General features: G+C 32.2%; 23 protein-coding genes (1 of these 23 running past the window's edge). 5 read left to right on the top strand and 18 right to left on the bottom strand.

Going from position 1 to position 57,671, the window contains the following annotated elements:
- Positions 1–901 precede the first annotated feature (901 nt).
- The 5 genes from EV143_RS10950 to EV143_RS10970 all read left to right on the top strand — a co-directional run bounded on the left by EV143_RS10950 (position 902) and on the right by EV143_RS10970 (position 5,206).
- Complete coding sequence (locus EV143_RS10950; protein ID WP_133507986.1) at positions 902–1,441, top strand: helix-turn-helix domain-containing protein; 540 nt, start codon at positions 902–904, stop codon at positions 1,439–1,441.
- 89 nt (positions 1,442–1,530) lie between these two features.
- On the top strand, positions 1,531–2,442 hold the full coding sequence (locus tag EV143_RS10955) for a hypothetical protein (protein WP_133507987.1): 912 nt from the start codon (positions 1,531–1,533) through the stop codon (positions 2,440–2,442).
- A 107-nt stretch (positions 2,443–2,549) separates the two neighbouring features.
- On the top strand, positions 2,550–3,071 hold the full coding sequence (locus tag EV143_RS10960; protein ID WP_133507988.1) for a hypothetical protein: 522 nt from the start codon (positions 2,550–2,552) through the stop codon (positions 3,069–3,071).
- A gap of 177 nt (positions 3,072–3,248) precedes the next feature.
- On the top strand, positions 3,249–3,824 hold the full coding sequence (locus EV143_RS10965; protein WP_133507989.1) for a hypothetical protein: 576 nt from the start codon (positions 3,249–3,251) through the stop codon (positions 3,822–3,824).
- 518 nt (positions 3,825–4,342) lie between these two features.
- Positions 4,343–5,206: a hypothetical protein gene (locus EV143_RS10970; RefSeq protein WP_133507990.1), complete on the top strand. Its 864-nt coding sequence runs from the start codon at positions 4,343–4,345 to the stop codon at positions 5,204–5,206.
- A 1,231-nt stretch (positions 5,207–6,437) separates the two neighbouring features.
- Here EV143_RS10970 and EV143_RS10980 read toward each other — a convergent pair.
- The 18 genes from EV143_RS10980 to EV143_RS11065 all read right to left on the bottom strand — a co-directional run.
- Positions 6,438–8,375: an alpha/beta fold hydrolase gene (locus EV143_RS10980; RefSeq protein ID WP_133507991.1), complete on the bottom strand. Its 1,938-nt coding sequence runs from the start codon at positions 8,373–8,375 to the stop codon at positions 6,438–6,440.
- A 23-nt stretch (positions 8,376–8,398) separates the two neighbouring features.
- Positions 8,399–9,037 (bottom strand): 4'-phosphopantetheinyl transferase family protein, encoded by a 639-nt coding sequence (locus EV143_RS10985; RefSeq protein ID WP_133507992.1) that lies wholly within the window; start codon positions 9,035–9,037, stop codon positions 8,399–8,401.
- A gap of 55 nt (positions 9,038–9,092) precedes the next feature.
- Positions 9,093–13,520: a non-ribosomal peptide synthetase gene (locus tag EV143_RS10990; RefSeq protein ID WP_133507993.1), complete on the bottom strand. Its 4,428-nt coding sequence runs from the start codon at positions 13,518–13,520 to the stop codon at positions 9,093–9,095.
- Positions 13,521–13,626: 106 nt separating this feature from the next.
- On the bottom strand, positions 13,627–15,261 hold the full coding sequence (locus tag EV143_RS10995) for a cyclic peptide export ABC transporter (RefSeq protein ID WP_133507994.1): 1,635 nt from the start codon (positions 15,259–15,261) through the stop codon (positions 13,627–13,629).
- Positions 15,262–15,413: 152 nt separating this feature from the next.
- Positions 15,414–17,864 carry an outer membrane beta-barrel family protein gene (locus tag EV143_RS11000; RefSeq protein ID WP_133507995.1) on the bottom strand — a complete coding sequence of 817 codons (2,451 nt, stop codon included), beginning with the start codon at positions 17,862–17,864 and terminating at the stop codon, positions 15,414–15,416.
- Positions 17,865–18,050: 186 nt separating this feature from the next.
- Positions 18,051–18,410 carry a hypothetical protein gene (locus EV143_RS11005; RefSeq protein ID WP_133507996.1) on the bottom strand — a complete coding sequence of 120 codons (360 nt, stop codon included), beginning with the start codon at positions 18,408–18,410 and terminating at the stop codon, positions 18,051–18,053.
- A 120-nt stretch (positions 18,411–18,530) separates the two neighbouring features.
- Positions 18,531–19,892, bottom strand: a complete 1,362-nt coding sequence (locus EV143_RS11010) for a M56 family metallopeptidase (protein WP_133507997.1) — start codon at positions 19,890–19,892, stop codon at positions 18,531–18,533.
- A gap of 16 nt (positions 19,893–19,908) precedes the next feature.
- Positions 19,909–20,283 carry a BlaI/MecI/CopY family transcriptional regulator gene (locus EV143_RS11015; RefSeq protein WP_133507998.1) on the bottom strand — a complete coding sequence of 125 codons (375 nt, stop codon included), beginning with the start codon at positions 20,281–20,283 and terminating at the stop codon, positions 19,909–19,911.
- A gap of 139 nt (positions 20,284–20,422) precedes the next feature.
- Positions 20,423–21,124: a thioesterase II family protein gene (locus tag EV143_RS11020; RefSeq protein WP_133507999.1), complete on the bottom strand. Its 702-nt coding sequence runs from the start codon at positions 21,122–21,124 to the stop codon at positions 20,423–20,425.
- 87 nt (positions 21,125–21,211) lie between these two features.
- Positions 21,212–22,840, bottom strand: coding sequence for an MBL fold metallo-hydrolase (locus EV143_RS11025; protein ID WP_133508000.1), 1,629 nt, complete (start codon positions 22,838–22,840; stop codon positions 21,212–21,214).
- 36 nt (positions 22,841–22,876) lie between these two features.
- Positions 22,877–33,262 carry a non-ribosomal peptide synthetase gene (locus tag EV143_RS11030; protein ID WP_133508001.1) on the bottom strand — a complete coding sequence of 3,462 codons (10,386 nt, stop codon included), beginning with the start codon at positions 33,260–33,262 and terminating at the stop codon, positions 22,877–22,879.
- Between the two features lie 153 nt (positions 33,263–33,415).
- Positions 33,416–37,891, bottom strand: coding sequence for a non-ribosomal peptide synthetase (locus EV143_RS11035; RefSeq protein WP_133508002.1), 4,476 nt, complete (start codon positions 37,889–37,891; stop codon positions 33,416–33,418).
- A 153-nt stretch (positions 37,892–38,044) separates the two neighbouring features.
- Complete coding sequence (locus tag EV143_RS11040) at positions 38,045–40,765, bottom strand: beta-ketoacyl synthase N-terminal-like domain-containing protein (protein WP_133508003.1); 2,721 nt, start codon at positions 40,763–40,765, stop codon at positions 38,045–38,047.
- Between the two features lie 23 nt (positions 40,766–40,788).
- Positions 40,789–42,762: a condensation domain-containing protein gene (locus EV143_RS11045; RefSeq protein ID WP_133508004.1), complete on the bottom strand. Its 1,974-nt coding sequence runs from the start codon at positions 42,760–42,762 to the stop codon at positions 40,789–40,791.
- Between the two features lie 75 nt (positions 42,763–42,837).
- Positions 42,838–49,089, bottom strand: a complete 6,252-nt coding sequence (locus EV143_RS11050) for a non-ribosomal peptide synthetase (protein ID WP_133508005.1) — start codon at positions 49,087–49,089, stop codon at positions 42,838–42,840.
- Positions 49,090–49,108: 19 nt separating this feature from the next.
- Positions 49,109–53,845, bottom strand: coding sequence for a non-ribosomal peptide synthetase (locus tag EV143_RS11055; protein WP_133508006.1), 4,737 nt, complete (start codon positions 53,843–53,845; stop codon positions 49,109–49,111).
- Positions 53,846–53,909: 64 nt separating this feature from the next.
- Complete coding sequence (locus EV143_RS11060; protein ID WP_133508007.1) at positions 53,910–55,526, bottom strand: MBL fold metallo-hydrolase; 1,617 nt, start codon at positions 55,524–55,526, stop codon at positions 53,910–53,912.
- A 40-nt stretch (positions 55,527–55,566) separates the two neighbouring features.
- Positions 55,567–57,671 carry the 3' end of a non-ribosomal peptide synthetase gene (locus EV143_RS11065; protein WP_133508008.1) on the bottom strand. It continues 4,405 nt past the right edge of the window, so only the last 2,105 of its 6,510 coding nucleotides appear in the window; its start codon lies beyond the right edge, outside the window — the gene reads right to left on this strand; its stop codon occupies positions 55,567–55,569.

Below are 57,671 nucleotides of genomic sequence, written 5' to 3' on the forward strand. Positions count from 1 at the left end.
ACTTAAAAACGTTTGAAAGCAGATATTTTAAAATGTATCCACTTGGCATAGTTAATTTTAGCAGAACAATATACGAATCAGTTTTTAATTCTAAAGTTTTTGTTAGAGTTACCACTTATAAAAGTGCAAATTATAATCAGTTATTTATTAAAGTAAAAAGGGCATATGAATGTCGCTTCTTATTTTTTTAGTCCTCGGGTAATTAGCCGAAATCTCTTAGCTTTCAAAATTGAAACACACGAGGATTTTTAATACATGTAAATAAATTACAACTTGTATATAACAAACGTGTCCGAAGTCAGGAAACATTTGCACAGCTTTTCATAAGAACTCTTGAGTGAACGGGTGTTTTTTTATTGATCCGCTATTACGATAAATCTCTGCTCACATTTAGGTATAAAATGGATTCATAAGTCTTAAAAAATCCGGTACACTTCAAAATAACGCTTTCACAGTTAAAAAAAAAATACACCTAATCTTAATTAAATAAACTAATATTATCCTGATTTATTAACTTTAAAAACAGTTTTGTAAACATGAGGCAAACTTTATTTTTACTTTTATGAAGTAAATACCTTTTAGCCACAAAAAGTTAAGGCGGTTTAAAAATATTCAACAAAAGTTTTGTGGCAAAATCGTGGCACAAGCTTTTCTGCAAAAATAAAATAGCATGCAAATCAAGTGTATAAATGTGTAGGTTCGAATGTGCCGCTGAACATCAAATACTAAAATACAATTATTTATAAAACGTCAATTTTCTGAAGTGCACTAAATGAATAACCTATTTTTATATGTTTGAGATGATTTGGCAAATCCGAATAATGGACTTAATTTAGTTCCAAGCTCAGTGTAGTACCAGAACCTTATCAGACAGTTTAACAGAACCGCAAACAAAACCAAAATGAAATCAATAGTTCAACATTTAAGAGAAGAAAAAAAACTAACCCAATCTGAACTTGCTGAAAAAACGGGTCTTTCGTTACGAACTATTCAACGTATTGAAGCTGGAAATACTCCAAAAGGATTTACGCTGCAAACCCTAGCCAGTGTGTTTGAAATTGCACCTGAAAAATTACAAGCTTCAGAAGAAGGCACAAATGTTAACAGAGCAAAACTGATTAATCTTAGCATTTTGTGTGGAATTCTATTTCCATACGGTGGAGTGATCGTGCCCCTATTTTTGACTTACAAAACAGAAAACACTAAAAATAGGGACTTAGGAAAGAGTATGGTGAGTATTCAAATTCTGCTGACGATGGCATTAAGCGTTTCTCTGATCGCAAGCCCCTTTCTTCAAAAAGGATTAACTGTTAGATTTCCAATATTTTTAATCCCTTTAATAGCAACTATTGTCCTTCAATTAGCAGTTGTAATTTTAAACGGGATAAGTTTAAACCAAAAGCAAGATTTGCCTAAAAAACTAAAAGTCAATTTTTTATAAAATCTGTCAGCACATTGACGTATAATTGTCATATCAATTTTGAAAGGAAATTGATATCATAAATAGAAATTTGTAAAAAAATTATACTTATGAAAATCGTAAAGAAAATTGTGTTGGCTTTTTTAGTTTTATTTGTTTTGTCTTCCATTAGTGGCTACATCTATTTTGATCAAAAATTTACACCGGAACAAAATTACTTGAAGGTCGAAAACGAGAGCGGTCCCGTTTCATTTAAATGGATTGGCAATGAAAAAAATGTTTTGCTACTTCCGATTCATTTCGAAGGTGACGCCGAAAATTATTATTTGCAATTTGATACCGGTTCTCCTTACACCGTTTTTTATTCAAAATCGATCAAAAATATTTCTCAAATATCAACAAAGGGAAGTGTTGCAAAAACCGCGTTTTCCATTGGTAAAACAAAAATAGCTTCGGACTATTTCAAAATTTATGAACTAGAAAATGACATTAAAAATGATTCCATTAAAATCATTGGAACAATAGGAGCCGATATTTTAGAAAACCGAAAATCACTGATTAATTTTAAAGAAAGTTTTATTTCATTAAATCTAAATAAAGCGCCAGCAAGCTTTCAAAAAAATTTGGCAGATTTTGAATTTAAAAAGAGAAAAATAATAATTAAAGGCTTTTTAAAAGGACAGGAAGAAGATTTTTTATTTGACTCAGGAACCAGCGCATATGAATTATTAACCAGTAAAGAAGTTTGGCACGAATTAAAATTATCGAATAGTAAAACAACTATTGAGAAGTCGCAATCTTGGAAAAGGGTTTTAACGACTTATACCGCAGATTGTAATCAAAACATTATATTTGACAATCAAAAAATCCCTTTGAAAAATGTTACTTACGTAGAAGGTTATTCGAAAATGCAATATGCAATGATGAAATTTTCGGGAATGACGGGAATGTTAGGTAACAAAATATTTTTAAATAAAAATTTGTACTTAGACTGTTTACAAAACAAAATGGGAATTGAATAAAACCTTATGCTAACAGCCTCTTTACGCAATTGCGGAATTTTCTTAGACGGAAAATTCATTTTTACGAAGAAGGTTATCTTGAGAACTGTAGCAAAAAATTACCATAGATGGACATAGAAAAAGTATTTAAAAAAATTTCAATAAGAGGCAGGTTTGCTTTTGGCGTAAAATGTATTGAGAGATATATTTCAGAAAACAAAATAGAAATCAAAAGTATTGACAAACTTTTAACTCAGTTATGGGAATTTACAGAGTCTGAAAATTTAGACGTTTGGGATGAAAAAATTAGTGATTTAAATCCAACTAACATCTTAGAGATAGAATACGAAAAATTTCCAGATGATTTTCCAACAATAGATGCATCAGAATATAAGGAATTAAAAAAAATCTATCAAAATCTAAATCAAGATCTAATTAAACTGATTTCAAAAACAATCGAAATAGGAACATCTAATTTATATGGTGGTACTGGAGGATATAGCAATCATAGTTTAATCCCAACAATTGAAGTTTATAAAATAGCGGAAAAATCATTATCAAAAATGCCTGATGTGAATAGTTTTATCCAATTTAGATTTTCTGAATTTAATGGTTGGGGAAATAAAATCGTAAGACATAATATTGAATAAAATACGTTTGTTAACAGGTTCAACTGGATTTGAGCATTGGAGTTTAATGGAAAGTTAGTTTATTTACTTGGCCTGATCGCTATCGCTTAAGCGGAAAATCCGAAGAGCTTAATTTAGTCTCAAAGCCGCTGTGGCACCGGAACGTTGCGCGTAATTTTACCTCAAAACATAGAAAACATGAATTTATACAAAAGAATTATTGAAATAATTGATGCGAACCTGATTCACTGTCTTATTCCAATAATTCTAACCTTAATAGTTATAGAGCTTCTTTTCAAAAAACGTTTTGCAACTAAAAAAGTACTGCATTTAATTTGCTGGATAATCATTTTATATTCAATAATTACCTGGACTTATTCATTAGCAGGAATGATATTTTATCCTGAAGAATTTGCATTTATTGAAAGAGCGACAGGTTCATACAGCTGGGCGTATTGGACAATGTTTTTATCCGGATTGATTTTACCTTTCGCATTATTTATAAAAAAAATATCTTCAAACTTTTATTATGTACTATTTGTAGCCATTTTTATGAAAATAGGCTTCTATTTTGAACGGTTTGTTATAATGGTGACGATTTTCCATCGGGAATATGGAACTGAAAGGGAAAATACTGAATTTACCGAATCCCTCCCATTTGCAATACTAATGCTATTTATCCAAGGAATTATAATTGCCATAATTTTATTAAGCATCTTTGAAATTATAAAAAAGAAAAGGATTAAAGGTCAAAGCTTTCTCAACGACTTATGAAATTATTCTCTATATTTTAATTGAATTAAAATTATACCGACAAGTTTTTATGCTTTGAATTACAGCAAAAGAACAATAATGGCTCTATTAGCCCCGATAGCAGTTAAATCCTTTTGTGCCTGGGTTTGTCACCCTCCAGTACTTTTTATATTGGTCCATCCTGAATATATTATTATTACCTACAAATTCAAATTACACATCAATTATACCTGAAATAAGGATAAAACTCGCTAATTAAAATATCCCCTTACAGTGTTTTTTCTTTCTTTGCAACAAATCTATCGGTATCCGTTTCAATTATCATCTTACAATTGTTGGTCGTGTGTGGGGATTATATAAAGGAGATATTTTAACTATGTAAAATAACATACCATTCACAATTTAATTTTGCTTTTGTAAGAATTATTTCAATTAAATATAATAACCTTATGAGGACGCTGCTATTAATTATATACTGTGTTTTTACTAGCCTTTCTTACTCACAGGAGCAGAAATTCACACCTAAGCTCAAGCTGGCTATGGAGACCTATGCCTTTTTAAAAGGTCAGAGTGCCGCTCTCAAGAAAGTCGGAATACAGTTCCCGGAACTTCAGAATGATGTTAAGGCGGTGGCAGATAGTTCACAATTAGTATTTGGACGTGCAGAGAAAAATATAGATCAATTTTTAAAATATGAGCTGGACAATGTAGAATTCACTTCAATGCAAAGAAGAATAGACTCTTTGCTGAATGAACATTTAAAACATCCAATTCAAAAAGAAGAATATGCACGCAATTTTCTTAAAAAAGTCAGATTCGAATTACTGCTCAGTAAGGCAGACGATATTCAAAAAAGTATTATTTCATTTGCATACTATGATGCTCCACATCAGGAAGTTATTGATGGACATGTTGTTGATTTTACAACCAATCGACATCCTAAAGCTGAAAAGTCTGCTGTTAAAGTAATTATACCTAAAAGCTGGAGAGCTGAGGAAGCAGAAATGTCTGAAACCGTACAGCAGTTTACAAGCCATGACGGAAAAGGCTCTGAGAAAATTCTAATAGTGGTTCATGACCTGACTGCAGAAGACAAAAATATTATTCTTAACAAAAAGACTATTAGTGAAATGGTATCTTCTCATACCAACATTATACGTACTGAAACTATAACCATTGATGGTTTACCTGGAATGATGATTGAAGTTGAAGAAATATTAAATTTGTCAGATACCAGGAAGAAAATACGTATGCTGCAGTTTATGTTTGCCTACAACCAAAAATTATACTGCCTGCAAGGGAGTATCGGTCCAGCCGACATAAACCAGAATCTGGACCGTCATATAAAAAAATATGAACCGCTGTTCCGGCTTATCGCAGCCGGAACACAAATAGTTGACTAATTATGTGCCAGCCATAGTCCGTTAACCATCATTACTAGATATTCAAATAATGAATTATAACATTCATTTTAAACAAGTTAAATTTTTTAAAAAGTTTTTTTTTTTAGAAAATTTTGTCTTTTTAAGTTTCGTGGCAACATCGTGGCAATCTAGTTTTAAAAAATTAAAAACGCAGGAAATACAAGGGTTTCAAGCTTATAGTTCGAATCCTGCTCTCCCCACAAAAAAGTCCTAATGAAAATTAGGGCTTTTTTTATGGAAAATTTCATTGCTAAAAATTAAAATCTCCAGTAAATTCAAAAAATATAAAAAAGCTGCAAATCCAAGGATTTGCAGCTTTTTGTTTTTAAGGAAATTTCCAATCTTTATCTTTCAGCAAAATGTGCCACAGAATCACACCTGAACGCTTGTAAATACAAAAGTTAAGGAGGTTAATGACTTGTTTATTTGAGTGTATAATTCTACATTTATTAATCTAAAAAGTTGAATTATGTGAGAGAAGAGTTTTGGGATGTTTTTTTTTGAAAACAGCCCACAAAGGAAGTAAAATTAGAGCAGTTCATCTTAGAATAGCCGTAGACGGCATTACTAAAGAAGCATCCACCAAACGCAAATGGGAATATTCAATTCATAAAAGACTTTGAGTTTTACCTTAGAACAATTAGAAATTGCAGCAACAATATAAACTTTAATACATTGCTAATTTCAAAAAAACAGTAATCCGTGCAATTGACAAGGAGATAATTCTAAAAGATCCTTTTAAAAACCTCAAAGGAAGAAAAACAAAGTTGGTAAAACAACCTCTTTCAACTCAGGAATTATATGAATTGGAAAGACATTATTTCACTACAGACAGGCTCAATGTAGTGAGAGATGTGTTTGTATTTCAGTGCTACACAGGATTGGCTTACATTGACGTATACCAGCTTAGTAGGTCAGATATTAAAAATGGAATTGACTGCAACTTATGGATCATGTCTGAGAGACAGAAAAACAAATTCTAGCACGAATGTCCCGCTCCTACCTCAGGCACTTAAAATAATTAAGAAGTATAAAGATCACCCGCTTTGTTTGCAGCGTGGCAGAGTTCTGCCAGTTTATTCCAACCAGAAAATAAATGAGTATCTTAAATTCCGCGAAAAGCACCTCAATGAGGTGCTTTTTAAATTTCAATACTTTCCTTACTTTATAAAATTTATATTTTATCTTATTTTATTTTAACAATTACTTTTTAAAACAAAAATCCCCAATATTCAAAATAAATCCCCACAACCAATAACGAAAATAAGATTGTTGCATTAACGCTTTTATTTGAAATCGTCTGGATTTTAAGAATAAAATAAAGTATTGAAAGTATTGTAAATAGTATAAAAACCCATTGCGTTATAAAGAGATAATTAAATTGATTGAATATTCCGAAAGCAAGTATATAAAAATTATCCTGAGCCGTGGTATTTACAGCCAAAATAAATCCGATAATGGTAAAAAAACTTAATAAGGAGGTTATTATAATTAAATACTTTAAAAATTTATTTTGTTTTTTATCTTTTGTTTTTACAATCAATTCATAACCAAAAAAGAAGATTGAAATTAATAATATAATGAGTGCTGTAAAAAGCGGACCAAAAAAGAGGAGGTTAAATTCGTTAAGACTTTTGGCGAAACTAGAAACTCCTGCATTAATTTTTACATCTGTAACAAAATGAACTTTATTATCTGATTCTAATTCTTTTGTATCCGGTCTTTGATTTGGATTTTTTACAAATTCTGCAGCAATTTGAACTCCAAGTTTTGAAAAAGCAGGCGTATGACCCGAAACTGGGGCATTTACCAGAAATCCGTTTTTGAATCTCGCTGCTGTAATTTTACCATTTGAAGCCGGAGTAATAGGATCAAAATTTCCTGCAAATACTAATACCGGTGCCGTTAATGCTGAAAGGTTTGATAAATCATTTACCGCTAATCGTTTATTTGCTCCTAAATTCCATTTATTACAAACTACAAAATCTGATTTGTAAAACGAAAGTCCGCCTTTTAATTTTTTGTAATCAAGTGCATCTTTATTAAATTCTGAAACAGAATTATTCGGTACAGCCTCATTACAGCTTACACAATAATACTGACCATAATCTAAACCCAAAGCTCCTGAAAAAGCAGCAACCAAAGAACTCAAAGTACTTTTATTTTCTTTATTAAATTCAGTTATCAATAACGGTATTACTTCTATTAATTTTTTTTGATATAGTGATTGCTGAATCGCAATTTTAAAATCTTCAGCATTATAGGTAAACTTTCCGCTTGGAATTATTTTATTGTCAACCTTAACTGTAATTGGGTTTTTCGCTAATTTTTCTATGGTTTTAAAATATGTGTTTTCCAGATTTGGATATTGCTTATTACAGTTAGGATCATTTTCGCAAGCGCTAAATACCTTTTTTAGACTATTCATATAATTCTCCGTATTATAATTGTAATATTGGGCAATATCTGAAATCGAAGAATCGAGAATTAGTGATTTAATATCCTGAGGAAAGTCATTTGCATAAACCTGAGCGGTATAAGTACCATACGAAACAGCATAAACATTCCACTTATCGTATTTTAAGGCAATTTTTAAAGCATTTAAATCCTTAACAATTGATTTACTGTTATAGGCATTTATATCAATACCTCTGTTTAATAAATCTTGTTTACAGGCTATTGAAGCAATTGTTTTTTGCTGTTCATCCTGCGTACTATTCTGATTTTTTGCTAATATTTCCAAAAATGTTTTCCCTAAGTCCGGGCAAAATTTTGGCAGAGAATTTCCTGTACCTCTCACATCAAATAAAACAATATCGCTGTTTTTTCTTAACGGATGGACCAGCCACGGCCATATTCCAGCAACACCTCCAGATCCTGGCCCGCCGTCTATATAGACAACCGGATTTGAATTTGTATTTTTTGAAGTGCTTTTTAAAACTGCCACAGCAATTTTAATGGTTTTTCCTGTTGGTTTATCCCAGTTTTCAGGAACGGTTAAGTACGACCATTTTATGTTTTCCTGAGCAAGGTTTTTATCTCCGGGAAAAAAAGTGGTTCTTTTTTCTAATTTAAAGGTATTTGTTTGCGCAAACAAACAAGTTGATGACATAGATAGTAATAAAAACAGGATAATTAATTTTTTCATTTTGATTGAATTAAATTATGGTTTTACAGGGTAATTTTTTTGAGGTAAATTTCACTAATATCGTTTTTTAGTGAGAGGTGACATTTGTATTTTTCATCTATTTTTACTTCGGTCAGATAATATTTTTCTTCATTGATTTTAGTAGTATTATCTAAAATTTCAAATGATTTTAAGGGAATGATCAATCCGTGTCCCTGAGCTTTTAAGACCGCTTCTTTTTGAGTCCAATAATCAAAAAAGGCTTCTTTTTTATTCGAAGACAAAACAATTTTGTCCCACTCTTTTTGGGTCATTTGAGATTTGAAATCAGCTGTTTCAATGTTAGTTATAATTTCAACATCAATCCCGATTTCATGTTCGTCGCTTAAGGCGCAAACCACAATTTCACCTGAATGTGAAATATTAAAAAGAACTGAATTATCTTCAAAATAGGGTTTATTATACAAGGTTTGTATAATCTCTTTGGCTTCAGGTTTCTGCTTGTAGGTTTCTTTTACTCCTTTAAATAGCAATATTCGTCCCAGAAGCGATAATTGGGCATCTTGCCACCTTTGAAATCGGTTGATTTTCTCTTGGTAATCAGCGGGAAATTGAGGTAAATCATTTTTCAATAAACTTTCATGATTTTCCTCGGACAGGTAAGAATAATAAATGTAAATCAAAAGATATTTTTTTTAGAGATTAAAATCAAATAATAGAATAAAGTATTTATAAATGCTAAAAATTAAAGTCAAAATCGATTTCTTCCAGCTTATTGGTTATTGTTATCGGATATTCAATTTCTGATATTTTAATCGAAGGTTTTTCTATTAGTTGAGATAATAATTTTTTAAAAGTTGTTATCAGAAATGCGATTGTGATTTCTTCGTATTTGTTGTTATATGAAACATTGACTTTGAGATTGCCATTGCTTTCAAAAAAATTAAATAATAAAGGCAACCTGCTGTAATTTGTATCTGCGGGTATATATTTTAATTCAGCATGATCCATTTTTATAGTTTCCTGAAATGAAAAATCCGGATTTTGATACGTTACCAAAACATCAAACAAAGTTTCTTTTTTGAGTTGTGATGGAAAATCCTGGTAAGTATCCATTAAAAGCATGTTTTTTTGAACCTGATCTAACATACTTAAAAAATCCAGACTTTCGTTTAACTGAACACGAAGAGGCAGCGTTTTTACAAACATTCCTATCATTGCAGCAATATCAGATACATTTCTTCCTGAATTGACTGTTCCTAATACAATATCATTGTGATCGCTAATTTTATAAACAAGCACATTTAAAACAGAAATTACAATATTATGCGGTGTACTTTTTTGCTTCTGGGCAAACTGTTTCAGAGCTTTTGTTTCTTCTTTTGTAAATTCCTCATAAAAATGTGATCCTTTTTGGAGTTTCTCATCAAGATTAAAATCACTTGTAATCGTTTCTTTTATAACATAACCCGTTAAGTATTTTTTCCAAAAGTCTAAAGCTGCAGTATTTTCTTTATTAGATGATAACCAGGCTGTATAATCTTTAAACTGAATATCTTGTTTTTTAATTAAAGTACCCGAATGCTTATAGTCTTGGACAAATTGTTTGGTTATAAATTCTAATGAAACACCATCCATAATAATATGATGTGTACAAAATACTAATGTTGATGTTGTGTCGCTGGTTTGTAGAAGCATCATTTTTAAAAGCAAATCATGTTCTAAATCAAAAGGAGTTTCTATATAATCCTGAATAATTTGTGCAGCCTTATCTTTTTTAGTTTGTAATTTAGTTATTTTAAAAGCAACGGTTTCCTCTTGTTTTATTTTTTGAAAAACATGTCCTTTACTTTCTACAAAATTGGTTCGAAGTATTTCATTTTCAATAATTAATTGTGATAAGACATGATTAATTTTATCAGGAAAAACAGTTCCTTTGATTTCAAAAACAGCTACCATATTGTAAGCAATTGACTTTTGATAATCCTGACAGGCAATCCACAATTCATGTTGCGAAGGCGTTATGACAAAATCTGTTTTTAGAGACGTAAAAGGAATACTGGTTTTATGATTCGGTTTTAAAGTCGCTAAATAATTCGTCATTAATTCAATTGTAGGATAATCGAAAATCGTTTTTAAAGTAACTTTGAACAAAAGATTTTTGGCTATTAATCCCGCTAGTTTAACTGCGTTTAATGAATGTCCGCCAAGAGCAAAAAAATTATCGTTTACACTTATTGCTTTTTTACTGTCTAGCACTTCTGTGTAATATTGAGAAAGTATTTTTTCTAAATCTGAATTTGGCGCTTTAAAATCATCTTCAATTTTATCATGTTCAATGGTTCTTTGTGCTAAATTTTTTCGGTCAATTTTTTGATTTGGTGTTAACGGAAACTCGTCTAAAAGAATAATGGCATTCGGAATCATATAATAGGGAAGATTGATTTTTAATGCATTCAAAATTTCTTTTGTATCAATTTCTTCTTCCGTTTTTAAAACATACGCAACTAAAAAAACGTCTTGCTGATTTCCTTTTCTGGCAATAACAACAGATTCTCTAATTCCGAAAATCTCATTTAAATGTGATTCTATATCTCCCAGTTCAATTCGATAGCCTCTAATTTTAACCTGATTGTCATTTCTTCCTAAAAATTCTATTTCGCCTTTTTCATTCCATTTACCAACATCTCCGGTTTCGTACATTAAAGTTGTTGCATCAAATGGGTTTTTAATAAATTTTTCTTTAGTTAATGGCTCATTTTTATAATACCCTTTTGCTAATCCATCGCCGGCGATGTAAATGGCTCCTGAAGTTTCTATTGGTTTCGGCGTTAAAAATGAATCTAGTATGTAGATTTGTGTATTGTGTATGGGTTTACCAATGTTTGATGCTTCTTTCGAGTCCTCCAGTTTTTTGTGGCTTGACCAAATCGTAGTTTCTGTTGGGCCATACATATTCCAGACTTCTAAACTATTGTCTATTAACTTTTCGGCTAATGCTTCACTTAATAAATCGCCTCCACAAAGTATTTTTAATCGTTTATCTCCAACCCAATCAGCATTAAACAACATTTGATAAAAACTTGGCGTGGCCTGGATTATGGTCGGCTGTATCTCTCCTATTTTTTGAATAATCGCATTTGGATCTGCTAAAATTTCCTGATTTGCAATATATGAGGTAGCTCCGGAAATTAAGGGCACAAAAAACTCCAGAATCGAAATATCAAAAGAATAAGTAGTTACCGAAAAAAATACATCATTTGACTGAACTCCGGGTTCTTTTTGAATACTGATCAAAAAATTAAGCAATGACTGATGTCCAATTTCAACACCTTTTGGGTTTCCTGTTGAACCTGATGTGTAAATGATATAAGCAGTATCCTGAGGTGAAATTGTTACAGATTGATTTCCTTCAAATGCTTTTATTTCTTCTAAAATAGTTTCTAAGGATATGGTTTGTACCTCATCACTTGTATTTAAGGAATGTTCTTTTTCATTTATAAGAACTTTAATCTGACTATTGTCTATAATGTAATTCAATCTATCCTCAGGGAATGTTGGGTCCAAAGGAATATAGGATCTTCCAGACTTTAGTATTCCTAATAAAACAATGACAATATTGGCAGAACGCCCTAATAAAACCGCAATGGGAGATTTATCTTCTTCGCCATAAGTCGTTATAAAATATGCTGCTATTTGGTTCGATAATTTATGAAGTTCCGAATAAGAATAGGTTTTGTAATCGTCTTTTAAAGCTTCTTTGGAACTAAAATTTTCAACTTGTTTTTCAAATAAATCAAGGAATGTTTTCTCTTTTTGATAATCAGCTTTTGTATTATTAAATGTTTCTAAAACCTCCTTTTTTTCCTCTTTCCCCAAATAATCCAATTCTTTTAATATTTGATTTGGAGTATCTAAAATGGCATAAATTAAATTTTCAAAATGCTGTACCACTCGCGTAATTTGTACCTCATTAAAATAATTTAAATTATAATCAAAGTCAATTTTTACATCTTCCTGTTCGTCAAATTCTCTTATATAAATGGCCAAAGCAACACGTTCTGATTTATGCGTTAACGGAATTACCTGAGTTTGTGTGTGAAGAAAATTATTAGAATAATTTTGTTTTTCGTACGAAAGTGTGATGTTGAATAACCTTTCTTTCTCACTAAAAATCTGAAGTTCCTGAATTAGTTTTCCTAACGGAAATCGCTGATGACGATAATCATTTCTTAAGGTATTTTTTATCTCAACAATTAAATCCTGAAAAGAAGCATTAAAGTCTATCGGGATTCTTAAAGGCGAAATTCCCATGAAAAGCCCAACTGTTTTCTTGTAAATTGATTTGCTTCTGTTTAAAACAGGTAAACCTATTGCAAAATTATTATTCTGGTGTTTTCTCCCAAAATAGGTATATAAAATCGCCAGAATTAGATTAAACGTAGAACATTTATAAGTTGTTGCCAACTGACTTAACTGATTATAAACTTCTCTTTTAAGAATCAGTTCTTTACGCTCACTTTTATTGGTTTGAATATTATCTTCTATTTTATCAAATAAGTTTTCAGATAAAGATTGAAATTTTTTAACCCAATATTTTTTATCCTCATCATAAGACTCAGATTCCTGATAAGCCGCATCATCTTCTGCAAAATCTTTATAACTAAAAGGGTAGATTGTTGTAATTTCTCCGTACTCAAGAATCTCGTTGTAATTTTGAACTAATCTCTGAAACATCAGTGACGTTCCCCATCCATCTGTTATAATATGATGATACACAGAAAATAAGTAATGATAATTTTCCCCGACTTTAACCAGAGTAAAAACATGTAAAAGATGTTCTCCTAACAAATCAAAAGGTTTGGCAAATTCCTCCTGCATATAAGAAGTTGCTGCTTCGTAAGGCTTCTGATATTGAGAAAAATCGACAAAACCTAATTCTGAATAATGCTCTTCGACTATTTTTATCGTAACATTTTCCTGTTCATTAATAAGCACACTTCTATACGCATCATGCTGCTTAATAAGTGCATTGTATGCTTTTTTAAAGACTTCTGCATTTATTACTCCTTTTATTTTAATCTTAGCGCCAATATTATATATGGCTTCGTTAGGATATAATAACTGCTCGAAATAAACATCTTGTTGAGGAAGGGTCAGTTTCATTTTAAAATATTTTTACATAGAGACAACTAAGCAAAAGAAGTTTAGCTTAGTTGTAAGGAATTGAAGAAATAAGTTTTTTTTGATTATAAAGTTCTGAAGAAGTGCTCTATGCCCAGAATAATTCTTTATTGTATTCTTTTGTTTTATCCACTTTTACTTCGGTATCAATTTTACCGTAGTTAAATTTTATAATTCTGTCTGCCAGATGAAAATAGGCGTCATCGTGTGTAACGGCTATAATTGTTTTTCCTTCTGCTTTTAATTTTAGAATGAGTTCTTCGTAGAAAAATTTCCTGAAATAAGGATCCTGATCGGCAGCCCATTCATCTAAAACGAGGATTGGTTTTTTCTCCATTAAAGCAAAAATCATAGACATTCTTTTCCCTTGTCCTTTAGAAAATTTTCTTCTCGCAGAACTTTCTTTATCATCTGTAATTACTTTATCCAGTTTCATCATTTCCAGTAATTGCTTGTATTCCGGATTATTCTCCACCGTATATTCTTCATAATTATGAGAAAATATGTGATCGTCTGTAAATACCGCAGCTATTAAATTTTGAATTTCCTGACTGGATTGGATTTCTTTTCCGTTTAAGAGTATTTCACCTTTAGATGGTGTGTACAAACCTGTAAATGTGTTGATAAAGGTGCTTTTTCCTGAACCGTTTCCGCCAACAATAAAGATGATTTCGCCTTCATTTACGGTTAGATTTACAGGGCCTAAAGCAAAAGCTGTATCGTTAAGATTATTGTTGTATGAAAAATGGATGTCTTTGAATTCGATACTTTCAAAGGGCGTATTCGTTACTTCGATTTGTGGCTTTATATCTTCATGTACTTCAAAATCTTTTAAGAAATTCTTGATTCTTTGGTGAGCAACAATAAAACGGGTGTATGTTTGCTGCAGGTTAATCAGGTTGTTTATTGGGCCCGATATGAATAAAACGATCACAACATAAGCAATAACATCTGCCTGAGCCAGCAATCCCCAGCCTGGTAATAAAAACAAAATTGTCGCAATAATGGCATACAAACCGTATTGGCTAATAAGATTAATAGACAAAAAGGTGTAACTAATTTTAAAGTCTAATTCTCCAGCCTGATCTCGGTTTGGTTTTAAAAATTTATTCATCAAATTTTCAGTTCTGAAGAAACTCAATTTTAATTTCTTAAATCCTTTCATTACATCATCTACATACTTATAATAGTCATCATTGTATTCTCTAAGGCCTACTACTTTTTTAGACATCGAATTGATTACAAACAGATAACACGCTGCAACGGCAATAATCAACACGACAACTATAAGAGCAGAAGTTACAGAAATCGTAAACATGTAGATTAAACAAAGAACCAGCATTAACACAGAATTTACCGTATGCGTTATTGTATAAGGCAAAAGTCCGAATACTCTTAAATCTTCGACAACTGTAAAGAAACGCTGAGATCCTAAATTTTCTAATTTTATAAGTGATGCCTGAAGGATTTTTGAGAATATCAGTTTTTCATTATCATATAACATTTTAAATGAAAATTCATTTAGTCCTTTCTGGAAAATGATGTTTAACAAATAGGTATACACAATAATGGCGAAAAAAACCATTCCGGTGTAGTCTTGCATGAATGCCTTATTACCAGATAAAGTATTGTTTATAATGTAAACTATTCCGAAGCTAAGAATGGTATTTGGCAATGCATATGCAGCCAGAAAAAGAATATTTTTTACTGATATTTTAAACATCTTAAAAGTTTTTTGTGGTTTATAAAGTTTAAGGAACAGGGATACCTTATTTAAAAATGGAGATTCTAAATTCTACTGAAAATGAATCTTCATTTTTAAATTATGAGGAAAAATGAATGTGGATTATTGGGTAAGAATTAAAAAATTTCGAATTACTTAATTCTGCTTTTTTCGTTATCTATACTTGTATTTTCTTTTTCTTGTTTAGAGACTTTATCTCCAAAATTATACGTAAAAGATACTCTAAGCTGTCTTGAATTGGTTAACGTTTTGTAGTCTGCATTTGTATTGACCAGATTGTTGATTACCCCCTTGTTGATGTAGGTTCTAAAAACATCTGTACAAACTACTTTTAATAAACTTCTGCTGGAAAGTTTTTTACTCAGCGTTATATCCAGAAACCAATACGGATCTGTTGTAAACTGAGCAACATATGCTTTGCCTACATAGCGGCCAAAAAGCTCAATGTTGTAATCGTTCTTTAGTTTTATTTGCAATACGGGATCAATTCTGAAATTATAACCATACGTATGCAATTTGCCCTCAAAGAAATTACTTTTAGTATCTGTATAAGATAATTGCGCATTGCCGCTAAAGGTTAACCAGCTGCTAAGATTAAAAGTAGAGCTAACACTAAGATTAGTGACTTTCGTGTTTCCTATATTTCCGGGTACGCTGTAATATATGTTGTTTACAATTTCTATCGTTTCCTGAATCTGATCGTCAATTTTACTGTATGCTAAACTAACATTCAGGAGACTTTTATGTCCGTATGACGCTTCTATAGAATTAGTTATAGAAGGTTTCAGATAGGGATTTCCTTTATAGAATGTTACTTTATCTACCTGAATAACAACTGGATTTAGATCCTGATAAAAAGGTCTGTCGATTCTTTTTCCGTAATTAATTCCGATCGTATTATTTGCCAGCGAATCTAATTTATAAGAAAAATATAACGTCGGGAAAAAATTATCATAATCTGTTTTATTCTTGGTTCTGGGTTTTATTTCGTTTCCTAACTGATCACCTTCAATTTTTACGGTTTCATATCTAAGCCCGAGCTGCATAGAAAGTCTTTCAAAACTTGTGTTTGAACTAACATATAATGCTGTAATATTTTCTTTGTATAAAAACTTATTGTTCTGATTGAGGTTTGGAGTTGTAATGTCATTTACGATATCAAAATAAGTACTTTCATTATCTGTTTTAATATAACTATGTTTAAATCCTGTCTGAAAATTTGTTTTTTTAGTAATCTGATTAGAGTAGTCTAACTTTCCAGCATAGATATTTACATTAGAAGTTGAACCTCCTACGAGCATATCCGAATAATTTTTGTTTACATCCGGAAAAAGAATCGAGTTTTTGTATCTCTGATAAGGATCTGAATCGTACAGTAAGTAATCTAAATTGGCACTAATGTCACTCTTTTCATTAAATTTATGATTGACGTTTAGATTTATGCCGCTGTTAATGAATTTATTATCTGAATTTCCTATTGTTTTTATAATCGAATCATTAATTTGGGCTGAATTGTTAATGTAATTTCGGCTGTCATCTTTATCGTTTCCGTTCCAGATCAAACCATTCGTAGAAATTCCGATCACCGTATTTTTTGAAAGATTATAATCGGCCCCAAACTTTATGTTCGTCAGGATACCATCTCCAACATTATTCGTTTCCTGTCTGCTGATACTGCCAGTATCGGTATAATCTCTATTGATATAAAGATCCTGAAAGCGCTTTTTGTAAGCAATGTTTCCTGTCAAAAATATATTATAATTCTCTTTTTTCTTGTTTAAATTAAAAGTGGTATTGTACTCTGTAAATTTGTGTTGTCTTACACCCAAAACAATGCTTCCGTTTTCTCCTTCTTTTTTACTTTTTTTAAGTTTGATGTTGATGACTCCGCCATTTCCTGCTGCTTCATATTTAGCAGGCGGATTGGTCATGATTTCGATTTTATCTATGTTATCCGAAGATAGTCCACTTAAAAAACTTTCCAGTTGAGCGCCTGATAAATACGTTGGGCGGTCATCAATAAAAATGGTTGCATTTGCTTTTCCGTTTAAACTTACAACGCCCTGATCACTTATAGTTGTTCCGGGAGCTTTTTTTAATAATTCTAAAGCTGTTATTCCGGTATTAGATTCAAGAGCATCTACATTCAAAATAGTGCGGTCGATTTTGCTTTCGATAAACTTTTTTTGTTTGTATACAATTACTTCGTTTAAACTTTCTTTTTTTATCGATTTAAGTATATCTATACGCGACAATACTTTTTGTTCGTCTTCTTTTAAAGTAATAATTTCCGTCTTAAACGTATTATAGTCGTCATGGACGATTTTAATTTTATAAGTACCGCTTTTCAGGTTTTTAAAACTAAAATCTCCTTTATCCTGAGATAGTTCACTTTTTATCAGCATTTCCTGTTTATCATTCATCAAAAGAATTGTCGCAAAAATAACGGGCTCTTTATTCTCTGCATCAATAACGTTTCCTGAAATTGATGCATTCGAATTTTGTGCATACATTGGATTATACAGAAAAATAAGCAGGCATAACAAAGTGATATAATGTATAGGCATATAATTATATTTCATTATTTTTTAAATATATTGAATAAAATCCCTGTGAGAATGCAATGAAGCAAACTCAGAATCTATTAGGTTGATAAAATTTAAAGGATATAAAGGATGAGGCTTTGAAAGTAGTGAACTATATATCAAGCGCTATTAAGGAGTATACTAAAAAAAAGAAGCTTTAGTACAGAATAAAGACTTTGGTTATTATGCTTTATAATTTTTGCAAATGTTCCAGTCTGTGTGGTTCTTGATATATTGTTTTTTATATCTCAAATGTACCTCTTGTGTTTGCGCAACTCCGTTTATTATAAACTCTTTATTGTTAAGAATATAGGACAAATCACTAGCGTTTGTAGTTACCAGTTTTTCTTTTAAAATTTGATTGCTGATATCATTAATTAGTTTTGTCATACTTTTTTCATTAGGAGATCCTTTTATAGATTTTCCGGTAATGCCCGTAATAGTCAATTGATTTTCTGCTTTCTCCTTTTGATTGCTTTGGGCCATGCATCCACCCGAGATAAAAATCAGGGAAGCAGCAATTAATGCTTTAGTCTTTTTCATAATGTATTAATTTTAGAAGTATTATTTTAGAAGTATTATTTTAGAAGTATTATTTTAGAAGTATTATTTTAGAAGTATTATTTTAGAAGTATTATTTTAGAAGTATTCCTGAAAGGATTATTACTTTTTTACTTTAAAATTATAGCAGATACGCCAATCACTCTTTTTTATGTATTTGCTTTGGTATTTATCAAAAATATGCGAAGGCTGAGTTTTTCCGTTAATAACTAACTGATTATCATCTAACATAAATGATAAGTCTTTATCATTGGTTATAATAAGCTCTTCATCAATCATCTGATCGATCATTACATTTAAGGTCGATACTATTTTCTCACCTTCCTTTTCAGACATAACATTAGCCGTAATTCCTGTAATGGTATAATAATCTTTATCTTTTGAACTTTTTTCCGTTTCATTTATTGAAGTTTCAGGCAAAAAATTAAATGTATTACGAATTTTTAACTGACTAAATGCACCTATTAGCAGGACAAAAAGAAATACTCCGAAAAGATGAAATTTTGTAAAATTAACTTTGCTGATATCGTTTTGATCTTCTAATAAAATTCTTTCCACTCTTTCTAATAATACTTCACGATTACCCGAAAAACCTAATGATAAAGCCGGATTTTCTATGTCTATTGCAGCACAATAATACAATGCGCTTATATAGTCTTTTTTGTTATGGGTAATTTCTAATACTGCATCATCACAACATTTTTCTCTTTCATTTTTAATGAGATTAGAAAACCAGATAAATGGCAGATTGAAAAAGAAAATAGCTTCTAAGAAATTCTGAATCAAGTTTACAATGGAATCATACCTTTTTATGTGCATCAATTCATGATAAATTACGACTTCGAGCTGATCTTGAGACAATCCTGTTGTAAGTTGAATTGGCACTAAAACAATTGGTCTGAAAAAGCCCAAAACAACCGGTGAACTGATGGTAGATGAAAGATATACTTTGATTTTTTTTTTGATTCCTACTTTGTCACAAAACTGTAGTATTTTTTGATTCCAGTCTCCGTTTAGTTCTATTTTGTTTTTGATAATGAGTCTTTTTATATTCCGAACTCCACAAAATAATTTAATCATTTTATAACAAAATATCAAACACCATACTAAGGTTATTTCTAAAGCAAAATCATACATTCTTACATATAGATTCTCTAAAAACAAGAATACTTTTGAAATTTGAATGGGTTGAGAACTTAAATTTTCTGTATTATGAGCCAAATCAGGCAACAGAATGTATTTGTTACTATTAATTCCTTGGTAAGCAGTACTTAAATGACTAATTCCAAAAAACAGAATTATAGCAACAAATACAAACAACATTAATACTAATACATTATATCTTATCTGCGCTTTAAAATGCGAAGTAAAATGCATAAAAATATAAGCTGCAACTGCCAATAGAATACCAAATACAAAAGAGCTTATAAATATGTCGAGTAGTGTTTTATAAAAAGCTTCCATTTTCTCCTATTTAAGTTTATTCCATTTTATCTAATAAATCCTTAATCTTTGACAGTTCTTCTTTTGAAGTTTTTTTGTTTCCCAAAAGCTGGATCATCAAATTTTCTACAGAACCGTCAAATATTCTGTTTAAGAATTTTTCAAGCAAAAAAGTTTTGGTTTCTTCCTGGTTTTCGACTACATAATATACATGCTGCATATTGCTTTTATCTCTGGACAAAATACCTTTGTCATTCATAATCTGCATTAGCTTTAGTGTCGTAGTATATTTTACAGGGCGTTCTTCATTTAATTTATCATTTACAAAACGAACGCTTGATCCACCGTATTTCCAAAGAATGCTCAGGATTTCTATTTCTGACTTAGTTAGTTCATTATCTTTACTTTCCATGACTTTTGTATTTTGCTTTACCAAAGGTACGTTTTTTTTCGTACCTACAGCATTCTTAAAAAAAAAATCACATTTATAGTTATTTTTTTTAAACGCCCTTACTTTACGATAGTTCAGCATTCTTAAAATGAAGTAATTGTTATTTAAGGCTGGCACAATCGTTAAAACTGGTATCAAAAATTTCAATCAGCCGCTCTACATTATTATGTATAAAAAAATGGTGCCCTTTTAATACATAAGGTTTAAACTCAGAGAGCGTATGTTTTTTCCAGTTGTTAATCTGATCTACATATTTTTCCAAATTTCCCATTACAGCTACAATAGGAGCATTGACAATAATGTTTTCGGCATAAAAATGCTCTTCAACAATTTCAAAATCTGCTCTGAGTATGGGTATGACAAAATCTAATAACTCATCGCTTTGTAATAATTCTTCGGGTAATCCTCCTAATTCATTGAGCATTGCGATAAAATCGGCTCTTTCTAAATCAGATCTTTTCGTTCTTGGTATAAGTCCTGGTCCGGCGTTTCCACTTACAATAAGACATTGCGGCGGCGTATTGTTTTTTTCTAATAAATCTGTAACTCCTAATCCTAAAGATGACCCTAAACTATGTCCATAAATAATAAAAGGCTCTCCGTTAAGTTTATCCGTTATTTGAGAAAAAATATCATTAATAGCCTCTTTATAAGAAGTTAATAATTTTTCTTTCACCCTTTTTCCTCTGCCGGGAAGTTCTACCGGTACCATTTCAAAATCGATATAATGAGACCTTAAGAATTCAAAAGAATAGATACTCCCTCCCGCAAAGTGCAATAAGAATAGTTGTTTTTTTTTCATTTTAATATTTGTATTATTTGTTAGTAAAACCTTGTTTTATAAACTAAAACAAGGTTTTACATCAATTAATTTACCAATGGCTTTAAATTAATTGTCTACTAATTCACTTTTTAACTCATAATCATATAGCAATTCTTTTTCTCCAAATAATCTTTCAGCGATAATTCCATTTTCTTTACAGCTGTTTATTAATCTGTTTGATTCTATGATTGCCAAAGATTCCTCCGTATATTTGATACTGCTTATAAATTCTAACCAGGGCTCCATTCCCATTGCGTAGACATAAGCTTCTTTTGGTTTAAAAATATCAACCAATGATAAGCCTCTGTCGCTGTCGCAACCTGCCAGACGCCTTGACTGATCGTCTTCTCTATTAATATTTTCGGTCATTAAGCAGCCATAAAGCCAGCTCAAAGGTGCACCTGCGCATTCCATACCTAAAAACAATACATCTACATCTCCTTTAACACGCTGAATGTGTTCGTATAATCGAGGCTCCATAACACGTGAATCTGCTACAAACAAAAAGCTTAATTCATTGATGGCAACGTGGTAACAAGATTTTGCCCTGATATTAAGATCACTATGCTCACCCGTAAACGGAAGTCCTGTAATGATACAGTTTTCAAATTTTATTTCTTCCATTTCATCTATTTCGATGACATTTTTAAATCCGATACTTTGAAACGCCAGTTTGATACTCGGATCCTGAAGTGCGCCACTTGTTGTTACGGGAACTATGATGTTTTTAATTTTATGTCTAAGCGGTAAAAGTGTTTCTAATACAATATGATCCTGATGATTGTGTGTAATCAAAACATAATCAATAACGTCTGGCAGGTCAATATCAGAGAAATGTTCTACTGTAGATTCATAGCCATAATAACTGATTAAAGGATCTACAAGAATACTCACATTTTTGGTTTCTATCAAAATACAGGCATGTCCCAAATAACGCATTCTCGCTTTGTCTCCGGTATATTTTTTATACGTTGGATGTTCTTTTTTGGTGAAAAAAGTTTTGAACAATTCCATTTGATCTTCTGTAACGCCCAATTCTTCTGCAACGTCTTCAATAGATCCCGGATTTCTTTTCATTCTGCTTAAGGTATCAATTCCTTTATGATCAAACGGAATATCTAACTGCAATACTTTAGGATCTTCTAATTGTGGTGTACTTAAACAAAACGGACGTTCGTCATTTAAGGTTTCCCACAAAGAAATAGACTGCGATTGTTTAGAATAAAAAGGGCTGCTGTACAATAACGATTCAAAAAAACGAAACGAAACGTTGTTATTTAAATCATAAACCAGTTCTACATACCCTTTTAAAATCTCCGGAACATCTTTATACAAAGGTTCAAGAGAAGCTCCTTTAGCTTTGGTTTTTAGCATTCTATCTAATTCTTTTATGGCATCAGATAATGCTATGGCGTTTGCTTGTTTTTCAAGAATTTCGGCTTTTAGTTCCTTTACTTCCTCTACTCTTCTTGTTTCATAATCCATAAAAGGGCCACCCAGCATTTTAGGATTTTTAACTGCTGCTTCGTGAATCATTGGCGCCTGAATATAAGAGTTCATTATTTTTAAATGTCTCTCGACAATATTCATTGCTGCCGTTGCAGGCGATATTAAATGTGTCCATGCATACCATTTATCTACTAATGGTCCAATAATAACGTTCGGTTTAAAATAATACTGATCTTGACTTTCCATTGTTTTTATGATTTATTTTTAAAATTTGATTTGTGATTAAATGGTTTCTATACTCGTTTTTTTGTAAATACTTCTAAATAATTCGCGATAGCTTTCAAAATTTTGCTCAGAAACAGCATCCCAGTGCGTACCCAATAGATAATGATGTTTAAAATCTCCGTTGGTGTAATCTTGCCAATTCTGCATGTTGCCTTTATATTTATTGTCGGTTGCCTCAAAGACATAAATATTGCTTGAAATTTTTCCTTCAAGCTGGTACTGGTTATTAAGCACTAAATTGTTTTTTAAGAAAGCCAGCGTACGTTTCTCTTGCTCTTCATCCAGCTTTATGACCTTTTTATATTCTGCAAGCAACCAGTTGGCCTGATGATCCATGTTTTGCAACTCGAGCTGATCTGCTTCTACAGTAGTAGGCCTGTCTACCAGAATTAAATCTATGTTGCTATAGTATTTTTCTAGTTCTCTTACTATTTCAAAGGCAATGGCTGCTCCCATAGAATAACCCAAAACTATAAAGGGCTCGTGGGTTTGGCGATTTTTGATTTCGTCGAGAAAAGATTTTGCCATTTCTTTAATTGATAAAGAGAATTCTTCTCCGTGTTCTAAACCTTGATACTGGAATCCGACTGAGTCAAATTCGTTGCTTAAAACTTTAGCCAAAGGATGATACAAGATTGAACTGCCTGTTAATGGCGGAATGAAATAGATTATATTTTTACGGTTATTAATCTGTAAGTCTATTAATAATGAATTTGATTTTTCTTTATCAGATGCCAGTCTTTTTATGGTTGGTCTGTTATAAATGTCTTTTATAGAAAAATCCAAACCAATTTTTCTTTTTAGCATAGACTGCAATTTGATGGCTCGTAAACTATGACCTCCTATTTCAAAAAAGTTAGCTGTAACGCTTATTTCTTCTTTAGATAAAATTTCTTTCCATATTTGAAGAATCTTTTTTTCTACATCATTTTCAGGTTTTACTATTTCAACAGTCTGTCCTTCTGAATCTGTAGAAATGGCCAGTAATTTTTTTCTGTCGAGTTTTCCATTTAGCGTAAGCGGCAGTGTTTCTAGTTTCACAAAATGATTCGGAACCATATATTCAGGAAGTTTCTTTTTTAAAGTTCCTTTAATTCCTTTTACATCCAATTCCTGATTACTTACTATATAAGCAACAAGATCTATCTCATTTGATGCCGATTTTCTGGCTAATACCGTTGCAGAATCCAACGTTTCGATTTCTAATAAACATTGTTCAATTTCTCCCAGCTCAATTCTAAATCCTCTTATTTTAAGCTGATTGTCGTTTCTTCCTGCATAAATGATATTTCCGTCAGAAGTCCATTTTCCTATATCTCCGGTTTTATACATTTTTTCGCCGGGAGCAAAAGGGTTTGCTACAAATTTTTCTGCTGTTAATTCCGGACGGTTGAGATATCCTCTTGCTAATCCGGTTCCTGCTAAATAAATTTCGCCTGAACATCCGATAGGAACAAGATTATTATTTGCGTCTAAAATGTAAATCGAAGTATTCCAGACCGGTTTACCAATTGGGATAACAGTATCCTGTTTTGAGGTGGTATAATAGGTCACATCAATAGAAGCTTCTGTTGGTCCATATAAATTTTGTATTGGCGTTTCCAGTTTTTCATACCATTTTTTAACAGTATTTAATTGTAAAGCTTCTCCACTGGTAATAACCTGTTTTAAACTGCTTAGGTTACTAAAATCATACGCTTCATAGAATAAACTGTCTATGAAAACATCCAGCATACTTGGTACAAAATGCAGACAAGTCACTTTATGATTTTTTATTAAAGTTTCTATATTTTGAGGAATACTAACATCTTCATCAGAACATAATACCATTTTGGTTCCCCAGCACAATGGCATAAAAATTTCCCAAACCGAAACATCAAAAGTGAATGTTGTTTTCTGTAAAATAACATCCTGATTGGTGTAATCAAATGCTTCCCACATCCACTGAATTCTGTTTACAACTCCACTGTGTTCCAATATACATCCTTTAGGGTTTCCTGTAGAGCCTGATGTATAAAGTACATAAGCAACATCTGTAGGTTTATTGATTAATGTCAGATTCTCATTTGAATAATTTTCGGCTACGGCCTGAAATTCCCCAAGCACTTTTGCATCTATAATTAAGGCACTCGCACTGTCCTGAACTATGTAATCAATACGATCCTGAGGATGTTTAGGATCTATTGGCACATAAGCACCGCCTATTTTGTGTATCGCTAAAATGGCTGTAATCATCCACTCACTTCTTGGTAATGCTACGGCTATTAAGTCGTTTGCACCCAAAGTATAATTGGCTTTCAGATAATGTGCTAATTGATTTGATTTTTCATTTAGTTCAGCGAAAGTGAATTCTTTTTGTTGAAATACCAAAGCAATTTTATCAGGCGTATTTTTTACCTGTTTTATAAATAATTCTCCCAATGTTGTTTCTGAAGGAAATTCATGCTTGGTATCATTAAATTCATGCAGCAAAGTATGTTTTTCTTTTGCGCCTAAATAATCTACTGATTTCAGTAATTGGTGTGGAGAAGCGATAAAGGATCGTAATATCGAAAAGTATAAATCATTTACCTGTTCTACTGTTAATCCTGATTTTAGTATTTTGGTTAACGAAAGACTTGCGTGATACAGATCACCTGTTGTGTTTACATTAAAATCTAGAAATGTATTTGTTTTATTGGCTCCTATTAACGAAACGCTTTCTTCTTCTTTATCGGGATTGCTGTTTTCTTTTATTTCGCTTTTTATCTTATTGTAAGTATAAAAATCGACATAGTTAAAATAAACATCAAAAAACGGATTCTCATTACTTTGCTGATTATCAGACAAACTTGCTATTTGTAATAAACTAAGTCTTTCGTATTTTTTAAGTGCGATTAATTTATGCTGAACTTCAAGGATAAAATCTTTTACGGTTACCTCATAATTAATAGCAAAACGAAGCGGAATGGTATTTAAAAAACATCCTAGAATTTTATCTCCATCTTCGCAGCTTGGCCTGTTGTTGGTTACTAAACCTGTCACAACATCCGGATCAGCATTTAAAATACTTAACATATACAAGTAAGCGCTCAAGGAAACCTCTTTTACGGTTGTACCGGAATTAGATGCCAGCAATTTTAATTCACTTACTTCATTTTCAGACAATATGTTTCCGTAAATACTGCTTACAGGCGTATTGGTAAAGATGTTGAGTTTGCTTGAATCTTGTAATTCTTCTTTCCAAAATGACTGAATTTCAGTATCTTTTTTATCGATTTCGTGTTCGATTACATAGTTTTTATAACTGGCTTTTATTTTTTCAGGTTTGAATGTAATATCTTCTAAAAGATTCAGATATAAGTTATTTAATTCTGTTAAAAGCATCGAATCACTCCAGCCGTCAATAATAGCGTGATGACATTGAGAAACAAAAACAATCATATCATCACCAATATTAAAAGCGGCCATTCTGAATAAAGGTATGCTAGTCAAATCAAACGGTTTTGCTAATTCTGACTGAAGAAATGCGCCAATAACCTGTTCTTTTTCTTTCAGAGAATCCAGATGAGATAAATTCTGGTAAACTACAGGAATCTCAATATTTTTATACACGATTTGAACTTCCTGCTCATAATCATGCATGTTAAAACCTGTTCTTAGAATCTCATGCTTGTTCACCATTAATTGCATCGCCAATCTGAAAACCGAAATATCAAAATTGACGAACTGTCTCTGATTAATGATTTGATCGTGATAAATACTCGTTCCTTCATACAATAAGGATTCGTAAACCATTCCTTTCTGAATGTCACTCATTGGGTACAAATCTTCTATAGCCTCCGATTTGTTTTGATCCAAAGATTCTAAAACACTATTTTTGATAGCATCAATATAGTTTACAACATCTTTTCTGGCCTCTGTACTTTCTGCTTTTCTGCTATCAAGCGATTTTTTATTATGGATGATAAAATCAGCTAATTTTGAGATGTTAGCGTAGGTATAAACATCTGAAATACTGATTTCTAGCCGCATTTCGTTATAAATACCGTTAACAATTTTTAATACCTTAATTGAGTCACCTCCTAAATCAAAGAACCGATCGTTTACGCCTATTTTTTCTTTGTCCAAAACAGTTTGCCAAATATTGACTAAGGCAATTTCTTCTTCGGTTTGTGGCGCTACGTAATCTTCTCCGGTTCTGTTATCGCTATCACCAATTTCCAGTAATGCTTTAGTATCAATTTTTCCGTTTGGTGTTGCAGGAAAACCAGACAACGTAATAAAGTGAGCAGGAACGGCATAACCTGGCAGTAAATCTTTCAGGTAATTTTTTAGATCTGAAGTATTTAATGCTTCGTCTGCAACCAAATAAGCATACAATTCATTATCGCCAGATTTGTTTTCTTTTGTTAAAACCACAGCAGATTGTATAAAGCCAGATTGCTCGATAGCATATTGTACTTCGTTTAATTCGATACGATATCCTCTTACTTTTACCTGATTGTCTTTTCGTCCAAGAAATTCAATTTCTCCTTCTGAATTCCATCTTCCTAAATCGCCGGTTTTGTACATAAGTCCCGATTTCTGAAACGGATCTTTTACAAATTTTTGATTCGTTAATTCCGAATTGTTCAAATATCCTTTGGTAACGCCATTACCGCCAATGTGCAATTCACCAATTACGCCTACGGGAACCAAATCTTCTTTATCGTTTAAAATATAAATATGCGTATTGGCAATTGGTTTTCCGATGGTTGCTGTTACTGGTTTTCCTTCTTCGTATTTGTGAACACTACTCCAAACCGAACATTCAGTAGGACCATATTCATTAAATAACTGACAGCCTGATTGCCCTATTTTACTTTTAAAATGATCTTCAATTAAACTTATCGGGCAGGTTTCTCCAGCTACTGTAACTTCTTCCAGAGCAGTTTCTTTGCCTTGTAAAGCCATTAAAAGCAATTTATAATAAGAAGGAACCGTTAATAAATGGCTAACTTTTTCAGCAACAATATAATCAGCAATAAAGTTTACATTCGCAATATTGGCATTAGTCGTTATGGCTAATTTCCCTCCGTTTGTTAACGTGCTGAATATTCCTGCTACCGAACTGTCAAAAGCAAAAGATGACAATAATAAGAAACATTTTATAGGAACATATACGTCATTTCTTGGTGCTAACGAATGCTGTAAATTAGCATGTGTTACTATAACTCCTTTTGGATTTCCTGTAGATCCTGACGTATAAATAATATAAGCCAAGTGTTCCGGTAAAACATTTATTTCTGAATTGGTTACTGAATTTGTTAAAGTATCCATCTGCAAATCCATTGCAAATATTTCTCCCTGATAATACGCTAAATCAAAAATATAATCAGATTGCGTCAACAGTACTTTTACGTTGGTATCTTTTAGAATAAATTCTTTTCTTGAAACCGGATAATCAGGATCTATAGGCACATAGGCAGCTCCTGCTTTTAATATTCCTAAAATCCCAATAAACATCAGCTCCGAGCGATCCATCATTATACCCACAAAATCATTAGGTTCTATCGTATAATTTTCAAGTAAAAAATGAGCCAGCTGATTCGAGCGTTCGTGTAATTCAAGATAAGTAATCTGAGTTCCTTCAAAAGCAATTGCTATTGCTTCAGGATTTTTGTTCACCTGATCGTTTACCATTTCTATGACCGTTTTTGATTGGTCATAGTCCATTTGTTTCGAATTAAAACTTAGTAAATGCTGTTTTTCTTCTTCAGATAACCATTTTACTTCTTCTATTGGCAATTCTGTATCCTGCAATAAAGCAGCCAATAAATGTTCAAGATGGCTGGCAAATTGTTCAATTCTTTCTGAATCAAATACATCACTATTATAAATAATACTTGTCGCTAATCCATTTTCAGATTCAACAAAATTAAATACCAAATCAAATACGCTAGACTGAGGCAATTCGCCCTGGTAAGCCGTAACAGCTAAGTTTTTTAATTCTGTATTAGCAGTATCCTGATTATTCTGAACAATAACCTGCACATCAAATAATGGATTACGACTCATATCCCTTGTAATATTCAGGGATGAAACTAATTCATCAAAAGGATATAACTGGTGTTCGTGAGCGCCTAAAACAACTTCTTTTACTTTAGCTAAAACTGTTTTGAAAGTATCATTTTTCAAAAAAATGGTTCTCAAAGCCAGTGTATTGACATAAAAACCAATTTGGTTTTCTAAATCGGCGTGGTCTCTGCCCGCTATTGGACTTCCTATTGTAATATCTTCCTGCTTGGTGTAATGGTAAAACAATACATTAACCGCACTTAACAATCCCATAAACAAAGTGGTTTCTTCTGTTTTAAGGAATTCTGCCAATTTATTACTTAGTTCGGCTGAAATTATTTTATTATAAACGCCTCCATTATATGTTTTTGTAATTGGGCGCTGTTTTCCTCCGGATAAATCTAAAACAGGCAAATCTCCTTTAAACTGATTTATCCAATAACCTTTATGAAATTCTAATCTGGAATCGCTTAACTCTTTAAGTTGCCATGATGAATAATCCTTGTACTGAACATTTAGCGGAGTCAATGTTACTGATCCTCCGGTTAGGAGTGTATTGTACAGGTATAATAATTCATTTACAATTATACCTAAAGACCAGCCATCACTAATAATGTGATGAATGACATTGCTAAAAACCCAACGATTATCGGATATTCTGTAGATATTTGCTTTGAATAATTTTCCTGAAGATAAATCAAACGGAGCTATTAAATCTTCAGACAGATATTTATCAAGAACTAATTTCTCTGTTCCTCTCAAATCTATATTTTTTATGGTAAAAGAAACATTTTCAGGCTCAGTAACATACTGAAGTATTTCTCTGTTAGCATCTTCTTTAAAGCTTGTTCGCAGGATTTCATGACGCTTGATCAATTGTATAAATGCTTCTTCTAAAATACGAACATTTAAATCGCCTTCAAAAACATAAGCTCCAGACATGTTGTAGGCAATATTTGCGGCCTGATGCTGGCTCAATATCCATAAACGGCGTTGCATAAGTGATAACGGATAGCCATTTTGTTTGGTCAATACGGGAATTTTGCTGTAGCCTGAATGTTGTGCTTCGGCTATTAATTTGCATTGAGATTGCAGACTGGCATGAACAAATAAATCCTTTAGTTTCAGTTTTACCTGAAATTCTTTGTGAATTTTGCTAATTAATTTAGTCGCTTTTAAACTATGCCCGCCTATATCAAAAAAGTTGTCCTCCAACCCTACTTTTGAAATGCCTAAAACTTCTTCCCATAGTTTAGCCAAAGATTTTTCAAATGCTGTAGCAGGTTCTGTATACTCTTCTCTTTTATCAAAATTTATTGATTCCGGTAAAGGCAATTTAGATCTGTCTACTTTTCCATTTACATTTAATGGAAAAATATCAAGCACTTCCAGATAATTAGGTACCATATAATAGGGCAGACGTTCTGAAAGCCATTGCTTTAAATTTGAAATATTTACTGGCGTATTTACGGTAATGTAAGCAACCAGTACCTTTTCATTTTCATTGTCCTGATGAACCATCACCAATGAAGAATTTACAGCTTCGTGCTGTGATAATACACTTTCGATTTCTCCTAATTCTATTCTGTAACCACGTAATTTTATTTGGTTGTCTTTTCTGCCTAAAAACTCTACGGTTCCATCTTTAAGCCATCTTCCTAAATCTCCGGTTTTGTATAAACGCTCGTTTCCTTTAAAAATATGTGATACAAATTTTTCGCGGGTTAGTTTTGGCTGATTAAGATATCCTCTCGATAATCCGGCACCACCTAAACAAATTTCGCCCATTACTCCTTTTGGTACCAGATTATCATTTTTATCAAGTATATAAACGGTACTATTCGTTATCGGTTTACCGATAGGAATATTGGTATTATTTAAAATTCCTATTTTATGAGTCAAAGAAAAAGTCGTGTTTTCAGTTGGTCCATATCCGTTTATGATTTCCAGGTGCGGATAAGAACGCTGTAATCGATCAATATGCGTAAAAGATAGTTTATCTCCTCCCGCCAGTATTGTATCTAATCCTTCAAACAATTCTATATTATCATCTATAATCTGATTTAATAATCCCACTGTAAACCACATGATCGTGATTCCTTCTTCTTTGATTATTTTTGATAATTCATGAGGAGACAGTAAGGTGTTTTCATCACACAAAACTAATTTTCCGCCATTAAGTAACATGCTCCAATATTCAAAAGTTGTCGCATCAAACGAAAATGAACCTGTGGATAACAGCGCTTCTTTTCCTGTTAGCTGAACGTAATTATTTTCTTTTACCAAACGAATTACTCCGCCATGTTCTATCAACGCTCCTTTAGGAACTCCCGTAGAACCAGAAGTATACATAACGTAAGCCAGATGAGATGGACTTAACGGACTACTTGTTTTAACATCCGAATATTCAGCCTGCACATTCAAAAAATTAGCAATCTCTTCCTCTGTTATAACCAATTTACATTTGGTATCTTCTAAAATAAACTGAATTCTACTTTCCGGATAATCTGAAGCTATTGGCACATAAGCACATTTCGCTTTTAAAATGGCTAAAATTGCTATAATCTGCCATTCGTTTTTTTGTAATAAAATGGCAATAAAATCTTCATTATCTAATAGATATTGTTTTTCTAAGTAATTAGACAATTGATTTGAAAGAGCATCTAATTCTAAATAGGTAAAAGAAACATCTTTATAAACCAGCGCTGTATTTTGAGGCGTTTTTTGTACTTGTTCTCTAAAAAAGCTTACAATAGAACCCGTGTCCGGATACTGTTTTTCTGTATTATTGAAATTTTCCAGGAGTTCAAATTGTTCTTCAGAATCCAGACAATTGATCGATTTTATTTCTTCTGAAGGATTTTTGAGAACTTCAACCAACAGGTTTTCTAAATGATATAAAAGTGTCGAAGCGGTTTCTTTTGAAAAAATATCCATGTTATACTCTAATTCAACCGTTAATGATGCTGCTTTTTCTACAAATGTAAAAGTCAAATCATATTTACTAACTCTTCTGTCAAGAAACTCATTATACGATAAATCATCTGCCTTTTGATTGAGTTGATTTTCATTTTGTACCGAGATCATAACATCAAATAGCGGACTACGGCTTAGATCTCTTTTCACGTTTAGATTATCCAATAATTCATCAAAAGGATAATTCTGATTTTCTATAGCATTCAGGGTGCTAATTTTATTTTGCTGAAAAATTTCTTTAAAAGAATTATCTGCTTCCAATTGCGTTCTAAGCGCCACTGTATTGACATAAAAACCTATTTGATCTGCCAAATCTTTGTGTGTTCTGCCAGAAACCGGACTTCCAATAATAAAGTCTTCCTGTTCTGTATATTTATGCAGTAATACATTTAAAATACTAAGACAACCCATAAACAACGTACCTTCCTGCTCCTGGCAAAAAGACTTAAATCGCTGAATTAAAAGAGTTTCTATAGTACGTTTTACAACACTTCCGTTGTAAGTCATAATAGCCGGACGTGGATTGTCTCCAAAATGAGCAAGCGTTGGTAAATCGCCTTCAAGATTGGTTAGCCAATAATTTTTTTCTTTATCAAATTCTTTATCGGCTAATCGCTGCTGCTGCCATACTGCATAATCTTTGTAATGAATTTTTAATGGAAGACCTGAAACGAATTCGTCTTTTCTTCTAAGAATATAATTGTTCAGTAATTCATTAATCATAATATCCATCGACCATCCATCACTAATAATGTGGTGCATATTATATGAAAATACCCATTTATTATCTGTAACTCTTACCAGAACTCCTTTAAAAAGAGGCCCTTTTTCAAGATCAAAAATGGTGTTTTTTACTTCTGCCAGAATTTCATTTAACTTAACCTCATCATTATCAACATCAATCTGCTGGAAAGGAAATTCAAAATCTTCAGCAGCTATTACAAACTGTCTGACATCTTCATTATCTAAAGACTTAAAAACAGTTCTTAAAATCTCGTGACGGTTAAACAAATCCTGAGTCGCCAGCATAAATGCATTGACATTTAATACTTCTTCAATAACCTGCAGACCTGGAATATTGTATGAGAAATTTGCCGTATCAATCTGACTTAGAACCCACAATCTTTTTTGAGATGACGATAACGGATAATGTTCGCTCTTTGGTGCAACGGGAATTTGATTTTTCTCATTGGCCTTATCCTTAGTGTATTTACCAATCAGATTGATTAAATCTTCTTTTTTTGTTTTAATTTCAATTAGTAATTCTTCATCTAAAACACCTTTGGGAGCTTTAATATCAAGTTGCCCGTCTGTTACTTTTACAGTAACATTAAGTTTTTTAAGCTTTGTAAATAAATCGTAGCCCATAATTATGTTTTTTGGTTTACACTGAATTTTATTGTTAGATAAATTTTAATTTATGCGTTAATGCTTATCAAATAATTATTTGATATCAGGCATTCTGTTGTTTGATTTTATAATTTTCGAGAAAAAATACAAGATTGATTAGCTGCTGAATTTTTATAGATTCAACCTCATCAGCATATCATCGTAGTTCAATAATTTTTCGATCTCAATAGAAAAAGATTCTATGGTGAGATTGTGCAATAAGGTTAAAGAGGTAGGTTCTATATCAAACTTTTTATAAATCTCATTTTTCATTTTTGCCAGTTTCAGGCTATTTCCGCCAAGAAAAAAGAAATTATCCTTTACACTTATTTCTTCCAGCATTAATAACTTTTTCCAGATTTCAGTAAGTTCGCCTTCGGTTTCATTTCTTGGTGCAAAAAACGTATTTTGAGTCGTTACTTTATCATTCTCCAGCAGGCGTAATTTTTTGGTATCTGTTTTTCCGTTTACCGTTACCGGAATTTCCTTTATGGTCACAAATTTTTCAGGAATCATATAGTCCGGCAAATAACTTCTTAGAAATTCTCTTAGTAAAACAAAATCTATTTTTTCATCAGTATTCAGATAAGCAGTAAGTTCTTTTTCTGCCTCTCTAGATTCATTCAGTAACAGAATCGCTTTTTTTACCGATAAATATTGTTCTAATACATTTTCAATTTCTTTTAAATCAATACGATAACCTCTTATTTTTATCTGACTGTTTTTTCTGCCTATATATTTTAAAGTTCCATCTGGCAGCCATTTTGCTAAATCACCCGTTTTATATAACAAAGATCCCATTTCCGGATCTACAGTATTCGGCACAAATACGCTAGCTGAAAGTACAGGATCGTTAAAATATCCTAAAGCAAGACCCCTACCTGCTATATAAAGTTCACCTACAGCACCTTCAGGCATTAACATTTTTTCTTCAGATAAAATATATAATCCTGTTTTATCAATTGGTTTTCCTATGCTTACGATATCTACTTCTTCTAAAAATTGCAAGCTCGAGATAATGGTTGTTTCTGTTGGTCCGTAAAGATTCCAGATTCCTTTGCCATTCAATTTTACCAATTTGTTTTTTAGCTGCTGATCCAGATCTTCTCCCGCAGCCAGAACAACAAGATTTTCTGTATTTTTCCAGCCTGTATCTAAAAGCATTTTCCATCTTGAAGGCGTAGTAAGCATATGACTTACTGTATTGTTTTTAAGAAATTTATTGAGATGGTAAATATCATTTGCTTCCTTTTCACTAGTCATTACAACCTGCCCTCCTGTGCCCAAAGGCAATAAAACTTCTAATAACGATATATCAAATATCAGAGGCGTCACGGCAACAAACTTTGTAGTATGATCTAATTCTAATTTCTGAATTAATGACCGTATTACATTTTCAAGTGCATCATGACTTATCATCACGCCTTTTGGTTTTCCTGTTGATCCCGAAGTAAACATTACATAAGCTAAATCCTGAGCGTTGATTTTTACGGCTTCGGTAGCATCTTCAATAATCGGGAAATTATAAATATCTATTTTTTCGATATCCGGCCAGAAAAGAGACATATGTTCTTCTTGAGATACCAGTAATTCAGGATTTATTTCTTCTATAATTTGATTAATTCTTCTTTTTGGGAAACTTGAATCTATAGGTAAAAAGGCAGCTCCGGTTAACATAATTCCTAGAACTCCCACCAATTGATCTACAGAACGATTTACACATAAAGGAATAATGATTCCTTTTTTTGCTCCTTTTAGCTTTAAATACCGGGCAAAGTTTTCAGATTTATGGTAAAGTTCTTCATAGGTTAAAGAACTATCAGCATCAGAAACTACAATATTGTTGGGGTATAAAAGAGCTTGTTCCCGAAAAAGTTGTATTATTGAATGCTCATTACTTTTAGCTGAAACTCCATTTTTAATTTCGTTAAAACTATCCTTCAATTGTGTAATTCTGGGTAACGCTTCAAGCACAGCTGTTTTATCTATACCAAAATCTACGAGACAGGCAATTTCGTCTACTCCTGATTGTACTGCTTTATTCAGTATCGAAAAACTACTTTCAATATTCCCGATAAGGCTGTTTTCTTTCAGGTATTTATTAACAGAAAACAGTAATAATTCTTCGACTGTTTTTGGGTTTATGCTTTCAATTAATTGGTCATTTCCATATTCTGAAGCCAATTTACCGCTCATTTCTAAAGACTTTAAAAGGTATTTTTTCATGGATGGTCTTGCTTTTTCGTGAGATTTTTCTATCGTTTCATCCAGAAAAGTATGCAGCATGAGAACTACCTTATCACCGTCTTTTTTATGATTGTTCTTTTTATAAGCCTTTCTGTAGACCGCAATTTTTTCTTCTAATTCGCTAAAATTGCCATTAAATAAGCCTGTCAAAATTCCTGCGCCAATTTCTCCTGCTTTTTCATAAGTTTCTGTAGATCCTCCACAGGCAATCCAGACAGGAAGCTCTTTTTGAATTGGTTTGGGTAATATCCTAAATGGTTTTTCTATAGTATCACTTCCTTTAAAATTTACCGAATCTCCTCTCCACAATGAGCGAACCGCTTTTATACTATCGAATAAAATATTTTTTCGATTATCAAAATTTTCAGGAAAGAAGACAAAATCATTTGGATTCCATCCTGAGGCAAAACAAAGACCTGCTCTTCCACCGGAAATATTATCAACTACAGACCATTCTTCTGCAATTCTTATCGGATGATGAAGTCCTGCAACGACGCTTCCAGCTCTTATACTTATATTTTGAGTTTTTGCTGCTATTGCTGCACCTAATACACTTGGGTTTGGGAAAGGTCCTCCAAATTCATTAAAATGACGCTCAGGTGTCCAGATAGCACTGTATCCATTATTATCTGCATAAACGGCTCCTTCCAATAATATCTGATATTGATTTTCTTCTGTTCCGGTGTTTCCAAAATAATAAAGACCGAAATCTAAAGTTCTACGATTATTACATAGTGATTTATCCTCTAAAATAGTATCTGATTCGTTTCTGCTCCAATCTAGTATCTTTTTGCGTTCCGAAGGATTCACGAACTCCATACGATTTATGGCAATAGCGTCATTTGCTAAAATTTGATCCATTAAATACTCTAAATGATCGCCTAAACGTTTTACTGTTTCTTCAAGATAGATTCCTAAATTATATTCTATTTCATAAAAGAGGCTGCCATCTTGTAATTCTGAAAAATTGAAAGTAAAGTCATAAGCCGCGTAACCTTCACGGTTTTTTGTAAATTCATTCACTTTTAATCCTCCCTGCAGAAAATCATCTTCTAAGGAATATGCATTAAAATTTTGCAGGATCACAAATACATCAAATATGGTGTTTCGACTCGGATCTCTTTCTGCATTAAGCTGATTTACTATTTCTTCAAAAGGATATTCTCTGTGTTCGTAGGCTTCAAAAGCACGCGCATTTACATTGTTAAATAATTCTTTAAAAGTATCATTTTCTAAAAAACGGGTTCTTAAAGCAATGGTGTCGGCATAAAATCCTACCTGATCTTCTAATTCAGAAAAATCCCTTCCGTATACCGGAAATCCCAAAATAATATCTTTCTGTCCGCTGTATTTATAAAACAATAAATTAAACAAAGTCATCAATCCCGTAAACAAAGTTCCGCCTTCGTTTCTGCAGTATGCTTTAAATTGTTTTGCTTTTTTTGCGTCAATATCGCGCCTTTGCATTCCTACTTCAGACTTTCTAACCGCTGGTCTGTTATAATCTTCCGGTAATTGCAGCAACGGTAATTCACCACCTAGCTGATTTAACCAATATGCTTTTTCTTTACTTAAATTTAAATCCTGAAGGCGTTTGCTTTTCCATACGGCTACATCTTTATATTGTAATCGAAGTCCCGGAAGCAAATTATTTATTTGCAAAACCTCTTCTTTGTAAAAAAAGAGTAAATCACGTATCAAAATATTTAATGATCTGCTATCGCAAATGATGTGATGTATAATAATAAAAAACAACCATTCATCAGTATCTAAACGTATTAGGGAAGCTTTAAAAATAGGACCGGTTTTTAAATTAAATGGTTTTCCTCTTTCTTCCTTTATCAAAGAGCTTAACCTTTGTTCTGATGTATCTTCGTTGGTAAAATCAATATGTTTTATAGAAAAATTTAATGCTTCTGCACTTTTGATCCATTGACTTATTTCTCCGTGGTCATTTTCTGCAAAAACAGTTCTAAGACTTTCATGTCTGACAATCAATTTATGACAGGCTTTATCGAGTGCCGTAACGTCTAAATTTCCTTTAAAGCTAAATGCTTTAAACATATTATAAGCATAATTATCTCCAGAATTTTGGCTTACAATCCATGATCTTGATTGCGATGGCGTTAAGGGATAATTATCCCAGTCTTTTGGTGCTAAAGATATTTTTTTCGTATTTGCGTTTTCCTGATTATCATCTTGTTTTAAGAAATCAATAATCTCAGATTTACGCTTTTTTATTTCCTGCATCGTAACAGTCGAAATTTCCTCAGTAGCATAGGAGATTTGTAAACTATCTTCAGATAATTCAATACTGATATTTTCTTCCGCTAAATAATTTAAAAATTGTAGTGTATCCATACATTAGGTTTCTATAATAGAATAGTAATCCAAAGAATGTTTTACTATTCTCTAGGTGAAAAATATGAGGCTAAATTTGTTAAAGATGACTTTTATAAGAGCATTACATTACATCAGATCATTTAAGAAACTGGTATTCTTACTGTTAAAGTACTAAATGATAATTGTTTTTATTTTTTGATATTGCTTGTTTTTAATTGCTTCGATGGTTTCTATAACTTCTCTAACTGAACTATGTTCCATAAAATCCATAAGCGATAATTCGATCTGCAATTCATTTTTAATTTTATTGAGGACTAACATTCCTTTAAGGGAATCACAGCCAATTTCAAAAAGATCTTTATCCAGATCTATTTTTTCTAACCCAAGAAACTCAATAAACACAGATTCAATAACGGCCGAAGTGTTCTTGTTTTTTTTGCTTGCGACAGGCGCTTTTACTTCCGTATTTATTTTTTCATTAGTCTTTTTAATGAAATTAAGACTTTCGGTTGCGAGATTAATAACATGTGGATATTGATTTTTTTCGAATTCATAAACGGGCAACGAAGTTATTGCCGGATGATTGGCATCATAATTTTTTTTCCAGTTTATATTTTCTCCTTCAAGCCAAAGTTTTTTTAGTGTGTTTTTTAAAATAAAAGACGCTTTTCCTGTTTTGTCTTTTGATGATAAAGAAATAGAAACATATTTTTCTTTTGTAAAATTCAAAACTGATGTTGTCTTTAAAAACGCTACTAAATTATTACTATCACCCATTTCGAGAATTACAGATGGATTTTGCTGAACAATTTCACTAAATGATTTTGGGGCATTAATGGCTAAACTTCTTCCATTTACCCAAAATTTTATCGGAGTTAAAATTCCTTCTTTTATAATAACATCTTTGGCCGCTTGTATAAAAGGAATTTGTGCCGCTTTTATGTTAATTTCCTTTTCATCATAAAGCATCATACTGATCACTTCTTCTATTTGTAATATGCCTGAAACACAAGCTGCCGTATATTCTCCTATTCCTGTACCAGAAGTAAAATCGATACATATTCCGTATGTTTTCAGGAGGTTTGCCAAAGTATAAGCTGATAATAATACAAATACTTTGGCAAGGACTTTATCTTCAGATTTGTTGAAAACAGTTGTTTCATTAATCCATTTTTTAAGATTAAAACCGCTTAGTTCCAGTGCAGCAATATACTTATCTATTTGATTTCTATAGTCTTCTTTTTCTTGATACAGATTTCTATAAAATTCGATATCATTATCGCTCATGTCAGGAAAAAATAAGAGTACTGTTTTTTTTTCTTCCGTAATTTTATTTACATTTTCTTTATCAATTAAAATATCTAAATGCATGATGAACTCTTCTCTCTTTTTGCAGGATATTGCAGCTCTGTAATCAAAATGTTTTCTTCCAGTTTGCAGGGTATAAGCCACTTCATTTAGTGAAATATCTTTCTGATTTTTTAAAAACGCTTTAAATTTTAAAAGATAGTTTTGAAGTGAATCCTTCGATCTGGCGGAAAAAAGAAAAAGTTCTGATACTTCTTTTTCCACATTTTTATTTTTTTCAGGAGCTTCTTCCAAAACCAAATGAACATTCGTACCTCCTATTCCAAAAGAACTTACTCCGGCTCTAAGAGGATTTTTATCTGTAGATTTCCATTCATGAACGTCTTTTTTTACATAAAAAGGACCTTCGCTAAAATTTATTTTAGGGTTTGGAGCACTAAAATTTATAGTTCCCGGAATCTGGCGATATTTAAGGCTAAGCGCTGTTTTTATAAGGCCTATAACTCCCGCGGCTGTATCGGTATGTCCTATATTATTTTTTACAGATCCAAGTAAACATTTATGATTTGTATCATTTTCAAAAGCCTTGTTTAATGCTTCTACTTCAATTGGGTCACCTAATGTTGTGCCTGTTCCGTGCGCTTCTACATAACTCACGCTATCAGCATCTATACCGGCAATTTTATGGGCCATTCTAATACATTCCATTTCTCCTTCAACACTTGGGGCTGTATAACCTACTTTTCTGTTGCCATCGTTATTGGCTGCACTTCCTTTAATTACCGCATAAATATGGTCATTATCTTTTACAGCATCTTCGAGTCTCTTGAGTATTACAATGCCCAAACCTTCACTGCCAATGGTTCCTGTTGCTCCTTTATCAAATGCCTTGCAATGTCCGTCTTTAGAATAAATTGATCCTTCTTTAAATTCATAACCTGCCTTATGCTCTAATACTAAAGAAACTCCTCCTGTTAAAGCTAATTTCGCTTCTCCAAATAAAAGTCCTCTGCAAGCCAAATGAATCGCAGAAAGCGAAGTTGAGCAAGCTGTATTAATGGAAAATGAGGGTCCTTTAAGATTTAGTTTATAAGAAGTTAAAGTAGGCAGATGATCTTTATTGGTAATAAAATCAAGTGTATGACTATCTAATTTCGTAACATCGTTATTGAGCATTATATGGGCTTTCCAAGGCGTATCATCTCCACTACCTACATAAATACTTATTTCTTCTTCTCCGTCTGGCGATGCATATCCGGCATCTTCCAAAGCTTCCCAAGCCGATTGAAGAAACATGCGATGTACAGGACTCATTATAGAAGCTTCGTAGGGCGTAAATCCAAAGAATGCCGCATCAAAATTGCCTTTATCCTCTAACTCTGCCACAACAGGAACATGCGTATTATTGTTGGATTCGTTGAAAATAAAACCTCTTTTGAAAAGTTCTTGTTCAGACAATTTAGTAATTGATTCTTCACCGTTTAAAAGATTATTCCAAAACGTTCTCCAGTCATTTGCTCCCGGTACACGACATGAAATTCCGATTATCGCAATTTCTAAACCTGTATTATTGTTTGCTGCCATATTAAATTACTGTTTAGATTTTCTTAGCTTATTGTCTGTTTGTTTTTTAAAATTGACATGGTTTGATTTACTATATCAACAGACTTGGTGTTTTTTTCGTCTACTTTCTCCAGACCGTGTTCTATATCTTCTTTAATATGGCTTGTAAGTGTTTCTATGTTCGTAAACTGATAAGCGTTTAATACTTTTAGATTTATATTTAATTCTTTATTGATAAGAGCTACCATTTTCATCAGACTAATGGAATTGCCTCCTATTTCAAAAAAATTATCTTGTATTCCTATCACTTCTTTTTGGAGTATTATTTTCCATATGCTGAGTATTTTTGCTTCTAACTCATTTCTGGGTAAACTATACGCTGAATTTTTAGTAGTCTCCTGAGCTAAAGTGATTAAGGCTTCTTTATTTATTTTTCCGTTACTCAGAATTGGAAATTCTTCGACCCCAATTAGTTTTGAAGGAATCATGTAAGAAGGCATTTTTTTTACCAGATAAGCTCTTACTTGTTTTTCCGTTAGTTTTTCGTGGCTCGTGTAAAAGGCAAATAATTTTCCCTGATTATCCTTATCATCAACCAGAACTATGGCGCTTTTAATTTTTTTATACTGCTGAAGTGCATTTTCAATTTCACTAAGTTGTATACGATAACCTTGCAATTTAATCTCGCTGTCTTTTTTTTCTACAGGATCCAGAACTTCTTTAATTTCAAAAAATAAGCTATCTGGATTTTTAAGAATTTTACTGTATATGCGTTCAAAAAGATTTTTTATTTCTGCTATAAAATCATGATCATATTTTTGAGCGTTGTAAACAAACCTTATTACGGTATCATTACCAGGAAGAACCATTATTACAAAATCATAATTGGATTGCTCGTATGTTTTTACAGCCATTATTTTTAAGGCATCCTGAGAGGAATTATCTAATTCATTTATTAAATTTTCCTGAATGGGATAATTTTCATAAACCATAATGGTATCAAAAAGCTGATGTGTCAAATTACTCTTGGATTGTATTTCTGCTAATTGAATGTAATGGTTTGAAATTCCATTGATATATGCTTTTTGATTCTCAATTAAAATATCTTTTATGGCTTTTTTTGAATCAAACTTTATGCGAACAGGAATTGTGTTAATAAAAAGTCCCAGCATTTCTTCTATTCTATCAATTTCAGAAGATCTTCCGGAAACTACGCTTCCAAAAACAACATCATCTGTATTGTTATATTTAGCGAGTACTATTGCCCAAACTGTTTGCATAAAGATGTTTTCGGTAATTCCGTTTTTTTGGCAAAGTGCTGTAAGGGCTTTTTTGTTTTTTTCTGATATCTTATGAAAAATTTCTCCTTCTGTTTTTTCACTATTTTGATTCTCAGGATTAAAATGTGGTAATCCTGTATGGGCATTAAATCCTGATAGATATTGCTCCCAGTAAGAAGCCATATTTTCCTTATCTAATTTCATCAGCCATTTTATATACTCTGAATAGCTAGGTGGCGGAGATAATGTAAAAGGTTTATTTTCCAACAAACATCTGTAGACATAAAAAAACTCATTGATTAATATCCCTATACTCCAGCCATCTAAAATAATATGATGGTGACTCCAAATAAACTCAAAGGTATTTTCTCCTAATTTTAGAACCGTTAACCGTATTTGTGAACCTTTGTAAAGATTAAATCCTCTTTTTTTATCTGCCTTTTTAAAATTTTCCAGCGAAAAAATTTCATTCGCACTTTCATCCTGATACGTAAAACCCGAAGGAATACTTTCTACTACAACCTGCAAGATATCATTTCCTATCGTGTTATTAAAACAGGTTCTAAGGGCATCATGTCTGGAAACTATAAAATCAAATGCTTTATGAAGCAATTCTACTTTTAATTCGCCGGAAACCTCATAGCTGGACTGCTCAAAATAAACATTTTTTGAAACATGCCAGTGAAAAAAGATCCCTTCCTGCAATGGAGTTAATGGATATATGTCTTTTATTTTCATGGAATAAATACTGTTCGTTTACTAGTGAACCTATTTGAGTTAGTAATTTGAGCGCTTCATAATAGAAGATTTTCGTTAGATCGTTATGTTATCACTCTCAACATCTTCCGGCTCTTCCTTGTTGGCCCAAATCATATTATCAATTTCATTAGCCAAACTCTCTAAGGTTGGATTGTTAAATAAATCGGTTATCATAATTCTAACATCAAACTGATTATTGATGAGATTAAATATTTTTACTGCTTTTAAACTATGTCCGCCAATCTCAAAAAAATTATCCAGTAAGCCAATTTTTTCGATTCCTAAAACATTTTTCCAAATCTCTGCCAACGCTTTTTGCGTAGTTGTTTGCGGCAAAATGTATTCTTTTCTATCTGCTAATGAGAATTCAATTTCAGGAAGTTTGTTTCGGTCTATTTTTCCGTTTATATTTAATGGAAATTCATTTAAAAAGGCAAAGTGATTCGGAATCATATAGTTTGGAACACGAGTTCTTAACCAGTCTTTTATAACATGACTTTCGGTGTTTTGATCTGAAACCACATAGGCAATTATGCTTTTTTCGCCTGTTAAATCATCCTTTATGACCACAAGAGCAGAAGTTATAGATTCATGTGTACATAAAATATTTTCGATTTCTCCCAACTCTATTCGATAACCACGAACTTTTACCTGATTGTCTCTTCTGCCAATAAATTCTATCGTATTATTGTTTGACCATTTTCCTAAATCGCCTGTTTTGTACAATCTTTCTTTTGTATTGTAAGGGTTGTTTAAAAATTTGGCATTTGTTAGTTCAGGATTGTTTAAGTATCCTCTTGCAATACCATCGCCGCCAACATATATTTCGCCAATAACACCTTTTGGTACCAAACGATGATTTTTATCCATGATATAAACGGTACTATTGCTTATCGGAACACCTATAGGAACAGAGGATTCTATTGGCAAATTGATCGTATGGGTTATCGAAAATGTAGTATTTTCAGTAGGTCCGTAACCATTGATTATGACCAATTCAGGATAAGTGGTTTTTAGTTTCGTAATATGATATGGAGATAAAACATCACCACCGCACAATATTGTTTTCAGATTTTGAAACAACGAAATATTATCGTCTACCAATTGGTGCAGCCAGCCAGCCGTTAGCCACATTATAGTTACATTTTCGCGTGCAATTACGTCAGACATATCGTTAGTTGACAATAATGTATGCTCTTCACACATTACTAATGTTCCACCGTTTAAAAGCATTCCCCAATACTCAAAAGTAGTTGCATCAAAAGAAAATGAACCTGTGGCCAATAATATTTCTTCTCCTGTAAGATTGATAAATTTGGTATTTTTTACCAATCTTACCACACTTTGCTGTTGTATTAAAACCCCTTTTGGTTCTCCGGTAGAACCTGATGTATACATGACATAAGCTAAATCATTTGCTTTTGCATATTGAGTTTCAAACTGAGTTGAATAGTTTTGCTGTGTTTTTACAAATTCTTCAATTAAAGTAGCATTAACAAGACATTCGGCATTAGAATCTTTAATAATATAATTGATTCTTTCCTGAGGATAATCTGTCGTAACAGGAACGTAAGCACATCCGGATTTCAGCACGGCCAAAATGCTTATTATTTGCCATTCGCTTTTTGGCAAAATAATAGCAGCAAAATCACTGGTTATATTAGTATGATCTTTTAAATAATTGGCAAGTTGGTTCGCGATCTCATTCAGTTTTTGATAGCTGTATTTTTGATTTTGGTACACAAGAGCTGTTTTTTGAGGTGTTAATGCCGCTTGCTTTTCAAACAATTCTATAATAGAAAACTCTCTTGGATACTCTGTTTGATGACCACTTAATTCTTCTAATAAATATTTTTTCTCTGATAATGTTAAGCAATCAATAGCACTTATTTTCTGATCATTTTTACTGGCAACTTGTAATAATATCTGCTCTAAATGATGTAGCAGTGAAGTGATTTTTTGAGCAGAAAACACATCTGTATTATATTGCAGTGTTATAGTCAGTTGATCTTCAACAATTAAAAAATCTAATGTCAAGTCAAATTTAGAATTGGTATTATTACCTGTCGCATCATACGGATTCAGATCGGATGTTTTTTTGTTTTCTTCTCTAATGGTAACCACTAAATCAAATAGCGGATTTCGGCTGGCATCGTATTTAATATCCAGCGCATTGATTAATTCATCCATTGGAAATTTCTGATGCTCCATTGCCTTCAGTACATTGTCTTTGACTTGTGCCAAAATGTCTAAAAACGAAGCATTTTCATCAAAACGTGTGCGCAATGCAATTGTATTAGCATAGAAACCAATTTGATCAAACAATTCAGGATAATCTCTGTTAAATATCGGACTTCCGATAATAACATCTTCGTAACCTGTATTTTTATTGACCAAAACGTTTGTTATGGCTAAAAATAACATAAATAATGAAGCTTCCTCATTGGCGCATAATAGTTTTAATTCTTTTAATACATCGCCCTCTACAACATTGGAAATTACGGCGCCATTATAGGTTCTGATTTTGGGTCTTTTTTTATCTCCCAATTCATTTAAAATTGGTAAATCGCCTTCAAATTGCTGCAGCCAATATTCTTTGTGAGATTTTAAGTCCCCGTTTTTGATTAAATTTTGTTCCCAAGCGGCATAATCCTTATACTGTATTTCTAAAGGAGCCAAATCTGGTTCTTGGCCTTGACTATATTTTTCATATAAAGTATAAAGTTCGTTTACAAAAACATCTGTTGACCATCCGTCAAAAACTAAATGGTGAAAAAGAGCGCTAATAATCCATTGATTATCTTTAAGGCTTATCAATTCAATTTTAATTAACTGACCTTCTTCTAAATCAAAAGAAACGTCACCGCTTTCTTCAATGGCCAGCTGCAAATCTTTATCCGTATCCTGACTTTGTCGCAGATCTTTGTAATGAATTTTTAATGGTTTTACCTGTTCTGCCGGAATGATAATTTGTCTTGGTTCTCCGTTTTTTTCGGTAACAAATGCTGTTCTCAAAATCTCGTGTCTTAGTATCAGGCTATGCAATGCTTTCGCTAAAATATCTTTGTCTATAAAAATATTTTTAATATCTATTAATCGAATATTGTATGCTTTATTGGCTTCGTCATTTAGCGTACAGATATTCCAGATTCTGTATTGAGAAGAAGATAAAGGATAACTGGCTGCACTTATTGTTCTAGGAATGGAAGTTGTATTTTTGTTTAGTGCACCATCAATAAATGCAGCCTGTTGTTTTATGGTATGATGTGCATAGATTTCTTTTACAGAAATATGCACGTTAAAACCCGCCAAAATCTGGTTGGAGAGTTTTATCATTTTTAAACTATGCCCACCCAAATGGAAAAAATTATCATTAACGCCTGTTATTTCCCTGTTCAGAATACGTTTCCATATCGCGGCCAATTTTATTTCTACTTCTGTTTTAGGTTCAACAGATTCTTCTTTTACATTATTGGTAATTACCGGATAAGGCAATTTTTTAAAATCTACTTTTCCGTTAATCATTAATGGAATTTCGTCTAATTGTATGTAATAATCCGGAACCATGAATGTTGGCAATATTTCCTGAAGAAAAAGAAAAATTTCTTCTGTGCTTATTGGTTTTACTGTTTTTACGTAAGCTGCAATTTGCTTTTCGTTTTCTGATACTGCAATTGTTCTTGTAATAGCAAAGTCTATATCTTTATGAGACAATAAAGCTTTTTCTATGGCTTCTAATTCTATTTTATACCCTTTTACTTTAACCTGATTGTCTTTTCTGCCTACAAACTCTAGTTTTCCGTTTGGAAGTTTTCTAACCAAATCTCCCGTTTTAAAAAGTTTTAAATTAGGTTTAAAAGGATTTTTTATAAAATTTTCAGCCGTTATTTCACGCTTGTTCCAATATCCTTGCGCTACCTGATTTCCTGAAATGCATAACTCGCCGATACTGTAAAAAGGACATAATTTTAAATTTTCGTCTAATACATAAGCGGCATTATAAACATTGGTTTCGCCTATTACAGCATTTTGAAATTGTTTTACGCCTGGCTGATAACTTTGGGTTGTGATAAAAACAGATGCTTCCGTTTGTCCGTACAGCACGTGTATGGAGGCATTAGAAAATACGGCTCTTATTTCTTCTAAAAGACCTGTAGGTATTTTATCTCCTCCAATAAATATGGCGTTTATATGATTGTATGTATTTTCGTTTTTATTGGTTTTAATATAATTAATAATAGTTTTCATCAAAGTTGGTACTGCATGAAAACTATTGGTTTGAAAAAGAGTTTTTGTAAGCTCCTCTATGTCTTTAATTTCTTCATTAGACAATATAATTGCTTTTCCTTTAGACAGTAAAGGATAAAACAATTCAAAAAGAAAAATATCTGATGAACTGGAAGCAAGCAAAGGCATTACAGGCTCCTGATTTAATGAAAAATTTATTTTTGCATTGTTAAACAAAGCGCAAATGTTTCTATGCTCTACAAGTACTCCTTTTGGTTTTCCGGCACAACCCGAAGTATACATTACATACGCCAGATCTGACGGTGAAACATCCGTATTTGAAAGAATTAAATCTGTTTTTGGATAGTTTTTGAAACGATTAATAAGTTCCTCGTTGATTATAATAGTGCAATCCGCATCCATTAAAATATAATTGACTCTGTCTAATGGCAAATTAACATCTAAAGGAACGCAAACTCCTCCTGCTTTTAAAACGCCCAAAAGCGCGATAACTAGCAAATCGCTTCTCTCTAATTGTATCGCTATAAAATCTCCTAAACACACTTTATGCTGCTTTTTTAGAAAATGTGCAAATTGATTGGCAATTACATTTAGTTTTGAAAAATTATATTCGTTTTCACCGAAAGTTAAAGCTGTGTTACCTGGTTTTTCTGCCGCAGCAGTTTCAAACATTTCAACTAAAGTATATTCCTGACAACCATCTATCAAAGAAGCGTGTCCTGACCATAAAAGTATACTTTCTTTTTCTGATTCATTTAAAAGTTCAATTTCAGAAACAGGCTTTTCAAAATTTTCTACTGCCTGATTTAAAAGATATTCAAAATGTTTTTTTAGCGATTCAATATCGTTTTGAATATATTTTGCTGCATTATATGTAAAGCGAACCATAGTTTCTTTTCCCGGAACTACAACAAGAGAAAAGTCATACCCTTCGCCTTCGTAAGAGTCTGCTTCTAATAATTTGATGTTTGCTTTTTTATTTTCAGAGGAGAGTTCGCTCGCTATGATTTCTTCAACAGGATAATTTTCAAAAACCATTATATGGTCAAAGAGCTGTTGATTTCTATTGGCATTTAGCTGTATTTCTGCAATAGACTGATAATGATACGGCAAACTTTCTATGGCTTTTTGCTGTACTTTTAGTAAAATCTGTTTTACGGTAGCTTCTTTTTCAAAATGTACCCTAAGCGGAATCGTATTTATAAAAAGACCAATGATATTTTCTACACCCTGTATTTCTGCGGGTCTTCCTGAAACAATACCTCCAAAAACAACATCGTTTGTATTGTTGTATTTTGCCAGTAAAATACCCCAGATGGTTTGAAAAAATACATTTTCGGTAACACTGTTTTGCTGACAAAAGGCAGTTAATTTTTCTCTTAAATCTTTATTTATGGTATAAAAAACTTCTCCAGGTTTGTAAGCGTTTGTGTCTTGTTTTTGAAAAGGCAAGCCTACTTTTCCCTGAAATCCATCCAAATAATTATTCCAGTATTGTACTGCTTTTTCTTTGTCATTTTTCATTAACCACTTCACATACTCTGCATAAGGTTTTATTTTTGGCAAGACATCATTTTTTCCATGAAGCAAACCTTCATAAATGGTAAAAAATTCTTTGATCAAAATTCCTATACACCAGCCATCCATTACAATATGATGGTGACTCCATATAAATTCATAAATATCTTTATCTGTTTTTACTACCATAAGACGCATTTGCGATCCTTTGGTAAGATCAAAATCATTTGATATATCCTCCAGTTTTAGTGAATCTATGGTATGAAGCGGGTTTTCTGTTATATCCAGATATTGAAAATTGGAAGGAACTTCATTTTGAACTACTTGTAAAATATCTTCTCCTAAGTTATCTAAAAAGCAGGTTCTAAGCACATCATGTCTTGCAATCAGTTGTTCATAACTTTCTTTGATAAAATTGATGTCAAGTTCACTTTGTATTTTATAAGATGACTGCTCAAAATACATTGATTTAGAAATTTTCCAATGGAAATAAATTCCTTCCTGCAAGGGAGTAAGAGGATATATGTCTTTAATTTTCATAGCTTTTTTACTAAGTATGTTATAGCATTTTATTTAATTCTTCCAAACTACTTATATCTAAACCTTTGTATGTGAAATCAACGGGAGTTAAATGGGTTTCTTTTTCTTCAGAAAGGCAGGAAATGAGATATTCGAGTTCTTTTTTATAGCTTTCTTTTAAATTTTCTATGGTTTCATTTTTAAAATAATGTGTATTAAACGAAAGCATAATTTGCAGCTGGTCATTAATTAAAATTCCTGATACATCAAGTGTTCCTGTTCTTTCAATGTTAACAGCTATTTCTTTTCCTTTATACTCATCTGTAAATTGAAAAATTTGCTCGTCTTTCTTCGATTTTCCTAAATCAAAATCACCCAGATAATTAAAAGAAACATCTGCTTTTATAGTGAAGTCGCATTCTTTTAAGTATTTCAAAATGCCAAATCCGATACCTTTATTGGGAATTCGGTGCAGGGTTTCTTTGACTTCTATCAATTGACTCATGTTGTCTTTATTCTTTTTCAGCGCTATCAAAACCGGATAAATTGTGGTAAACCAACCCACTGTTCTGGTTACATCTATCTCTGAATTAATATCTTCTCTTCCGTGTCCTTCCAATTGAATGGTCACATCGTTTACATCAAAATTTTTGCCTATTGCCAGCGACAAAGCGGTAATTAAAACATCATTTATATTGGTTTTGTAGGCTTTGTGTGATTCAGTAAGTAATTTTTCGGTCGTTGAGTGGTCTAGCTGAAAAAGTTTTGTTTCAAAATCTTTATACAGATTATTGCCTTGATAATCAAAATCTTTAGGCAATTCAGATGTACTAAAACGTACCTTTTCATCCATAGAAGACCAATAAACTTGTTCTTCGATCATGGTCAACGAATTAGCATATTCTAATTGTTTTTCCTGCCAATATTTCAAAGAGTGTGTTTTTAATGGTAATTCTAATTCGTTTCCAACCTCGTATTGCCCATATAATGTCACTAAATCTTCTAAAATAATTCTCCATGAAACCCCGTCAATAACCAAGTGATGAGAAAGAAGCAATAAATAATCTGTATTTTCTTTTTTCAGTAAAACGGCTTTAAACAATGGTCCTTTTTCTAAGTCGAAAGAAGATTGGTAATCGTCGCAAATTGTATTAAATTGAGCATCATTGACATTCGAATGAACATTCAGCTTGAATTCAAAACCTTCGTTTTTAATTTTCTGAATCCACGAATTTCCTTCTTCTTTAAATACCGCTCTTAAAGCATCATGATGATCGATTAATTTTTGAAAAATTTGTGTCAGTCCTTCTTCAGATAGCGGCTTTGAAGATTTTAACAATACGGATTGATTAAAATGATTTTGATCTTGTGAAGTCACTTCGAAGAAATATTTCTGAATTGGCGTAAGTGAAATGATTCCGGTTACAGCATTTTGATCTATTTCCTGTTTCACCAATTTTACATGCAATGCTAATTCCTGTATATTGGCAAACTGCATAATATCCTGAACCGTAAGTGCAAAATCTTTTTGTTTTAGTTTGGATATTATTTGTATTGCTTTTATAGAATCTCCTCCCAAAGAAAAAAAATCATCTTTTATGCCTATGTTTTCTTTTTGCAGTATTTCATGAAATACATTTACCAGAGTAGCTTCTACCTCATTGGTTGGCGCTACATAAGCATCATTGTTTAAGGAATGTTCGTTGGCTAAAAGTAGTAATGCTTTTTTATCAACCTTACCATTTGGTAATAATGGAAATTCATTTGAAATCGTATAATAGCCCGGTAATGCAAATACCGGTAATTGTTGTTTAAGATGTTTTTTAAGGTCTTCGAGATTTATGGCAACATTGGTTAAAAGGTTTGCTGTTAAATTACCTTCGCTGTACGTTACTACTGCCCCATCAATACCGTTAAAATTTAAAATTGCATTTTCAATTTCTCCCAGTTCCAGACGATTTCCTCTAATCTTGATTTGATTGTCTTTTCTGCCTAAAAACTCAATATTACCATCTGAAAATCTTTTGGCTAAATCTCCTGTTTTGTACATTTTAGTGCCTGGCTCAAAAGGATTATCTATAAATTTTTCTTTTGAGAGTTCAGGATTGTTGAGATATCCGCTTGATAAACCTTTGCCTGCAATATGAATTTCTCCAATAAGCCCATCAACAGAAAGTTCGTTATTATCATTTAAAATATAGACAGCACTATTGGCAATTGCTTTTCCGATAGAAGGAATAAACTCATGCGTTGGCTCATATACATAATAACTTGCCCAAACGGTACATTCAGTTGGTCCGTATTCATTAAAAAGTTTCGCGTTTTTTAGCGTCGCTGTATTTTGATGCAAATCGACCAATAATTTGGTACATTCTTCGCCTGCAACAATAATATTTCTTAGTTTATTATCGCGCTCACTTAATTCGTTAATCAGTAATTGATAATAGGAAGGAACTGTCAATAAGTGAGATACTTCTTCTTCTATAATAATATCAACAATAGTATCAATGTCTGAAACCCTGATTTTAGGGGCGAAAACTAATTTTCCTCCTCCTGTAATAGTTCCAAAAATCCCAGCAATAGAGCTATCAAATGATATTGATGAAAGCAATAAAAAAGCATCAACATCAGGATAAGTATCAAGTCTTGCAATGGTAGAAAACATTAAATTTTCATGATCTATAACTACACCTTTTGCATTGCCTGTTGATCCTGAAGTATATATTATATACGCAATAGTATCTGGTGTAACCTGAGCCTCAAATTGTGTGCTTTCTGCCGCAAGAGAATCCATTTGAATATCTGTGGCAAAAATTTCTCCCGAATAAAAATCCAGATCAAAAAGATAATCTGATTGTGTGATCAGCACTTTTAGCTGCGTATCCTGAATAATATGCTGAATTCTTTGTTTTGGATATTCAGGATCTATAGGTACATAAGCACTTCCGGTTTTTAAAATTCCTAATATACAAACTAATACATTTTCAGAATTGTTAATCATTAACCCTATAAATTCATTTTTTTTGAGGTCATAATTGGCTGATAAATAATTGGCAAACCTATTCGATTCTTCCTCTAATTCTTTGTAGGTCGACTTTTTATCTTTAAACGCCAAAGCTATAGCATTGGGCGTTTTTTGTACGTGTTCCTTAAACAAATCCAATATGGTTTGTTCGGTATTAAATGAAAGAAAATTCCCTTTAGAAATATGCAATAGCTGCTGTTTTTGCTGCTCTGCAATATGTTCTAATTTGTAAATTTGTTCATACGGATTATTGACAATTGAAGTCATGATAACGGAAACATGATCTGCAATTTGATGTACTATTTTTTCTGAAAAAACATCTGTATTGTATTGAATGTTTACAACTAAATGATTGTCTTCTTTATAAAAACTAAAAACCATATCGAAGCGACTGGTGGTCAATTTTTCTTCAAATTCATAAGCCCAAACTTTAAGACCTTCTAAATTTTTGCTTTTTTTATGATTATCATTTTCTCCATAAATAACCTGAACATCAAAAAGCGGATTTCTGCTTGGATCTCTTTTTAATTGTAACTCTTTTACCAATGTCGCAAAAGGAAACATTTGATGCTCATAAGCACCAAGCACTTGCTTTTTGGTATACTCTAATAATTCAAAAAAAGTGTTTTCTTTTTTAAACTGCATGCGCATAGCAAGCGTATTTCCGTAATACCCTATTTGGTTTTGCAAATCATCATTTTCTCTTCCCGAAACAGGAGTTCCGATTATGATATCTTCCTGAGTTGAGAATTTATATAATAAAGTATTGATTACAGTGGTTAATCCCATAAACATGGTGGCTCCGTTATCTCTTATCAGCTTTTCAATGGCTTCAGATAATTTCAACTCTATTTTCTTTTCTATCGTGCCCCCGTTGAATGTTTGCAGAATAGGTCTTTTTTTATCGACAGGCATAGTTAAAACCGGCAATTCTCCGGTAAATTGATTGAGCCAATATGCTTTAAGTTCCTCATACTTTTTACCTGTAAGCTGCTGGTTTTCCCAGTTAGCATAATCTTTATATTGTATTCTTAAAACATCTAGTTTGCTTGCTCTGTTTTGCTTTTTAGAGTTGTATTGCTCCAAGATTTCGGCAATGAATATATTCATAGACACAGCATCTACAATAATATGATGAATGGTGTAAATAAATGCCCATTTGTTGTGCTCTAATTGATAAAGCTTTGTTTTAAAAAGTGGTCCTTTTGATAAATGAAAAGGAATTAAAGAATCTTTAGCAATTTGCTCTTTTAAGATTTTTTCAGCATGATCTGTATTTTGCAAATCACAATGTTCGATAGAAAAATCAATAGCTTCAATTTCTTTAACAACCTGATTGACATTCCCGTTTAGATCTTCTTGAAAAACAGTTCTCAAACTTTCATGTCTTAAAACTACTTCATTTAAGGCTTCGTTTAATGCTTTGTGATCTAATGTTCCTTCAAAAATATATCCTCCAACAGAATTATAGGCTACATTTCCTTTTTCGGATTGACTTAAGATCCAAAGTCTTAACTGTGATGAAGACAAAGGATATTTTGCATCTGAACTTACGGCAAATTTTTGAATAATGCTCGCTTTGTCATACTTGTATTGATTGATAAAACTAATTAAATCAGCTTTGTTTCTTTTAATTTCATCAATTATGTCTTTTGTTAATACACCAGCGGGTGCCTTAATGTCAAGATTATCGTCTTTTACGTCAATATGAATGTTCTGTTCTTTTAGTTTTAAATATAAATCTGATATCATAGGATGAATTATTAAAGAAAATAAATTGATATTAGTCTTGTGTTAATGAAGGATTTGATGAGAATTAATACGTTAGCACATTTTGCTTAAATAATTCTTTCTCAGCAAATAATCGTTCTGCTACAATGCCTCTGTTTCTGCAATCTTTGATTAGCATATTCGATTGTACGATTGGGTTTGATTCATCTGTATATTCAACATCAAGAATGTGTCTTACCCAAGGCTCTTCACCCATGGCATATACATAAACTTCTTTGACATTAAAGCAGTTTACCATCTTGATTCCTTCGTCATAATTACTGCCTCTTCCTCTACGGCTAAAGTCTTTTTCGCGTTCTTGTTTGGTCGTAAAAATTGGTCCGTAAACCCATGAAGCAGGTGCTCCGTCACATTCCATTCCCATAAACAAGACGTCTACATCACCAATAATTTCGTGAACATGCTGATACAATTCCGGCGATTGATTACAGGAATCAGCTACAGCTAATAAAGAATATCCGTCTAATTCTACGTGATATGAAAGTTTACTGTTAATATGAATATCATGGTGCTCACCGATAAATGGAATTCCTGTAATTTTGATACCATCGATAGGTGTAACGGTTTGTAATTCTTCTAATTCGATAATATTTTCGAATCCAAGATTTCTTAATAACAGGTTTAATGAAGGATCTTGTATAGCTCCTCCAATGCTTTTTCCGACAATTATGTTTTTAACTTTATGTCGTATTTGCAGCATGGTTTCCATCAATATATGGTCGTGATGCCCGTGTGTAATTAATACATAATCTATTTCATCAGGCAAATCATCATACGTATATCTTGACACATCAGACTCGTAGGTATAACTCAAAACAGGATCCAGAACGATACAATGTTCTTTGGTTTCGATTAAGATACAGGCATGACCAAAGTATCTGATACGCATACTGTCTCCGGTATATTTTTCATACTTTTTAGGTTCTTCTGTAGTAAATAAATCTTTAAATAATGCCTCATCATTTTTATCAATATTCAAAAGGTCTGCAATGTACTCAAAGGTTTGAGGCTCACGTTTCATTTTAAACAATTCGTCGATTTGTTTCGATTTAAAAGGCAATTTAAGTTCTAATGCCGCCTCCAGATTGGATAATCTTGGCGTAGAAAAAATAAAAGGCCTGTCGGCATCTTTGTTAATTAATGACAGCTTTACAGATTGAAAAGATTCTATATAATAAGGACTTGCATAAATCAGAGGTTCATAAAACCTAAAATCGGGTCTGTGATGTCTGTCGTAATACAATTCTACATAGCCTCTAATTGGTGATGGAACTTCTTTATAAAGCGGCTGCATCAGGAATCCGGTTGCTTTTTTCTTTAATAATTTGTCTAATTCTTTTACAGCATCGACAAATTCAAAAAGAGGACCTGCCATTTTTTTTGTGTTTTCCAACAATGCTTCTACTTCATAAACATGTTTTTTGTCCAGATCTATAAAAGGTCCTCCTCTAAAAGCAGGGTCTTTTACGGCTGCCTCATGTATACTTGGATCGTTTATATATGATTCCATGATAGGAATGTATCTGTTTACGACATTAAAACCCGTAAGAATTGGCGGGATTATATGATGCCATGCATACCAGTTTGAAATTAATGGTTCTACTTGTACGTTGTTTTTCAGATATATTTTTTGAGTACCCATTTTAGAGATGTTTTTATAGTTTTAAAAAAATATGATTAAATTATATAGAGATATTTTCGAAGTCATCTCTGATAGTAACCTCATTATTAACAATTTGTGCTTTCTTTATTTCAACGCTCATTTCTTCCAGAGTCGCATTATTGAAAATCGAAACAAGATCGAGCTTTACATTAAATTCAGCTTTTATTCTTGTAATCAAATAAGTGGCTTTTAAACTGTGACCTCCTATTTTAAAGAAATCATCCAGCAAACCTATTTTATCGATTTCCAATACTTCTTCCCATAAAGCTGCTAACTGAATTTCAACTTCGTCTCTTGGTGCAAGATAGTTTCTGGAATAATTTTCAGTTATAGATTTATTCTGTAAAAGTTTCTTTTTATCTATTTTTCCATTTATGGTAAGCGGAAATTCTTTTAAGCTTATAAAATGTGACGGAATCATATATTCAGGAAGTTTATCTTCTAAAAATTCTTTGATTTCATCTTTATCTGCATCTGAATTCAAAACAAAAAATGCAATGGTTTCCTTAATTCCTAAACTGTCTTCATTGACTACTACAACCGAATCTTCAATTGCTTCATGCTGTTTGATAGCTGTTTCTATTTCGCCCAGTTCAATTCTAAATCCTCTCACTTTTACCTGATCGTCATTTCGTCCGACATATTCAATGGTTCCGTTATTTAACCATTTTCCTAAATCTCCGGTTTTGTATAATTTTTCACCTTTAGTAAATGGATTATCTATAAATTTCTGATTTGTCATTTCAGGATTGTTTAAATATCCATCGGCTAAACCTGCGCCGCTTATGTAGATTTCACCTATAGCTCCAAGCGGAAGCAATTTTTCATCTACCCCAAGAATGTAAATTCTGGTATTTGCAATTGGAGATCCTATTGGGATATTTGAAAGTTCAGAAAGCTGATTATTATCGGTAATTTTATAGACGGTAGCACAAATACTAGTTTCTGTTGGTCCATAAGCATTAAAACAAGTTCCGCCAAAATCAAGATATTTTCTAACATCTTCACTCACAGCCGCTTCTCCCGCAGTTACTAACTTTTTTAAATTTTTGATTTTATCAAGCTTTAATAACTTCAAATAAGATGGCGAAATGGTAGCAAAATTAATCCCGTGCTCTTCGATATAATTTTCCAGTTCTTCGGTGTCTTTTTTCACATCGTCTGTTATGATGTGCAATTCTCCGCCCGAAGCCAATACGGTAAATATTTCTGAAATTGAAGCATCAAAAGAAAACGAAGCTAGCTGAAGGGCTTTTTCTTTGTTTTCATTTCCGAAAATTTCTATTTGTGATAGAATCGTATTTGAAATCGCGCCGTGTTTGATAGGAACTCCTTTAGGAAGACCTGTTGAACCTGAAGTGTAAATCAAATAAGCCAAATGATCTGCTTTGACAGAACACGCATCTAAGGCATTACTGTACAGTTTTTCCATTGATCTGAAATCATAAATTTCATCAGAATCGATTACTAATTTGCAATCGCTGTTTTCAATTATGTAATCAATTCTTTCCTCAGGATATGCTATGTCAATTGGTACATAAACGCCTCCGCTTTTTAAAACTCCAAGTAACGAAATGACATTCCATTCGCTTCTGTTTAATTTAACTCCAACGAATTCATTTGGCTTTATACCGTATTTTTTCTTTAAATAATTCCCCAGTTTATTTGATAATTCATCTAGTTCCTGATAGCTTATTTTTTTGTCTTCAAAAACAATTGCGGTTTGTTCCGGTGTTTTTGCTGCCTGTTTTACAAAAAGATCAAGTAACGTATCCGGATAGGTGCTGTAATCTTTTGTTGTATTATTAAATACATTTAAGATTAAATTTTCTTCTTCAGAATTTAGGAATGGTAATGCAACCAGAGTTTTATCAGCACTTACCATTATCTGAGTTAGAAGTGTTTTTAAATTTGATATTATTCGTACAATCGTTTCCTGAAAATACAATCCAGATTTGTACTGAATTTGTCCTTCTAATTGTCCTTCATTTTCTATGAAGTTGAATACTAAATCAAACAAGCATTTTTTTAGGGTTACATTATCGTATTCAGCAATTTGCAGGTTTTCTATTTCAAGTGCTATTTTATCAGCTTCTATAGAATTGTCTCTTAATACAAACCAAA

The organism is Flavobacterium chryseum (genome assembly GCF_004362015.1).
Lineage (GTDB): Bacteria > Bacteroidota > Bacteroidia > Flavobacteriales > Flavobacteriaceae > Flavobacterium.

Coding starts and splice junctions, on each gene's coding strand:
- EV143_RS11020 (WP_133507999.1), bottom strand. CDS start 21,124: ATGAAAAAAAAACAACTATTCTTATTGCACTTTGCGGGAGGGAGTATC.
- EV143_RS10995 (WP_133507994.1), bottom strand. CDS start 15,261: ATGTTTAAAATATCAGTAAAAAATATTCTTTTTCTGGCTGCATATGCA.
- EV143_RS11025 (WP_133508000.1), bottom strand. CDS start 22,840: ATGGAAAGTCAAGATCAGTATTATTTTAAACCGAACGTTATTATTGGA.
- EV143_RS11030 (WP_133508001.1), bottom strand. CDS start 33,262: ATGGGCTACGATTTATTTACAAAGCTTAAAAAACTTAATGTTACTGTA.
- EV143_RS10980 (WP_133507991.1), bottom strand. CDS start 8,375: ATGAAAAAATTAATTATCCTGTTTTTATTACTATCTATGTCATCAACT.
- EV143_RS11015 (WP_133507998.1), bottom strand. CDS start 20,283: ATGGAAAGTAAAGATAATGAACTAACTAAGTCAGAAATAGAAATCCTG.
- EV143_RS11055 (WP_133508006.1), bottom strand. CDS start 53,845: ATGATATCAGATTTATATTTAAAACTAAAAGAACAGAACATTCATATT.
- EV143_RS10970 (WP_133507990.1), top strand. CDS start 4,343: ATGGAGACCTATGCCTTTTTAAAAGGTCAGAGTGCCGCTCTCAAGAAA.
- EV143_RS11035 (WP_133508002.1), bottom strand. CDS start 37,891: ATGGATACACTACAATTTTTAAATTATTTAGCGGAAGAAAATATCAGT.
- EV143_RS11010 (WP_133507997.1), bottom strand. CDS start 19,892: ATGGAAGCTTTTTATAAAACACTACTCGACATATTTATAAGCTCTTTT.
- EV143_RS11060 (WP_133508007.1), bottom strand. CDS start 55,526: ATGGGTACTCAAAAAATATATCTGAAAAACAACGTACAAGTAGAACCA.
- EV143_RS10990 (WP_133507993.1), bottom strand. CDS start 13,520: ATGAAACTGACCCTTCCTCAACAAGATGTTTATTTCGAGCAGTTATTA.
- EV143_RS11045 (WP_133508004.1), bottom strand. CDS start 42,762: ATGAAAATAAAAGACATATATCCATTAACTCCATTGCAGGAAGGGATC.
- EV143_RS11005 (WP_133507996.1), bottom strand. CDS start 18,410: ATGAAAAAGACTAAAGCATTAATTGCTGCTTCCCTGATTTTTATCTCG.
- EV143_RS11000 (WP_133507995.1), bottom strand. CDS start 17,864: ATGAAATATAATTATATGCCTATACATTATATCACTTTGTTATGCCTG.
- EV143_RS11040 (WP_133508003.1), bottom strand. CDS start 40,765: ATGGCAGCAAACAATAATACAGGTTTAGAAATTGCGATAATCGGAATT.
- EV143_RS10965 (WP_133507989.1), top strand. CDS start 3,249: ATGAATTTATACAAAAGAATTATTGAAATAATTGATGCGAACCTGATT.
- EV143_RS10955 (WP_133507987.1), top strand. CDS start 1,531: ATGAAAATCGTAAAGAAAATTGTGTTGGCTTTTTTAGTTTTATTTGTT.
- EV143_RS11050 (WP_133508005.1), bottom strand. CDS start 49,089: ATGAAAATTAAAGACATATATCCTCTTACTCCCTTGCAGGAAGGAATT.
- EV143_RS10960 (WP_133507988.1), top strand. CDS start 2,550: ATGGACATAGAAAAAGTATTTAAAAAAATTTCAATAAGAGGCAGGTTT.
- EV143_RS10950 (WP_133507986.1), top strand. CDS start 902: ATGAAATCAATAGTTCAACATTTAAGAGAAGAAAAAAAACTAACCCAA.